This is a genomic window from Klebsiella sp. HMSC16C06 (genome assembly GCF_001808325.1).
Classification (GTDB): domain Bacteria; phylum Pseudomonadota; class Gammaproteobacteria; order Enterobacterales; family Enterobacteriaceae; genus Klebsiella; species Klebsiella variicola.
The window spans coordinates 67,957-125,627 of record NZ_KV792983.1 but is presented as its reverse complement, the minus strand read 5'-3'; the positions used below and the strand labels follow the sequence as shown (position 1 = coordinate 125,627).

Genomic DNA, 57,671 nt, shown 5'->3' with positions numbered 1-57,671 from the left:
ATAACCAAAAACAGCACATGAAGCATTCTTTGTTATTGTTCCAACGATAACTGTCAAACAAAAACCAGCAAGATAAGAAAAACTTTCAATTTTAGAAAGAATATCGAATTCAAGTTCCTTTTGCATCAATGCCCTGTATTGCTGACCATGCGGCATGATAAGAAAAACAAGAGCAGTTAATTGTATCAGCAAACTTAACCTATCTAATTTCATCCATGAGGCAATTTGATATGACAACATCATTGTTGTAACAAATAAAAAAAAACCCAAAAATATATTAACCCAGTATAGAGCTGATAATTCGTCAAGTGTTATATTTTTTTTCTGAATAATTGCGTTGGAAAGTCCGCAGTCTGCCAGCATGTCAGTAAATAAAAAAACCACTGTCATTATTGACAAAATACCGAATTCAAATGGTTCAAGAATACGAGACAAAATCACCATTTGTAAAAAGCCAAGTACAATAATTGTCAAAGATGATAGCGCTGACCACTTTGTACTTTTTATTGTTTTCAATTTTAAACTCATCAAGTAATACCTTAACTTTAGTTGATATCATTTATAGCCCGATTCTTTGATAGAATCATCAAAAATGCGATACAGAAAGGAGTAAAGTAACTACCTAAATGAGAAATAAAAAACATATTTGAAAAAATTATAAACAGGAGAAGGAAGTAAGAATTTCTTTGAGATTGCTCATCGAATTCCCTCAGCATTTTTTTAATGAAAAATATAAAGGGTATTAAAAAGAACACTCCATAAATAATTAACAAATCTAATATTAATGACTTGGTCCCAACAGACTTATACTCCCCCGGAATTGTATATGTATATACTTCATCAAAATTTAAAAAAGGGAATTGGCTTTTAATAAAGTCAATCACTCCTGAAGTAAAATCATAAATAGATGGTAAATATCCAAAGAACCCAACCCCTAACGGATTAAATAGAAAAATTTTCAGTCCGACTATGAACATCGTACCCCGTGTTGCCACAGATGAATATGTATCTATATCACTTGCTAATGCATCAAGGAAATAATACTTGAATATAATATAAGAGACTCCTATTGAGCATAGCGATAGCAATACTCTAAACATGAGCCTTCCTTTTAGAGAGAAATAAAAGCAAAGACATATCAAGAATGAAAGGGCAGCCCCTTTGGAAGTTGTTAATATAGCGATAACGATTGTAACAGCAACCAGAAAAAAAGTACTCCAGTTTAGCAGGACTGCTAACAGAAGGATACAACATACAATTTGGTAACCGAATACGCTAGCTTCAAGTGAAAATCCTCTCAACCTGTCAGGACTAATGAAGTCATTAAATTGTATAATGCTTTTGTTATTTATTAGAGATGGATCCAAATAATTAAGTAAAACAGATAAAAAAACAACAACAATGATTAGGAATGCACCAGCACGAATATCATTAACAGACTGTTGTAATGAGTAGTAAAGTGCTAAAAAATAAAAAACATACAATAAAAAATATCTACTCCCTCTATCCAAAATAAATACCGGATCTAACTCTGAAAAATAAAACACCCAATAAAAATAGTATACAAATGAAACCAACAAAACCCCGAAAAAACAGAGTAATATATTTTTATTGGCCTTCAACCCTTTTTTCAAGATAGTAATAAATATACCTGGCAAGAGTATTAAAGCCGATGGGGAAGCAGTCATGATCCCCCCGATGTTTTGCAGGCTAGTGTTATCAAAAGGAATGAAAAAACAAAACAAGAAAAAAAAGGGGTTTCTAAAAAGTAATCTGAATATATTATGCATATCAGTTCTCTTTGAAGATTCTCGAGAAAACTTTCTTTGAATCATAATTATTTTGTATAAAGGAATAGGCATTAAACGCTATATCTTTCATACTGGATATATCTTTAGAGTAATTAACTATATAGTTTGCAAATACCACTTCATCATTAGCTATCACAAGTTGTTTTCCATCAATAGTTCCAGTGCCCTCAGCTCCAATGCTTGTACTAACTACAAACATGCTATTTCTCATCGCATCTAAATTTTTTAATTTTACTCCGGCACCATTAAGCATTGGGTTTATAAAAATACAGTTTTCATCATATATGGTTTGTAGCTCTTTATCACTTGGGCTGGCAATAAGTTTTATACTTTTTCCATCATATAGGCTTATGGCCCTTTTCAACTCTTCTGAAATACCATTTTTTGCATTACCTGCTATAGTTAATTTTATATCTGGGTTTTCCTTTATTACTATTGGATGTACATTGTTTAGATACCAAATGAGTCCTTGTAAATTATTAGGCATAAATAAATTACCGACAAAAAGTACGTTGCAGGTGTGAGTGTCAAATTTACCATCTTTAAAAGGATTAATTACAGGCATATGACTTGGTAGCCATACAGCTCTTGATTCTTTATCACATTCATCTTTGGATATAAATAAAAGTTTATCAAATGACGAATTGATGTTTTTTTTGTTGTACTTAAAAGCTAACATTTCGTAAAGGTAATAAGCTTTTTTAAAGACAGATCTTTCATCTTTAAATAGAGCTTTGTAATATACAACCTCATTATTATGGACCCTAAGAAATTTATTTGTCACATCTAAAGTAGCATTATTCAATATGCTGCAGACATATTCAGACTCACATAAAACATAATCATATTTTTTATTTAATTTTATCTCCTTTAGCTTGGCTCGAGATTTTATTTGCAGCGGAAGAAATTTCAGCATATCACTGGTGGCACTTTTTATCATGCCATCACGTTGAACATAATAAACATTCTTGCAGATCTTTTTCAAATATTCTTTACTTGCCTCACTTATTTCTTCCTTGTAAGTAACAATCAAATCAACTTCATGCCCAATTGAGGATAATAATTCCAATCTCATTAATATATCTAGTCTTCCACCATGATTAGCTGGATATGGACAATCAGTCGAAACAACGATAATTTTAGCCACTTATCTTAACCTTTATAAATTTTTAGATATTGTTCAGTTACATAGTCAACATTGAAAATTTCTTTTTCAGCATCTTCTACTTCAACTGGAAGAGGTATATCATTAATCTCATTAATGTCTTCTAAAAAGTAAATATTTGGTAATAGTCTGGATAACTCAGTTATACCACCAACTCGATTAGTTAGAACAACTTTACCCGCGAGAATTGCTTCAACAACCACACGACCAAATGGTTCTTGCCATTTTATAGGTAATACGATTATGTCAACCTTTCGCATAAATTCATCGACAGGACAATACCCTAGTAACTCTACATTCGAGTTTACTGCTAACTGTTTCAAAAAATCACTATTTTTGTCAAACTCACCGGCAGCAATAAACTTTTTGGTTTTATTCAATTGAGCTAATTCGCAAAATTGATCAAAGCCCTTTTCATATGTCAACCGACCGATAAAACCTACAGATTGTTTTTTAACGACATCTACGTCACGAAACTCGTTTGACTTTACAGAATTATATACAGTATACCTTTCTGTTCTTTTAAAAAAACCAGCTTCGATATGTTTATCTTTAATGTAGTCGCTAATACCTACATAAGCATCTACATTTTTACCCAACATTTTCTTTGAAAATGACCAAAATGCCACGGGAATGGATTTAACCGACATTTCTAAGCCATTTTTATATAATTTGCAATTTGGATGTATAAGATAATAATCTCTAGAAGTATGAATAACTCTACTCTTATTTTTTTTTGCCTTTTGCCATACTGCACATGATATTCCGCTGAGATTATTGGTATGAACAATTTCAGGTTTTATATCTAAGATAATTTTTTCAAACTCTCTTGCGATTTTGATATTATATAAATCAATTAAATGCCATAATATTTTGCTTAACGGACTTTTTTTAGTGAGACTCAGTCCCCAATATATATTCGAGTATGGCAAATATATTATCTTGACACCGTTATGCTCTGCATCTTTACGTTCGTTCTGTTCATGAATACTAACTACTGTTACTGAATGTCCCTTTTCAACCAATGACTCGGCCAATAACTGAACCGAAATTTCGGCACCGCCAACTTTATATGGGTAATATAACGTATTTACTAAAAGAATATTCATGAAATACCTATATCATTTATTGATTATAATTAACAGTTCTCATAAACTCGAACATAGGAGTTTACCATATCACTTTTCTTGAATTTACTTGATGCGAATCTACGACATACTTCTTTTTTCTCATGCCAAAAACTCACTGTGTGTGAATCCAACAACTCAACAACTTTATTAGGGTCTTCAAAGTTAACAAGCATGCCTGTTAAACCATCTGAAATAACTTCAGGTAATGAAGCGACATTGTTTGCTATTACAGGCAACCCATATAATTGAGCTTCAACAGCAACTAATCCAAACGATTCCCAACGACTAGGCATAAGCAAGACATCATTTGCGCAAAAATATGCTGGCAATTCTTTATTATCAACCCATCCATAATATATTACGTTTTCTTTTTCTACTTTTTCTATAACATCATGTACAGAGTCGCCAATAACATTAAATACATATTTAGAACTGTCAGCCTTTTTGATTACATTAAGTAAGTGATCATAACCCTTCTGTCTGTCAAAACGCCCTACAAAAAGAATATTTATTTTATCTTGCCACGTCATACGCTCTTTGAGTTTCTTAACATTGTCCGATATTACTTGACCATCTAGAGAAACAGCGTTATATATTACTTTTATCTGTTCTTTTTTTATCCCCGCTTCGACAGCACATTTGTACTCATAATTACTATTTGCAATAATACAATCGGTCTGTTTTGATAGAATACGCTCAATGAATATATATATTTGTTTCTTCCAATGCTTTGTATCCATAATGAAAGAAAAGCAATGTGGTGTATATACTACTTTATATTTCCTCTTGTTTAAGACTTTAAGCAAGAGGAGTATTCTGACAATAAACCCAGCAAATGAACTATGCAAATGAATAACATCAAAGTCGTTGTGTTTTAATGTCTTTATAATTACTAGCAACAATGACGACAATGACGATATATTCCTTCCTGTCCTCGAGAAGAGTGTTTTTTGCAAATTGTATATTTCTTTAGATTGATTCTCTGGGCAAATAACGTGACTCTTAATTTGATTATTTTCAGTTAGGCTATTAATAACTGTAGCAACACCACCCTTAACTGTTTCAGCAATATGAATGACGTTCATTATTATCCTTTACTATATCTTGTTTGAAGGGGGATTTAAAATCCCCCTCTTGAGAAATTTAATTTTTATCTGAGTATGAGTAACCGTAATAATTATATCCATACCCATATTTATTACTTGCTTTTTTTACAACGCCATTAAGTATGCAACCTTTAACAATCACACCACTGTTTTGGAATCTCTTAACACTAATATCAATTTCTTTCGGCGTATTTTCTTCAAATCTTGCAACTAACAATGTTGTACCAACATAATTCCCGATAATTGCAGCATCTGCCACAGCAAGGATTGGTGGCGTATCTAATATAACTATATCGTAGGATTTATTCGCCCACTCAAGTAATTCCTCCATACGATTATGCATTAGTAACTCGGCTGGATTTGGAGGCACTGCACCTCTTGAGATATAATCAAAACCCTCTACCTGTAAGCTATTTATAATTTTATCGATCGATGCTCTTCCTGACAAATAATCAGAAAGCCCATCGGTGTTTTTTACATTAAATAATTTGTGCGTATAACCTTTTCTTAAATCAGCATCGATAAAAATAACTTTTTTACCTGTTTGAGCTATCACTGAAGATAAGTTAGAGCTCACAAATGTTTTACCAGCATTAGGGCTTGCACCAGAGATCATTAAGAGATTATTTCTTGATTCAAGCATTGCAAAGTGTAAACTTGTTCTCAGACCTCTTATTGCTTCAATAGCAAGGTCAGCTGGGTTTTCTGTGGCAAGTAAAGCCTTGGGCCTATTATCGTCCCGTTTATTTATTCGTTTTGCTATTGTATTGTTTGGATTACTCTCAGAAACAGGAATGCTAGCATAAACATTTATTCCCAGTTCTTCTAATTGCTCAGGAGTTTCTATTCCTTTTCGTAATAGAATGCGTACTAGGACAAGACTTATGGAGATTACAAGGCCAATAAATAAGCCAGCAAGGACAACAATTACTTTTTTGGGTTTAACTGGTTTATGTTGAGTTACAGCACTATCAATTATTCTTACATTTCCTATTGCGCTAGATTTAGCAATATTTAACTCTTGTTGTCGATTTAATAATTGCATATATACAGCTCTACCTGATTCGACATCACGACTCAAGCGCAATATTTCTTGTTGAGTTTCAGGCATTGTAGAAACTCGTTTATTTAACTTTACTCTTTCATCCTGTAATGTTTTCCTTTTTTCCATCAAGGCTTTATACGTTGGATGTTCTTTAGTGTAAAGCTGCGATATTTCTGACTCTCTGAAGGTTAACTCATTCAATTGATTGTCGACATTAACAATTTGATCTAGTACAGATTTGGCTTCTAGCGATAAATCGACTGAATCGTTCAGCTTCCTAAAATCATTTAATTTATCTTCAGCCGAGTCCAAATCACTACGGACCATTGGCAATTGTTTATTAAGAAACTCCAAGCTTTTCTCATCTTGTGCTGCTTGTCTCGCTATATTCTGAGATAAATAGTTACCACTAATACTATCAACTATTTTTTTGATTTTTAGTGGATCATCACCTAGATATGATAATATTAATATCCCAGTATCTTTCCCTTGATCAACTACAGATAAGTTTTCTTGCAAATCTGCTATAGCCTTAAGTTTTGAAATATATTTAACAGTAAATTCAGAACCAGGTTTAGCATTGATTTCATCAACTTTTATTGCTATTCCATCTTTCTCAACTAACTCACCGACCTTTCCATTTATTACTCCTCCGCCAAACTCTATAACATAACTATTACTATTTATTGTTTTAAGTGTAAATTCTGGAGGGTTATCTTCATTTCCCATTGAAGAAGATATATATAACCGTGATAATTCTATATTTCCCTGCTGTTGACCACTTAATCTAGCCCATCCACGCCCAAAAAGAGGAAAATACGTAGGAGTTACTACGGCTTGAAGATTTAAATCATCAACTGTTTTACCTAATATCATTCTCGATTGAATCAATGCAATCTCTGGAGCCGATTGCGGCTGGCTATCGGGTAGCATCTGGCTTAAATTACTAAGTATTGCATTTGCTTGTTTTTGTTCGACCTGTATTAAAGCATCAGCTTTATATATTGGCGTTGCAAAGAATGCATATAACAAAGCAATTAATGCTGCAAATGAAGTAAGAGCAATGATTATTTTCCTATGATCGATTAATTCACCAACCATTCGACCAAAGTCCAGATCATCTTCTGTATCTGCTTGATTTTTTTTGGATATTGAAGTCATGAATTATTTCCTGAATATCTAAGCTTTTAATTTCTCAGCCCATAACTGAGCAGATTGTTCAATAAGTTTGAACACTGATGCAAAGGCCTCTTCACTTTTCCGGTAAGGATCAGGAATATCTCTTTGTTCTAACCAATGACCAAATAGCATTGTCTTACCTCTTGCTTCAGGTGCAATGCTGCTTATCTGCTCTATATGATTTTTTTCCATTACAAGAATCAATTCATATTCTTTACTTAATTTTGACGTAAATTGTTTTGCTAGATGTCCTACCAATGAAATTCCATTTTTTTTTGCGACTTCAATTGCTGATTTATCAGCTTCATGATCAACTAAAGCTTGTGTGCCTGCAGATGAAATTTTTTTGGAAGGCAATAACTGTTGTAAATATCGCTCGCCAATTGGCGAACGGCATATATTACCAGTGCATACTATTAATATAGAATCAAACATTATTATGGCCATTCCTTAATGTATTTTGCAGTTTCAGTCATGTCATGCACGCCAGTTATAGTTGGAACAAGCTGTGAAATCACACGATTCCACCTAACCAATGGGGCCGTGGTGACATAAACGATATCGTATGGCTGTAATTGAAATTCGGTTCCCAGTACCATTGCTGAAGCATCTTGCGCGTTAAGCTGATAGATATTAGCTATTTTACCTTGCTTATCACCCTTCAACTGGCGAATAACAAATACACCAGTTGCGTCACTGAACGCCTGCGACATACCTTCAGCATTTCCTAAAGCTTCAGCTACAGTCATACCACTGCGGTCCATTTTTAAAGTACTTTGTTTGCCCACTTCACCCATGACAAATACTTTCAAATCATCATTACGTGGTACAAATAGTATATCTCCTGGATACAGTAAATGATTCTGGGTCAAGTCCCCCTTCTGCATTAATGCATACAATGAGACTTTTGTATCTTTACCGTTATGAGTTAATACAACATTTCGCCAGTCGGCATCTGGAGCCAGTCCACCAGCGTTATTAATCGCGTCCATAACTGTAAGCGGAATATTCGTGATTGGCTGCTGTCCAGATTTTACAACTTCACCAGTAACATAAGCTTTTTGCGAACGGAACGCAGCAACGCTAACATCGACCTGAGGACTTTCAATATAGGTGGTCAAACGACTGGCGATATCCTGACGTACCTGGCTCAAGGTTTTGCCCGCCACCTGCACCTTACCGATATATGGGTAGAAAATGGTGCCATCTGAGTTGACCCAGTTACCAGTGTCGCTGGCGCTACGGTATTGCCCTGCAGGCGTTGTCAGCTCCGGGTGATCCCAAACAGTAACCATCAATACATCGCCCACACCAATGCGATATTCATAACCACGCAGTAAATTATCCAACTGTGGGTTTGGACGCGCGAGAACGGTCTCTGGACGAAGCTGATCGATAAGCCCCGGAGTCATAGGGTACACATTGACCAGTTTATCCAGATCGTAGTCACTGTCCGGAAGCTCAACTACGTTCTTCCGCAGACTGTTTAGTCCCTGACCCGGAATAATTGTACAGCCTGATAAAAACCCAATTGCCAACGCTAATGCCGAAAATCTAACAATTTTTTTCTTCATAATGTCACATCATCAGTAAATCAAAATTTGCCAATTCCTGAGCAGCTGTATAGCCGTTGCTTCCCTGCCGGCTTATGGGGAGATAAAAGCTGACTGCATCCTGCAGCGCTACCACCCTCTCTCCCCTGTTTCAGCATTCAGCCTTATAAACTAAACGGTATCTCTATCCCTGCACTGGCCCCAACGTCATCGCTGTCGCTGTTGTTAGCATTGGTGTACCACAGTGAAGTATTCAAACGGACCGACTGATATACATCCCCGCTCCAACCGAGCTGAACACCTTTAAGCGTGTCAGAATGAGGAAATGCTTTGTTAATTGTTTGCTCTTTAGGATTGACTTTGGCATAAACCAGACGTGTGCTCCAGCGTTGGTTATCCTCAGTAATTAGTTCAACCTTGCCAGCGAACAACTGACCATCCCCTCCCATCGCATCACCTAGCGGATAGCCCTGTTGGTAGTAACCGTCTTTATAAATGTGATGGGTATAACTATAATTGGTCCTGCTCATATTTGTGCGAGTATCATGCGCTTCCAGGTACCAGTTTACGGCATCTTTTCCCCATCCGTGGTGTCCTTCGACCCCGCCGAGGAACATATTTGCCGAAGGCAGATAACCTGACTCATCTTCGCCGATCATCTGTCCGTAGAAACTGACCGGCCAGCCGAGAGTTGGCTCGAGTTTAAACTTAAAGTCAAAGCCGGCCAGCTGGTTACCAGGTTCGTTATCTGTCCCGGTATTGTCATGGCCAGTGAAGCCATCCCAGAAGCTACTAAATGACTCAGGCCGTCCTTCCCCACCCCACTGCATAATGCGCGACGCGCCTAATTCCAGTGACTGGAAAGGTGAGAAAGTGAAACGACCGCCGATAATTTTGGCATGGGGCACAGCTGTATATTGATTCATCTGGCTGGCAGAGATCTGGTACTGCCATGGCCCCACCCAGCGTAGCCACCAGGTTTCCGGCGCCGCCTGCTCTGCCCGCTGCATCAGGAAACCGGTCATCGGTCGCATTGCATCCCCGCGGATCAAGCTACCTTCATACCCAGGCCCCCACCACTGCGGAACCTGACCAAAGGAGAGCCACTGGTTCCAGAACTTCACCGCACCGTAGGCGCCGTTGGCGTTGAAACGCGATCCGTTGCTGATTCGCTCTCCCCCTTCAACGTTGCCCTGGAGGTGAACGTCCCACCACTCGCCGCTGTTGTTGAACGCCAGGCCTAACGAATTATCCGCCGGCTGCGTCTGGCCAAACCCCTGCGGGGTGCCCGGCTGGTCGGTTGAGGTGTAGCCGGTGACCCGAAAATCGGCTTTTAAAGCAGACAGTCGCTGGTTGATACGGGCCAGCACCACTTGTTCAGAAGAATAGGACGGTTTAGCTTTTTTTAGCGCCCGAGTGATCTCTTCCTGGCTCAGCGGCCAGGTCGACAGGCTCAGATGGATGACCCCGCGATCGGAAAGCCAGGCAAGGTCGTTTCGCAGATCGTTATCATTTACTACTAACCCGGCCGCGTAAGCCTGGGCTCCCAGTGAGGAAAGCAAGCCCAATGTCACGGCAATGCGCGCAATTTTTATCATTGTACAAGATCCATTTTCAGCCCCGCTGTCGTATCTCAATGAGAATGAGGGGAATACCAAGATAGAAAGCGCTCGCGGCACCAGCTGACTTCACTGTGCAACACCGGCGAGGCAAGTACAGTTACCCTAAGCTGCTTGAAACCCTTATAACATCCACCCAGCTCACAATGTAGGCGAATTTTACCGTACAGGCTATCGATGAGATGGGAAAGTTGATGTACAGGCGATATCAGCAGCCGCGCCTGACTCTTTATGAGGATATCTGATGACCACATAGATATCTCATGGCGTTAGTCACCCTGAATGCGTCGATTTTTATAGCCGTTCAGAGAAGGTATTTTGTGCAACGGCAGGTGCTTTCAGCGACGCTACCGCCCCTGGCTTAACAGCTACCAGCGCACTGACTACTTGAACGTCGTATTTAATCTGCCTGCGGATGATAAATTGGTCAGGCCTTTATTTTTTGCGGCGTTAAGTCTACGGGATTTCGGTCACAATTGGGAGTCTTGTTGCCGAATATCTGCCAATTAATCCCATCCGCTGTTTTATTGGCGGAAAATAGGCGGCTCGCCAATAAAGATTATTTATTGTTCTCAACTATCGAACATCTGCCTGGCGCTGCCACACCAGCACAGATACAGCTAACCACTTGAAACAACTAAAATTTCTCGCGACACCGACGTCATTCCAAAATCAGATGATGACACCATAGTCAACTACAATTTCTAATAGTTTCTCGTTGCTGGGTTATTCATCCAACGTGGAGCAGGTGCTTTCTGAACGCATTTAAGAAACGTCTGACCACGGCTATATCCAGGCAAATTGACAATAACAATGTAGTAGCACTGCGTTATTTCATAAATATGAATTATCAATTACCTGGCATATAGTAGATTATTTTCTTATTTGTCTAATTAACCGGCGAAAACTTAATTTCCCCTGTAAAACAAATGGCGATTACCAGGCCTGCTTGTGAAGGTCTTCTCTGGTAAAAGGTTTATCCAGCGGCCCAATTGCGGTGGCGATTTGCCCCAACAGGGATTGAGTCGGTGCTTTACTGCCGCTATGTAACAGGACAAGCGGGACCATCACCAGGCATGCAACCCCACCCCAAGGTATAGTCTTGTAGTCGGAATTAGAAATCCGTTTTTGCAGCAACAGGAACAAAGCGCTACCAGCAGCGCCGAGCAGCAGGCCAGCGATCACTTCCGAGACGGAATGCGCATGGATGACCAGCCGTGAATACCCCACCACAGCGGCCAGAATATAGCCGGTGGCAACGGCTGCTTTTTGCAGCCCCGCGGAAAAACGCGCGCTAAGCAGCCACAGGAAGATAGGCCAGAAGGCCGCGGAGAGCGCTGAGTGGCCGCTGAAGCCGGTGTAATCCAGCTCGCGAATACCCAGACCCCAGCCCATAAAGGCCAGTTTGGAGGCGCAGACGATGGCGCCGGTGATGCCGAACAGCAAACTCCACTGCCACGCCAGCAACCGCGACGTTTTACGCAGCATCAGGACAATAAACAGCGCCGCTGCGCTGGGCAGCAAAACGGTGCTATCGCCAAAAAATGAGATGAGTTGCCAGTTCATATACCTGTGATCCTTCGATGATGTCCACTGCCGTGCTCAGGGATTATCCGTAATGTCTGTACCAGCTCGCATGCCAATTCATTTCACATTTTTATGCATGCAAGTGAGATGTTTAAAGCGGAAACATGATCGCAGTCAAGTTTTATTTTTGGCTGACGTTGACCGCTTTCCCTGCGCTTTAAGAATTGTCGCACTAAGTGACTATTCACAAAGCATTATTGCCGCTACTCCGACCATTGCACCACAGAGGCCAGAGACAAACTACCAGAAGTCTCCGAAGCCATACGTTTCTTTACAATCGTTATAACATTCACGTTATGAATAATTTCTGCATAACGTTATGAGCGGCCTGGCAAAATACCCCTGCCCTGCCGCTCACCCTTACGCCGGCGCTCAGGCCAGCAGTTTTTTAATGCTTTCGCGGAATTTGGTACCTTCTTTCAGGTTACGCATCCCGTAGGTGACGAAGGCCTGCATGTAGCCCATTTTTTTACCGCAGTCATAGCTTTCGCCGGTCATCAGCATCGCGTCAACGGACTGCTTCTTCGCCAGTTCGGCAATGGCGTCGGTTAGCTGGATACGGCCCCAGGCGCCCGGCTGGGTTCGTTCAAGTTCAGCCCAGATATCTGCCGACAACACGTAGCGGCCCACCGCCATCAGGTCGGAGTCCAGGGTCTGAGGTTCGTCCGGTTTTTCAATAAACTCGACGATACGCGCCACCTGCCCTTCCGCCACCATGGGCTCTTTGGTCTGGATAACGGAGTATTCGGAGAGATCCCCCGGCATGCGTTTCGCCAGCACCTGGCTGCGGCCGGTCTCGTTAAAGCGGGCGACCATGGCGGCGAGGTTATAGCGCAGCGGGTCCGCGGTGCCGCCGTCGAGAATGATATCCGGCAGCACCACCACAAACGGGTTATCCCCGACTACCGGACGGGCGCAGAGGATGGAGTGGCCCAGACCCAGCGGCTGTGCCTGGCGCACGTTCATGATGGTTACGCCCGGCGGGCAAATGGCCTGGACTTCCGCCAGCAGCTGGCGCTTCACGCGCTGCTCAAGCAGGGCTTCCAGCTCGTAGGAGGTATCAAAGTGGTTTTCCACTGCATTCTTCGAGGAGTGCGTCACCAGGACAATCTCTTTGATCCCGGCGGCGACGATTTCGTCAACAATGTACTGAATCATTGGCTTATCAACGATCGGCAGCATCTCCTTTGGAATTGCCTTTGTGGCCGGCAGCATATGCATGCCTAGTCCTGCGACCGGAATAACCGCTTTCAAATTCGCCATATTCATCTTCACCTGTTTGGTTGCAAAACACGCAGTTTTGCAAAATTGTACATGTCACAAATCCATTGGAACTGATAATACACGGATACTGCCCGGGCATCTGCCCGCCAAATTCTTAAATTCACTGTCACCTAAAAGAATACACACAACTTCCTTTTACCAACAGTTTGAAGTGAGAATAATCTTATTCTCCATCAGGATATTCAGCGGCCCGCTTCCCTGCACAGCGCGATGTCGCCGCAAGGCCCCTACACCGCGGCCTTTGGTACGCAGACCCTGCCAGCTGCAGACTGCGGCGCCCATGTGTGCGGAAAGAATAGATATAGATAATTAATTTCGCCAGGCAATATATTTCAGCACAAACAGCCAGATATGGCAGGATAATAACCGTAAACCACGGAAGAGAACTGCGATCGGCACTATTCTGCGCTCACTTCATGATGTGAATTATGCCGATTTTGTGAGCGGGCTTCGCACTTCACCCGGGGATGAGGAAGGGTGCCTACCGTGGCGAACGACGGGACTGCCCGCGCTTTTGCGCCGGGCAGAACACAGCGGGTTATGGTTCTGATATCAGCAAGCTTATTCCAGCGCGTTCCGCCATATTGTTATTTTTCCGCTGATCTTTTCTGGAACATAATTCTTTTCTGTTCTCTTAATTTGCTGGAAATATATCCACCCCTGGCGGAGTGATATCCGCGTCGTTATTGCATTTTAGACTCATCTTATCCATGATCGTGGTAACACATACCGCAGTCGTACAGGTTTTAATACATATGGAATGGATTGCCGATCCGTCAATCTGGGCAGGTCTCGTCACGCTGGTGGTTATCGAACTGGTGTTGGGTATCGATAACCTGGTTTTCATCGCTATCCTCGCCGAAAAGCTGCCGCCCGCCCAGCGCGACCGCGCTCGTATCACCGGTCTGCTGCTGGCGATGGTCATGCGTCTGCTGCTGCTGGCCTCTATCTCCTGGCTGGTGACCCTGACCAAACCGCTGATTGTTTTTCACGACTTCAGCTTCAGCGCCCGCGATTTAATTATGCTGTTCGGCGGCTTATTCCTGCTGTTTAAAGCCACCGTCGAACTCAACGAACGGCTGGAGGGGAAGGACAGCGATAATCCCACCCAGCGCAGAGGGGCGAAATTCTGGGCCGTGGTGGCGCAGATCGTGGTGCTCGACGCTATCTTCTCGCTCGACTCGGTGATCACCGCCGTCGGCATGGTCGACCACCTGGCGGTGATGATGGCCGCGGTGATCATCGCCATCAGCCTGATGCTGATGGCCAGCAAGGCCCTGACGCGCTTCGTTAACAGCCACCCGACCATTGTCATCCTCTGTCTGAGCTTCCTGCTGATGATCGGCTTCAGTCTGATTGCTGAAGGCTTCAGCTTTATTATTCCGAAAGGCTATCTGTACGCGGCGATTGGCTTCTCGGTCATGATTGAAGCCCTTAATCAGCTGGCGCTATTTAACCGCCGTCGCTTCCTGTCGGCCAATATGACGCTGCGTCAGCGCACCACCGAGGCGGTGATGAACCTGCTGAGCGGCCAGAAGGAAAAAGCTGAACTTGATGCTGACACGGCGTCGCTGGTGGCCGATCAGGACCATCATCCTTTGTTTAATCCGCAGGAAAGGTTGATGATTGAGCGGGTGCTGAACCTTAATCAGCGCAGCGTCAGCAGTATTATGACGTCACGCCATGATATCGAGCGCATCAACCTCAGCGCGCCGGAGGAAGAGATCCGCAGCCTGGTGGAGAAAAATCAGCACACCCGGCTGGTGGTGACCGGCGGGAAAGATAATGAAGACCTGCTGGGGGTGGTTCATGTTATTGACCTGCTCCAGCAGTCCCTGCGCCAGGAGCCGCTGGATCTACAGGTGCTGGTGCGGCAGCCGCTGGTCTTTCCGGAGGGGTTACCGCTCCTCTCCGCGCTTGAGCAGTTCCGTCAGGCCCGCACCCACTTCGCCTTTGTGGTCGATGAGTTTGGTTCCGTCGAGGGGATTGTGACCCTGAGCGACGTGATGGAGACTATCGCCGGTAATCTGCCCAACGAGGTGGAGGAGATCGACGCCCGGCACGATATTCAGCATCATCAGGACGGTTCGTGGACGGTTAACGGCCATATGCCGCTGGAGGATCTGGTGCAGTACGTTCCGCTGCCGCTGGATGATAAACGTGAGTACCACACCGTCGCCGGTCTGCTGATGGAATATCTGCAGCATGTGCCGCAGGTGGGGGAGACCATTGAGATTGACGGCTATACGCTGCGCACGCTGCAGGTCGACAGCCATCGGGTGCAGAAGGTGCAGATCGTCCCGCCGGTAAAGCAGGATGAGCTGGATTATGAGGTGTAATCGTCAGGCATAAAAGGCCCGGGGTATCCCGGGCGGTGGGATGGATAATCAAACCCATGCCTGATGGCGCTTCGCTTATCAGGCCTACATGGATGGCAATGCAGACCGGGGTATTACCCCCACCGCGCAACCCAGGCCGGGTCAGGCACAGCCGCCACCCGGCATCAACGTGGCACACCCTCTGACGACAATCTCACAGCCCGGAAGGCCCGGGCTGCGGGGGTGGAGATTACAGCTTATCAAGCAGCTTTTTGGCGTCTTTGCTCTCTTTGCTGCCTTTATTACGCTCAACCCAGTCGTTGAGGCGCTGCTTCGCTTCATCCTGTAGCTGTTTGCGCAGGATTTGATCGACCTGCAGGCTGTAGCTCAGCGACTGCCAGTCGCCGTAGATGCGCAGCGGGATGGCGGTCTGTTTCAGGCGGTCGATAAGTTTGCCCTCCCCTTTCCAGCCGCCGAGCACGCGCACGTTAAAGCGCATATCGCAGTTCTCTTTCTGCAGATCAAGCTGACCTTCGCCAGTCATCGCCATCACGTCGGACTGCCCCTGCAGGCGGTTCAGCGTCACCACCCCGTTATCCAGCGTCAGCTGGCTGCTCACGGAATCCAGGCGGGTGGCATTGTCGTAATTCTCCTGCGCCCGCACGTTGGTGCTGCGCTCCACGGCCTGCTGCACCAGCTGCTGGAAATTCAACCCCTCGGTACGGGTATCGGCCATCTGCAGCTGAGCCTGCCCCTGCCAGTGACGGCGGAAATCATCCGCGTCAATGCGCGTTCCGGAAAACTCGCCGGTCAGCGACAGCTTGCCGGTCAGGTTTAATGAATAGTTAAAGGCTTTGATCAGCGAACCGATCTCCACATTCTGCAGCGCCGGCTGGAACGTCGCCTGCGGCGTGTCGCCACGGGCATCCAGAGTGCCGGGGAGAGAGAGCTGCCCGCCGTCGAGGTTGCCCTGCATTTTGCTGACCGTCAGCAGCCCCTGCTGGTTGCTGATTTCGCTCTGCACCTGGGTGAAGTTCAGGCCGCGCCACTGCAACTGGTCGGCGCTCAGGGCCATCCGGCCGTTAAAGCCGCGCAGGCTCTGGTAATCTTCGCGCTCATCGCTGTCGGCGATCACCGGACGCAGCGGTCGCGTCTGGCTCTGGCCCTGCTGGCTGGCGCTGCTGTCGGTCGCTGGCGAGGAGGGCGCCAGCAGGCTGTCGAGATTCAGGGTGGTCGCGTGGAGATCCAGCGACCAGTCCGGGCGATCCCCCAGCACCACGCTGCCGTTGCCGGTAAGGGTACTGCCGCTGGCCATCAGATTCAGGTTGTCAAAGCGCAGAGTTTTGCCATCTTCCTGCCAGCTGGCCTGCAGACTGCCCTGGCCATTAATGCCATCAGGGGGCAGCTCGGCGCCGCGCAGCTGCCAGCTTAGCTGGCTAAAGTCGGCTTTTAAGGAGTGGGGATAGTCGCCGCCCTGCACGGTAGCGGAGAAGCTCAGCGCCAGGTCGCGCTGGTCGCGGTTGATCCGGCCGGAGAAGTCGACGGTGGCCCGGTGATTCTCATCCTGCTCCATTTGCAGGCGGATATCACGCACAGTGACCTGCTCGCCGTTCTCATGCTGGAAGAAGAGCACGCTGTCGGCCACCTGCAGCTGGCGCACGTCGTAGGACCACCCACGGTCCTCCGGGGCCTGCGGCAGGGTGTTGTCATGCGGCACCACCGGCGCAGCGCTATCGCGAACCGCTTCGGTTTTCGGGGTCAGCTGGATCACCGCCCCCTTGAGCATCACCTGCTTCACCTGCAGCTGGTGCGACAGCAACGGCAGCAGCGCCACGTCGAGGCGCATGTTGTCGGCGCGGATCACCGGCTCTTCAGCGCCCCGGGCGGTCAGCGTCATGCGTCCGCTGAGAATGCTGAGCTGCGGCCAGACATGCCAGCGCAGCGGGCCATCGAGTTCAAGCTGATAACCGCTGCGCTCTGCCACCTCATGCACCATATAGGCGCGAAAATCGTTGGGATTGACCAGCAATACCAACGAGGTAAGCCCGGCGACAATGACCGCCAGCAGGATCATCAGCGTTGTCAGTATTCGTCTCATGGCACCCTCAGCAACACCCCGTTGACGTTATCAATCCTTGTCGATTCGGCTCGCCACCGCGCCCTGCTGGTCGCGATATTTGGCGTCTTCACGGCGGTTATACGGCCGGGCCGCCGGGCCCGATAATGGCTCAAAGCTTAGCGCGCCGATAGGCATTCCCGGGCGCAGCGCCAGCGGCAGTTTGCCGGAGTTGTAGAACTCAAGCACGATGCAGCCGGACCAGCCCGGGTCGATGCGGTGCGCGGTAACGTGCACCATCAGCCCCAGCCGCGCCAGTGAGGAGCGTCCGTCCAGCCAGCCCACCAGATCGGCAGGCAGGGTGACTGACTCATAGGTCACCGCCAGCGCCAGTTCGCCCGGATGCAGGAAAAAGGCCTCCCCTTCCGGCAGGACAATCTCTTCGCTCATCACGCGGTCCAGCGCGGCGCTGACCTCGGCCTTCGGACCGCTTAAATCGATAAACGGCGCCGTGTGGCCGCGGAAGGTGCGGAATTTATTACCCAGCCGTACATCAACCGTCGCGCCATTAATACGCTCAACGGGTGGGCGCGGATTGATGGCGAGTCGCCCTTCATCCAACCAGGCTTCGATATCTCGGTCACACAGACGCATGGGCTTTCTCCTTATAAGGCTGCTTCCCGCACGCTTCGCGGCGGAGAGGGCAATAGGGCTACTCTTTGCACGTTACACAATTCGGCCAGGTTATTCAAAGAACTGACTGATTTTGGCCTTCAGAATATCAATCGCGATGCGGTTTTTGCCGCCGCGCGGCACGATGATGTCGGCATACTGCTTCGACGGTTCAATAAACTGCAGGAACATCGGGCGCACAGTCTTCTGGTACTGGGCCATCACCGAGTCCATGGAGCGGCCGCGCTCGTTAACGTCGCGCTTAATACGGCGCATCAGGCAAATATCGAGCGGGGTGTCGACGAAAATAGAGAAGTTAAGCTCGTTACGCAGGCGCGCGTCGGTCAGCAGCAGGATCCCTTCAAGAATGATCACCTTCTTCGGCTCGACATGAATGGTGTTCGGCGTGCGGGTATGCTCGACGTAGCTATAGACCGGCAGTTCAATCGGCTGGCCGCTTTTCAGCATCTGCAGGTGCTGGAACAATAGACTGTGGTCCATTGAGCTCGGGTGGTCATAGTTGGTTTTGACGCGCTCTTCCATCGACAGATGACTTTGATCTTTGTAATAGCTGTCTTCCGGAATGACGCCAATATGTTCGTCGCCAACTTGTTCACGCAATTCGCGATAGAGAGTACTGGCAATAAGACTTTTGCCAGAAGCCGATGCGCCGGCGATACCTACAATGACGCACTGATGGGACATATCAGTCATAAATTTTTGCGACCTGATTAACCTGGATAGAGATGGAGGGTGGCGGCGGACCGCCAAACGCGGCAATTATAGGGATTTCAGCGTCCCGATACCAGTGGTATGCGCCCCGGACGGCTATTCCGCCGCCGGGATCCAGTCATCGGTATACCAGATATGCAACAGCGCATACGATCGCATCGGCTGCCAGCGACGGGCATAGCGAGCGATGGCGGCCGGGGTCATTCCCGGAAAGCGCTGTTTAATCAGGTAATCATCCGGCAAAAAGATATCTTTCGCCTGCCAGCCGCGCAGAGCAAAGTAGTTTGCCGTCCAGCGGCCAATCCCGGGCAGGCTCTGCAGTTGACGCAGCCCGGCGTCGATGTCCGCTGGCGCCGTCAGGGGCAGCTCGCCGCTGAGCGCCGCCCGGGCGAGGTGGATCAGCGCCTCCGCACGCCGAAGCGGCATTCCCAGCGCCTTCAGCGCCTGCGGGTCGGCCCGGGACAGCGCCTCTGGCGTCGGGAATAACACATAGCCGGGCGCCTCAGCCAGCGGTTCGCCCCAGCCAGCCGCCACTTTGGCAGTGAGCCGGGCGGCCATCGCCACGCTCACCAGCTGGCCCAGCACCGCCCGCACCGCCTGTTCGAAGGCATCCAGCGCCCCCGGCAGGCGCAGTCCCGGCCGCGCCTCGGCCAGAGAGCCCAACGCCCCGGCGACCTGCCGCGGGTCGCAGGCTAAATCAAACAGCTGGCCAATTCGCGCATAGCAGATCTCCGCCACCGGTTGCAGCCCCGGGGAGAGGGTCACCCGCAGGCCCTGCGCCTCTTCGTCCGGCGCCAGATGAATCAGCCCGCGATGCCCTTCAACGCCAAAGCTGCGACTATAGCCTCCTTCATCAAAGCGCTCGACGCCGGCGACGGCACGCGCCTGCAGAAAACCAACCATCCACGCCCAGTCGTAAGGCGGGGTCCAGGGTAACAGCACCATAAGCTCTCCTTTATATAGCGTTTCAATGATAGTCGCCCTTGACCGTCAGCGCCTTGCTTTTAAATTCCAGTTGTCGGCTTGGCGACGATCCGCTAAAGTCGCCCCCCTTCTTCACCGGCATGGGGATTTTGCAGACGATGTTTATTGGTTTTGACTACGGCACCGCCAACTGTTCGGTGGCCGTGATGCGGGAAAACACCCCTCAGCTGTTGACACTGGAAAACGGCAGCGCGCTGCTGCCCTCGATGCTCTGCGCGCCAACGCGCGAAGCGGTCAGCGAGTGGCTCTATCGCCATCATGACGTCCCCACCCACAGCGATGAAAACCAGGCGCTGCTGCGCCGGGCCATTGCCGCCAACCGCGACGAAGACATCGAGGTGCTGCGCAACAGCGTGCAGTTCGGTCTCGCCTCGCTGCATCAGTATGTTGAAGATCCGGAAGAGGTCTACTTCGTTAAATCGCCAAAATCCTTCCTCGGCGCCAGCGGGCTGAAGCCGCAGCAGGTGGCCCTGTTTGAAGACCTGGTCTGCGCCATGATGCTGCACATCAAACTGCAGGCTGAGAGCCAGCTGCCCGAGCAGATCGACCAGGCGGTGATTGGCCGGCCGATTAACTTCCAGGGCCTCGGCGGCGACGACGCGAACGCCCAGGCGCAGGGGATCCTTGAGCGGGCGGCTCTCCGCGCCGGTTTCCGCGATGTGGTCTTCCAGTTTGAACCGGTTGCCGCCGGGCTCGATTTCGAAGCGACCCTCAATGAAGAAAAGCGGGTGCTGGTCGTCGATATCGGCGGTGGGACCACCGACTGTTCCTTGCTATTGATGGGCCCGCAGTGGCGGGAGCGCGCCGACCGCCAGCAGAGCCTGCTCGGCCACAGCGGCTGCCGCATCGGCGGCAACGACCTCGACATTGCCCTGGCCTTCAAATGCCTGATGCCCCTTCTCGGTATGGGCGGCGAAACGGAGAAAGGCACCGCGCTGCCGATCCTCCCGTGGTGGAACGCGGTGGCCATCAACGACGTGCCAGCGCAGAGCGATTTCTACAGCACCGCCAACGGCCGTCTGCTTAACGATCTGCTGCGCAGCGCCCGGGATGCCGACAAGGTGGCTCTGCTGCTCAAGGTCTGGCGCCAGCGTCTCAGCTATCGTCTGGTGCGCAGCGCCGAAGAGAGCAAAATCGCCCTCTCCAGCGCCGCCAGCGTCGAAACCGCGCTGCCGTTTATTCAGGACGAGCTGGCCACCGCCATCGCCCAGCAGGGTCTGGAAGCCGCGCTGGATCAACCGTTGACCCGCATTATGGAACAGGTGCAGCTCGCGCTCGACAGCAGCCAGACCACCCCGGACGTGATCTATCTTACCGGCGGCAGCGCCCGCTCGCCGCTGATCAAAAAGGCGCTGACCGCCCAGCTGCCGGGTATTCCGCTGGCCGGTGGCGATGATTTTGGCTCGGTAACCGCCGGGCTGGCCCGCTGGGCGCAGGTGGTTTTCCGCTAACCCCAGCCCACCGCCGCCGCGCAGCAGGTCTGTCCTGATCGTGGCGCTGCAGATTACGCTGGAATATTCCTGGTCTCCCACGCAAAATGGCCTGTTCGTCCGGACAGGCCTGTCCACTCTTCCCCATTTCAGGGGGCGTATTATCCATACCGTAGCCAGATGTCTGCGGTCTGTATCGTTGGCATGCCGCAAGGGGGCGTGATTGAAAAGGGTGTCTGCGATCTTCGCAGCGGTCCGGCGTTGCCGGCCGCAGTTCCTGGCAGGCTGGCTGCTCAGCTGTGGATTATTCTTGCTGCTGGTCGCCCCACAGGCGCAGGCGGCGACGCGCCAGGTGGGCATTGATATTCCGGTCCAGTGGTACGCGGACGCCAGCGGCCAGATGACCATCGATCGCTTCGCCGCCCTGCCCACAGACCAGCTCGCCACCACCCGGCAGATCCCCTCCTTTGGTTATTCGCGAAAAACCTGGTGGCTGCGCAGCGAGCTGCCGGGAACGTGGTTTGCCGGGGAGCCGCGCTGGCTGCAGCTGGGCCCCTCTTTTGTCGACCATCTGACCATTTACTACCGACCTCTGGGCAGCGATGCCCCCTGGGAACAGCGCACCTTTGGCGACCGCGACGTCGCCCGCGAGAGCGACCTGCACTACCGGGAAAGCGTGCTGATTATCCCCCCGCCGCCAACCGCCGCCGGCTATGAGGTGGTCTTTCGCCTGCACAGCACCAGCACCCTGATCCTGCTGGCCTCGCTCTCTTCGCCGCAGGAATTTGTACAACGGGCGACCGCCGACACCGCTTTCTGGAGCTTCTATTTCGGCCTGGCCGCCGTCGCCAGCGGCGTGGCGCTGTGGCTGGCGCTGGCCCTGCGCCGGCGTCTGCTGTGGGGCATCTGTCTTTTCTCGCTCAATTATCCGCTGGTGGCCGCCCTGCACGGCTTCCCGGAGTGGTTTTTCGGCCACGCGGCGCTGCCGTTCCAGGACTTCATGATCAGCAGCCTCTCCCTGTTCAGCTATGCTACCGCCCTCTGGCTGCACAGCGAGATTTTTGATTTGAAGAAGAATATGCCGCGGCTTCATCAACTACTGATCGCCGCGGTGGTCCTCAACCTGGTGCTGCAGGTCAGTATTCCGCTCGGGTTTTACGGCTTCGCGATGCAGATTGAAGGGGTGATCTTCATCATTATCACCCCGGTGCTGCTGTTCACCTCCTGGTGGCTGTGGCGCAAAAAAGCCATCGACCGTAACACCCTGCTGCTGGGTCTGCTGCCGCCGTTCTACGTCGCCGCCGCGGTGCTGGTGCAGTTGTCTATCCACGGGATAATCCCGTTCCATATGGCGATCTATTCCCTCTGGCAGTATGCGCTGATCGTCCACATCATTACGGTGCTGATCATTGCCATCCTGCGGGTGCGCGCTGAAAACCGCCAGCTGGAGCAGAAGCAGCGCCTGGCGCGTGAGCTGCAGATTGAGCGTGAAGCCAGCTTCCATCAGCGACAGTTTATGGGCATGGTAGCGCACGAATTCCGCACGCCGCTGGCGGTGATCCAGGCAGCGCTGGAAAATCTCCGCCTCTCGGCCGCCTCGGCCAGCCAGGAGGCGCGCTTCGATCGCATCGGGCGCGCCGCCACCCGTCTGGTGCAGCTCACCGATAACTGCCTTGCCGACGCCCGGCTCGCCTCACACGACCTGCACGTCGATCGCCAGCAGACCGCCCTGCTGTCGGTGATCAACATGGCCGCCTCGGTGGTGGCCATCTCCCACGACCATTACCTGAACATCCGCCATCACGGCGCGGTGGAAAGCCCGCAACTGCAGGCCGATGCCGGCCTGCTGTGCATCGCCATCGCCAATCTGCTGGATAACGCGGTGAAGTATTCGCCCCCCGGTGAAATCGCCATCGATATCCGCTCCGAAGCCGGGCATACCGAGCTGCGCATTCGCGACCACGGCCCGGGCCTGCCCGGCGGGCAAGCGGAACTGATCTTTGAGCGCTATCGTCGCGGCGAGCACACGTCGCCGGTGCCGGGCGGCACCGGTCTCGGACTGTATGTTGCGCGTCAGATCGTGCAGGCTCATGATGGCAAACTGTGGCTGGCCGAGCATGGCCCGGACGGCTGCACCTTTATTCTCACCCTCCCGACAGTTGCTTAAGAGGAGAACGACGTATGGCTTTACGGCTGGCGATAATTGAAGATAACGCCGATCTGCTGGATGAACTGCTGGCCTGGCTGGGCTATCGCGGCTTCGAGGTGTGGGGCTCGCGCAGCGCCGAAGCCTTCTGGCGACAACTGCATAGCCATCCGGTGGACATCGTGCTGATTGATATCGGCCTGCCCGGGGAAGATGGCTTCAGCGTGCTGAGCTACCTGCATGAGCTGGGGCATTACGGTCTGGTGGTGGTCAGCGCCCGCGGCCAGCAGCAGGATAAACTGCAGGCGCTCAGCCTTGGGGCCGATGCTTACCTGATTAAGCCGGTTAACTTCGCCCACCTTGCGGAGACCCTCACCGCCCTTGGCGCCCGCCTGCAGCAGGATCGACCCGCCGCCCTTCCATCGGAGGCGCCCGGCACCGCGTCATCCGCCGCCACCGGACTGTGGCGTCTGCATGAGGATAAACTGATTTCTCCCGATGCCCGGACGCTGGAGTTAACCCAGCAGGAGTACCGTCTGGTGGAGCTGTTAATGCGCAATCGCAACGAGGTGTGCAGCAAGCTGGACCTCCATGCCTGCCTGTTTTCCCACGACAGCGAGCCTGACCTGCACCGCATCGACGTGGTGATTAGCCGCCTGCGCCATAAGGCGCGCCAGCAAGGGATCCACCTGCCCGTACGAGCGATCTTTGGTAAAGGACTGGCGTTTATTTCCTGATCAAAAGCGCGCTCTGGCCACTGCGCGGGGTGTGAATAACTCGCAAGTGTTAATTTTTCTCATTTTCTGAGAGAAATGAGAGGAATGAGACTGACGATGCGCTTAAGAACTTTCTTATAGTGCTAGCACATCAGGATGATGTCGTATGATTTTCAGTGGACAGGAAAACATATAACAAAACGTAATAGCCGTTCGCGGCAAATTCTGACACCATGCAGCACAAACAAGGTAAAAACGATGGCCATGCAAACGTGGTTAATATTATTGCTATGCATATTTTTCTTCAGCATCTCTGTATACAGTTTTATTTCCTATCTAAAAGACAGGAGACGACAGAAGTTTACGTTTAACGATAAGCGTTCGACGCGTCGTAAATAATTCACTTTATAATAATTAAAAACGATTACAGGTACGTTTATAAAATCAACACACCGCATACGCCCGGAGGATTTGTCACAGCATGGCGTTATGTTTTGCATAAGGAAATAACGCCATGAGAAACATTAATGTCACCATCAATACCCGCAACACCTTTGTACGTGAATCGCTGGTCGCCATGGTTAATGATCTCTCCCGGGACGAGATGCGGGCCCGTTTCTCCTGGCGCAATAACGACCTGTCAGACGAAGATATTATTATATGCGAAGTGATCCCTGGTGAAATCTATCTGTGCAATACCCTGATTAAAAACAGAAAAAAAGGCAGCTCCCTGATTATCCTCCACAGCTACGACCAGCTGCCGGAAGACGATTTCATGATTAATTGCCTGAAAGGAGTCATTTTTGTCTCGCTGAAAACGGCCAGTATTCCACAACTGCTGGCGATCATTAAAAGCGAACTACAGCATTGTATGGACCCGTCGGCCACTGACGCCACGAGCCGGGAACTGAGCTGCGCCAGCTGCCCGCATCGTGTCCTGTCGCGGTCGCAGACCGCTGTGGTGCACGGTATTCTTGAAGGGCTGGACATGAGTAAAATCGCTGCCCTGCAGCGCGTCAGTCCCCGCACCGCCGCTTACCATAAGAATAAGATTATGGAAAAATACAGCCTGAATAATAATCACGACTTTTTCCAGTTTATGAATCTGTTACGTGAGCGCTGGTAGGCAAATAGCGAACAGAAGAGAATAAGATATTCCCGTAGTGATATTGTCTGGAATCCGAAAATAGCCGCAGGATACTAAAAAAGCGCCAGCGCTGCCGAACATAACGTTAAACTCTGACGCTTCCTCGGTATAAAGACGTTACCGCGCGTTTTTATATAAGAAAAAAGACTAGTTACGAGGAAAACTGATACTTCGTCACATTACCCCTGACGTGCCTGTCAGGGGTCTTTTTTTCCGTGCGGAATGGCGCCCTCTGTGAAAGGGCGCAGCAGGATCAGGCTTCCGCTTTCTCGGCTTCCCAGTCCGGCTGTGCTTCCTCGTCGGTCAGCAGACCTTCGTTTTTCGACAGCATGGCGGTGGCAATGCCGTTACCCAACACGTTGATGGCGGAGCGCCCCATGTCGAGGAAATGGTCGATACCCATCAGCAGCAGGATCCCGGCAACCGGAATATTGAAGCTGGGGATCGTGGCCGCCAGCACCACCAGCGCCGAGCGCGGCACCCCGGCGATGCCTTTCGAGGCCAGCATCAGCGTCAGCATCATGACCGTAATCTCGCTAAAGCTCAGCGGTACGTTATAGGCCTGAGCGATAAACATCGCGGCGAAGGAGCAGTAGACCATCGAGCCCACGAGGTTGAACGAGTAGCCAATGGGCAGGACGAACGAGACGATATTGCGCGAGCAGCCAAACTTCACCAGCCGCTCAAGAGTCTTCGGATAGGCCGCTTCGGAGCTGCTGGTGGTAAACGCGACCAGCACCGGGTCCTTCAGCATGTTCAGCAGACGGAAGACCTCTTTCTTCAGCACCATATAACCAACGGCAATCAGCACCGCGCTGGTCAACAGCACCGCCAGGTAGTAACCGCCGATGAACGAAGCGTAGTTGAGCAAGATCCCCAGCCCCTGGGAGGCAATCACCGACGAAATAGCGGCGAAGATAGCCAGCGGCGCAACGTACATCACGTAGCCCGTCACCTTCAGCATAATGTGCGACACCACATTGAGGGCCGCCACCAGCGGGGCATTAAACTTCTCGCCCAGCGACGCGCCGGCGATGCCAAAGAACATCGAGAACACCACAATCTGCAGGATCTCGTTGTTGGCCATCGCCTCGGTGATGCTGGTGGGGATGGTATGCGACAGGAATCCTTTCAGGCTCATGCCGCTGACCGCCAGGCCGGTATCCACCGCCTCTTTCGGCACCGCCAGGTTTAACCCGGCGCCCGGGTGCTGGAAGGTGACGATCACCAGCCCGACGAGAATGGATAATACCGAGGAGGTGATGAACCACACCATCGCCTTCCCGCCTACCCGGCCAATGGTCGCCGTCTCGCCGAGACGCATAATGCCGACCGTCAGGGTGCTGAATACCAACGGCGCGATGACCATTTTGATCAACCGCAGAAACAGATCGGTCAGCAGCGTAATGTTGTCCGCCCAGGCGGAGATGGTGGTCGGCGTCGCGTAGGCATGGATAGCCGCGCCGGAGAGGATCCCCATCAGCATAAAAATGACGATGAAGAGCGTGAGTTTGTTTGCGTTTGCCACAGCAATGACCCCTGATTATTTAACACGTTGATTTTTAAGTGCATATGTTATTATTATGAAAATGCACTGATTTATTCACCGCATAAATCTAATTAAAGCCCTCCCGGATACAACTATTTTTTACTTTTTTAAACTAAAAGTTGATATCACCCCGGAAATCTACAACGAGACCGCCCGGCGTCGCGGCGGTTATCCAGACATTTCTCAACCTTCTTTTCATAATTCCTCCATTTTTACGGCCCCTTCCCTCACTAAACTAGTATCATTCAGCGAAACGCTTCAGGATGAGACCGTAAACTAATGAAAGGCAGTAACATACGTCGTTGGGGCGCCGCGCTGGCGGTAGTGATTATCGCCGGAGCCGCCTACTGGTTCTGGCACGATCGTGGCACGAGCGGCAGCAGCGCTCCCGCAGCAGGACAAGGCCCGCAGGGGCCGGGCGGCGCGCGCCATGGCCGTTTCGGCGGCGCGCTGGCACCGGTGCAGGCGGCGACCGCGACCGAACAAGCGGTGCCACGCTATCTCACCGGGCTGGGTACCGTGACGGCGGCCAATACCGTGACCGTGCGCAGCCGGGTCGACGGCCAGCTGCTGAGCCTTCACTTCCAGGAGGGACAGCAGGTCAAAGCCGGCGACCTGCTGGCGCAGATCGACCCCAGCCAGTTTAAAGTCGCCCTCGCCCAGGCGCAGGGTCAGCTGGCGAAAGATAACGCCACCCTGGCGAACGCCCGCCGCGATCTCGCCCGTTACCAGCAGCTGGTGAAAACCAACCTCGTCTCCCGCCAGGAGCTCGACACCCAGCAGTCGCTGGTGGTGGAATCCGCTGGCACCGTAAAGGCCGATGAAGCCGCCGTCGCCAGCGCCCAGCTGCAGCTCGACTGGACCCGCATCACCGCGCCGATTGATGGCCGCGTCGGCTTAAAGCAGGTGGATATTGGCAACCAGATCTCCAGCGGAGATACCACCGGGATTGTGGTTCTCACCCAGACGCACCCGATCGATGTGGTCTTCACCCTGCCGGAAAACAGCATCGCCACGGTGGTGCAGGCGCAGAAAGCGGGCAAAGCGCTCAGCGTCGAAGCCTGGGATCGCACCAATAAACAGAAAATTAGTGTCGGCGAGCTGCTGAGTCTCGACAACCAGATCGATGCCACCACCGGGACCATCAAGCTGAAGGCGCGCTTCAGCAATCTGGACGACGCGCTGTTCCCCAACCAGTTCGTTAACGCCCGCCTGCTGGTGGATACCGAAGAGAACGCGGTGGTGATCCCCGCCGCCGCCCTGCAGATGGGCAACGAAGGGCATTTTGTGTGGGTGCTGAACGACGAGAACAAGGTCAGCAAACACAGCGTGACGCCCGGCATCCAGGACAGCCAGAAAGTGGTCATCAGCGCCGGGCTTTCCGCCGGGGATCGCGTGGTCACCGACGGGATTGACCGCCTGACCGAGGGGGCGAAGGTGGAAGTTGTCACCGCCAGCGGCAGCGAGCAGGCGCAGCCCGCTCCACGCCAGAGCGGTAAACACGGAGCGCGTTCCTGATGCAGGTGTTACCCCCAGGCCGCACCGGCGGCCCGTCCCGGCTGTTTATTATGCGTCCGGTCGCCACCACTCTGCTGATGGTGGCGATCCTGTTAGCCGGGATCATCGGCTACCGCTTCCTGCCGGTCTCCGCCCTGCCGGAGGTCGATTACCCGACCATCCAGGTGGTTACGCTCTATCCGGGCGCCAGCCCGGACGTGGTGACCTCCGCTATCACCGCCCCGCTGGAGCGCCAGTTCGGCCAGATGTCCGGCCTTAAGCAGATGTCGTCGCAAAGCTCTGGCGGCGCCTCGGTAGTCACGCTGCAGTTCCAGCTGACCCTGCCGCTGGACGTCGCCGAGCAGGAAGTGCAGGCGGCCATTAACGCCGCCACCAACCTGCTGCCGAGCGATCTGCCCAACCCGCCGGTGTACAGCAAGGTGAACCCGGCGGATCCGCCGATCATGACCCTCGCCGTCACCTCCTCCGCGATCCCGATGACCCAGGTAGAGGACATGGTGGAGACCCGGGTGGCGCAGAAGATCTCCCAGGTTTCCGGCGTCGGTCTGGTGACCCTCGCCGGCGGCCAGCGCCCGGCGGTGCGGGTGAAGCTTAACGCCCAGGCCATCGCCGCCCTCGGCCTGACCAGCGAAACCGTGCGTACCGCTATCACCAGCGCCAACGTTAACTCGGCGAAAGGCAGCCTCGACGGCCCGGCCCGCGCGGTGACGCTTTCCGCTAACGATCAGATGCAGTCCGCTGAGGATTATCGCCGGCTGATTATCGCTTATCAGAACGGGGCGCCGATCCGTCTCGGCGATGTCGCCAGCGTCGAACAAGGGGCCGAAAACAGCTGGCTCGGGGCGTGGGCCAACCAGCAGCGGGCCATCGTGATGAACGTTCAGCGTCAGCCGGGGGCCAACATCATCGACACCGCCGACAGCATTCGCCAGATGCTGCCGCAGCTCACCGAGAGCCTGCCGAAATCGGTAAAGGTGCAGGTCCTCTCCGACCGGACCACCAACATTCGCGCCTCGGTGCGCGACACCCAGTTTGAGCTGATGCTGGCCATCGCCCTGGTGGTGATGATCATCTATCTGTTCCTGCGCAATGTCCCGGCGACCATTATTCCCGGCGTCGCGGTGCCGCTGTCGCTGGTGGGCACTTTCGCGGTGATGGTGTTCCTCGACTTCTCGATCAATAACCTGACGCTGATGGCCCTGACCATCGCCACCGGCTTTGTGGTGGATGACGCCATCGTGGTGATCGAGAACATCTCGCGCTATATCGAAAAAGGCGAGAAGCCGCTGGCCGCCGCGCTGAAAGGCGCCGGGGAAATCGGCTTCACCATTATCTCCCTCACCTTCTCGCTGATCGCGGTGCTGATCCCGCTGCTGTTTATGGGCGATATCGTCGGCCGTCTGTTCCGCGAATTCGCCGTCACCCTTGCCGTCGCTATTCTTATCTCGGCGGTGGTCTCCCTGACCCTGACGCCGATGATGTGCGCCCGTATGCTAAGCCACGAATCGCTGCGCAAGCAGAACCGTTTCTCCCGGGCCAGCGAGCGCTTCTTCGAACGGGTGATCGCCGTCTATGGCCGCTGGCTGAGCCGGGTGCTGAACCATCCGTGGCTGACGCTCGGCGTCGCACTGAGCACCCTGGCGCTGTCGATAATCCTGTGGGTCTTTATCCCGAAAGGCTTCTTCCCGATCCAGGATAACGGCATTATTCAGGGCACCCTCCAGGCGCCGCAGTCGGTCTCTTTCGCCAGCATGGCCGAGCGCCAGCGGCAGGTGGCCAGCATTATCCTTAAGGATCCGGCCGTGGAGAGCCTGACCTCGTTCGTCGGCGTCGACGGCACCAACCCGGCGCTGAACAGCGCCCGTCTGCAGATCAACCTCAAGCCGCTGGATGAACGCGATGACCGCGTCCAGACGGTGATTAGCCGCCTGCAGCAGGCGGTGGACGGCGTTCCGGGCGTGGCGCTCTACCTGCAGCCGACCCAGGATCTGACCATCGACACCACGGTGAGCCGCACCCAGTACCAGTTCACCCTGCAGGCAAACTCCCTCGAGGCGCTGAGCACCTGGGTGCCGCCGCTGCTCAGCCGCCTGCAGGCCCAGCCGCAGCTGGCCGACGTCAGCAGCGACTGGCAGGACAAAGGCCTGGCCGCCTATATCAAGGTGGATCGCGACAGCGCCAGCCGCCTCGGCATCTCAATGGCCGATGTCGATAACGCGCTGTACAACGCTTTCGGCCAGCGGCTGATCTCCACCATTTACACTCAGGCGAATCAGTATCGCGTGGTGCTCGAGCAGGATACCGAGGCGACGCCGGGCCTGGCGGCGCTGGATAATATCCGCCTGACCAGTAGCGACGGCGGCATCGTGCCGCTGACCGCCATCGCCACAGTGGAGCAACGTTTTACCCCGCTGTCGGTAAACCACCTCGATCAGTTCCCGGTGACCACCATCTCGTTTAACGTCCCGGACAACTATTCGCTGGGCGAAGCGGTGGACGCGATCCTCGCCGCCGAACAGTCGCTGGATTTCCCGACCGATATCCGCACCCAGTTCCAGGGCAGCTCGCTGGCCTTCCAGTCGGCGCTCGGCAGCACCGTCTGGCTGGTGGTCGCCGCGGTGGTGGCGATGTATATCGTGCTGGGGGTGCTGTATGAAAGCTTTATCCATCCGATCACGATCCTCTCCACCCTGCCCACCGCCGGGGTCGGGGCGCTACTGGCGCTGTGGCTGGCGGGCAGCGAGCTGGATGTGATCGCCATCATCGGCATCATTCTGCTGATCGGCATCGTGAAGAAGAACGCCATCATGATGATCGACTTCGCGCTGGCCGCCGAACGCGAGCAGGGCATGCCGCCGCGGGAAGCGATCTACCAGGCCTGCCTGCTGCGTTTTCGTCCGATCCTGATGACGACCCTCGCCGCCCTGCTCGGCGCCCTGCCGCTGATGCTGAGCACCGGCGTCGGCGCGGAGCTGCGGCGTCCGCTGGGGATCGGCATGGTCGGCGGTCTGATGCTCAGCCAGGTGCTGACCCTGTTCACCACCCCGGTGATCTATCTGCTGTTCGACCGCCTGTCGCTGCACCTGAAGCGCCGCTTCCCGCGTCAGGAAGAGGAGGCGTAAGTGAAGTTTTTCGCCCTCTTCATTTACCGCCCGGTGGCGACGATCCTCATCTCGCTGGCCATCACCCTGTGCGGCATTCTCGGCTTCCGGCTGCTGCCGGTAGCCCCGCTGCCGCAGGTGGACTTCCCGGTGATCATGGTTAGCGCCTCGCTGCCGGGGGCCTCCCCGGAGACCATGGCCTCGTCGGTGGCCACCCCGCTGGAACGCTCCCTGGGACGGATTGCCGGGGTCAATGAGATGACCTCCTCCAGTTCGCTGGGCAGTACGCGCATCATTCTTGAGTTTAACTTCGACCGCGATATCAACGGCGCGGCGCGCGACGTTCAGGCGGCGATCAACGCCGCGCAAAGCCTGCTGCCGAGCGGGATGCCCAGCCGGCCGACCTACCGCAAAGCCAACCCGTCGGATGCGCCGATCATGATCCTGACGCTGACCTCGGACACCTACTCCCAGGGTGAGCTGTATGATTTCGCCTCCACCCAGCTGGCGCAGACCATCGCGCAGATCGACGGCGTGGGTGATGTCGACGTCGGCGGCAGCTCCCTGCCGGCGGTGCGCGTCGACCTCAACCCGCAGGCGCTGTTCAACCAGGGCGTGTCGCTGGACGCGGTGCGCACCGCCATCAGCGACGCTAACGTGCGCAAACCGCAGGGGGCGCTGGAGGACAGCGCGCACCGCTGGCAGGTGCAGACCAACGATGAGCTGAAGACCGCCGCCGACTATCAGCCGCTGATCGTCCACTACCAGAATGGCGCCGCGGTGCGGCTGGGGGATGTCGCCAGCGTCTCGGATTCGGTGCAGGACGTACGCAACGCCGGGATGACCAACGCCAAACCGGCGATCCTGCTGATGATCCGCAAACTGCCGGAAGCCAATATTATCCAGACAGTGGACAGCATCCGCGCCCGCCTGCCGGAGCTGCAGCAGACCATTCCGGCGGCTATCGACCTGCAGATCGCCCAGGACCGCTCGCCGACCATCCGTGCTTCGCTGGAGGAGGTGGAGCAGACGCTGGTGATATCGGTGGCGCTGGTGATCCTCGTGGTATTCCTGTTCCTGCGCTCGGGGCGCGCCACGCTGATCCCGGCCGTCGCCGTCCCGGTTTCCTTAATCGGTACCTTCGCCGCGATGTATTTGTGCGGCTTCAGCCTCAATAACCTGTCGCTGATGGCTCTGACCATCGCCACCGGCTTCGTGGTGGATGACGCTATCGTGGTGCTGGAGAATATCTCCCGCCATCTGGAAGCGGGGATGAAACCTCTGCAGGCGGCGCTGCAGGGGAGCCGCGAAGTCGGCTTTACCGTGCTGTCGATGAGCCTGTCGCTGGTGGCGGTGTTTCTGCCGCTGCTGCTGATGGGCGGCCTGCCCGGCCGCCTGCTGCGCGAGTTCGCCGTCACCCTGTCGGTGGCGATCGGCATCTCGCTGGCGGTGTCCCTCACCCTGACGCCGATGATGTGCGGCTGGCTGCTGAAAAGCGGTAAGCCCCACCAGCCGACGCGCAACCGCGGCTTTGGCCGCCTGCTGGTGGCCGTGCAGGGCGGCTATGGGAAATCGTTAAAATGGGTGCTCAGGCACAGCCGGCTGACCGGCCTGGTGGTGCTCGGCACCATCGCCCTCAGCGTCTGGCTCTACATTTCGATCCCGAAAACCTTCTTCCCGGAGCAGGACACCGGGGTGCTGATGGGCGGCATTCAGGCCGACCAGAGCATCTCCTTCCAGGCGATGCGCGGCAAGCTGCAGGACTTTATGAAGATCATTCGCGAAGATCCGGCGGTGGATAACGTCACCGGCTTTACCGGCGGCTCGCGGGTCAACAGCGGGATGATGTTTATCACCCTCAAGTCGCGCGACCAGCGCCACGAGACGGCGCAGCAGGTGATCGACCGGCTGCGCAAAAAGCTGGCCAACGAGCCCGGGGCCAACCTGTTCCTGATGGCGGTGCAGGATATTCGCGTCGGCGGCCGGCAGTCGAACGCCAGCTATCAGTACACTCTGCTGTCCGACGACCTGTCGGCGCTGCGCGAGTGGGAGCCGAAGATCCGCAAAGCGCTGGCGGCGCTGCCTGAGCTGGCGGACGTCAACTCGGATCAGCAGGACAATGGCGCCGAAATGGACCTGGTTTATGACCGGGATACGATGTCGCGCCTCGGCATCAGCGTCCAGGACGCCAACAACCTGCTGAACAACGCCTTCGGCCAGCGGCAGATCTCCACCATCTACCAGCCGCTCAACCAGTACAAGGTGGTGATGGAGGTGGATCCGGCCTACACCCAGGACGTCAGCGCCCTCGACAAGATGTTTGTTATCAACAGCGAGGGCAAGCCGATCCCGCTGGCCTATTTCGCCAAATGGCAACCGGCCAACGCCCCGCTGTCGGTGAACCACCAGGGGCTGTCGGCGGCGTCCACTATCTCCTTTAACCTGCCCACCGGCCGCTCGCTGTCGGAAGCCAGCGACGCCATTAACCGCGCGATGACCCAGCTCGGGGTGCCGTCGAGCGTGCGCGGCTCCTTTGCCGGTACCGCTCAGGTCTTTCAGCAGACCATGAACGCGCAGGTGATCCTGATCCTCGCGGCCATCGCCACGGTCTATATCGTGCTGGGGATGCTGTATGAGAGCTATGTGCATCCGTTGACCATCCTTTCAACGCTGCCCTCCGCCGGGGTGGGCGCCCTGCTGGCGCTGGAGATATTCGATGCCCCGTTCAGCCTAATCGCCCTTATCGGGATCATGTTATTAATTGGCATCGTGAAGAAAAACGCCATCATGATGGTCGATTTTGCCCTTGAGGCGCAGCGCACCGGCAATCTGGCGCCGGAAGAGGCGATTTTCCAGGCCTGCCTGCTGCGTTTCCGGCCGATTATGATGACCACCCTGGCGGCGCTGTTCGGCGCCCTGCCGCTGGTGCTCTCCGGGGGCGATGGCTCTGAGCTGCGCCAGCCGCTGGGGATCACCATCGTCGGCGGTCTGGTGATGAGCCAGCTGTTAACGCTCTACACCACGCCGGTGGTCTATCTTTTCTTTGACCGTCTGCGGTTGCGTTTTTCGCGTCACTCCTCTCAACCGGTAAGCGAATAACATGACAGACCTCCCGGCCAGCGTGCGCTGGCAGCTATGGATAGTGGCGTTCGGCTTCTTTATGCAGTCGCTGGACACCACCATCGTTAACACCGCCCTCCCCTCGATGGCCAAAAGCCTCGGGGAGAGCCCGCTGCATATGCATATGATCATCGTCTCCTATGTCCTGACGGTGGCGGTCATGCTCCCGGCCAGCGGCTGGCTGGCCGACCGGGTCGGGGTGCGCAATATCTTCTTCACCGCCATCGTGCTGTTTACCGCCGGGTCGCTGTTTTGCGCCCAGGCCAGCACCCTTGACCAGCTGGTGATGGCGCGGGTGCTGCAGGGGATCGGCGGCGCGATGATGGTGCCGGTTGGTCGCCTGACGGTAATGAAGATCGTCCCGCGCGATCAGTACATGGCGGCGATGACTTTCGTCACCCTGCCGGGCCAGGTTGGCCCGCTGCTCGGCCCGGCGCTGGGCGGGGTGCTGGTGGAGTATGCCTCCTGGCACTGGATCTTCCTCATCAATATCCCGGTGGGGATCGTCGGCGCCATCGCCACCCTCTGCCTGATGCCCAACTACACCCTGCAGACCCGGCGCTTCGACCTCTCCGGCTTTCTGCTGCTGGCCGCCGGGATGGCGACCCTGACCCTGGCGCTGGACGGCCAGAAAGGGCTCGGTATATCGTCACGCTGGCTGGCGGGGCTGGTGGCCGTCGGCCTCGCCGCCCTGCTGCTGTACCTGTGGCACGCCCGCGGTAACGCCCGGGCGCTGTTCAGCCTCAACCTGTTTCGTAACCGCACCTTCTCCCTCGGCCTCGGCGGCAGCTTCGCCGGACGCATCGGCAGCGGCATGCTGCCGTTTATGACTCCGGTGTTTCTGCAGATTGGCCTCGGCTTCTCCCCCTTTCACGCCGGGCTGATGATGATCCCGATGGTGCTCGGCAGCATGGGCATGAAGCGGATCGTGGTCCAGGTGGTCAACCGCTTTGGCTACCGTCGGGTGCTGGTCGCCAGCACCCTGGGCCTGGCGGCGGTCAGTCTGCTGTTTATGTTTAGCGCCCTGGCCGGCTGGTATTACGCGTTGCCGCTGGTCCTGTTTCTGCAGGGGATGATCAACTCCAGCCGCTTCTCCTCAATGAATACCCTGACGCTGAAAGATCTCCCGGACGATCTGGCCAGCAGCGGCAACAGCCTGCTGTCGATGGTGATGCAGCTGTCGATGAGTATCGGCGTGACCATCGCCGGGCTGCTGCTGGGGCTGTATGGCCAGCAGCATATGAGCCTCGACGCCGCCAGCACCCATCAGGTCTTTCTCTATACCTATCTGAGCATGGCGGCGATCATCGCCCTCCCGGCGCTTATCTTTTCCCGGGTACCGGATGACGTCGGCACTAATACCGTCATCCGTCGACGCAACAGGAGTGGATCGTGAAATTTTGGCGCCCGGGCATTACCGGTAAGCTGTTCCTCGCTATTTTCGCCACCTGCATCGTGCTGCTGATCAGCATGCACTGGGCGGTGCGTATCAGTTTCGAACGTGGGTTTATCGACTACATCAAGCGCGGTAATGAGCAGCGGTTAACCATGCTCAGCGACGCGCTGAGTGAGCAGTATGCCCAGCACGGCAGCTGGGCGTTTCTGCGCAACAACGACCGCTTTATCTTCCAGCTGCTGCGCACCTTCGAACGGGATAACGACGACCGTTCGCCGCCGGGACACGGCATGAAGCCGGGTCCGATGGAGGGTCAGGGGCCGGATGGGCCGCCGCCGGATGGGCCGCCCGACGGCCCCAGCGACACCCCGCCGCCGAGGCCGGAAATGCCGCCCCACGGCTGGCGCACCATGTTCTGGGTGGTCGATCAGTCGGGCCGTGTGCTGGTGGGGCCCCGTGAGCGCGTACCGGAGGACGGCACCCAGCGCAGCATTGTGGTCAACGGCGTGGAGGTAGGCAAAGTGATCGCCTCGCCGGTAGAGCGGCTGACGCGCAATACCGATATTAACTTCGACCGGCAGCAAAAGCGCACCAGCTGGCTGATTGTCGCCCTTGCCACCCTGCTTGCCGCGCTGGCCACTTTCCCGCTGGCCCGCGGCCTGCTGGCGCCGGTGAAGCGGCTGGTGGAAGGCACCCATAAGCTGGCGGCGGGCGACTTTTCCACCCGCGTGACAGTGACCGGCGGCGACGAGCTCGGCCGCCTGGCGCAGGATTTTAACCAGCTCGCCAGCACCCTGGAGCGCAACCAGCAGATGCGTCGCGATCTGATGGCCGATATCTCCCATGAACTGCGTACTCCGCTGGCGGTGCTGCGCGGCGAGCTGGAGGCGATTCAGGACGGGGTCCGGCGCTTCACTCCCGAGTCCATCCCCTCCCTGCAGGCCGAGGTGGCTACCCTCACCAAGCTGGTGGACGACCTCCATCAGCTGTCGATGTCCGATGAGGGGGCGCTGGCCTACCAGAAAACGTCGCTGGATATCATCACCCTGCTGGAGGTGGCCGCGGGCGCTTTTCGCGAGCGCTTCGCCAGCCGGCAGCTGAGCATTCAGGTGTCGCTCCCCGAGCAGGCGATGATCTTCGGCGACCGCGACCGCCTGATGCAGCTCTTCAACAATCTGCTGGAGAATAGCCTGCGCTATACCGACAGCGGCGGCAGCCTGCACATCACCGCCCGTCGCAGCGGCCGGATGCTGGTGATTGACTTCGCCGACAGCGCCCCCGGCGTCAGCGATGAGCAGCTGGCCCGCCTGTGCGAGCGCTTTTACCGGGCGGAAGGATCGCGCAACCGCGCCAGCGGCGGCTCCGGCCTCGGACTGGCGATTTGCCTCAATATTGTCGCGGCCCACGGCGGCACCCTGCGTGCCGACCATTCGCCTTTTGGCGGGGTTAGCATTAAAGTTGAGTTACCTCTGGAACATGATTTACCGAGAGACGTATGACTGAATTGCCTGTAGATGAAAACACCCCACGCATTCTTATCGTGGAAGATGAACCGAAGCTCGGCCAGCTGCTGATTGATTATCTGCAAGCCGCCGGCTATGCGCCTACGCTGATTAACCACGGCGACAAGGTCCTGCCCTACGTTCGGCAGACGCCGCCGCACCTGATCCTGCTGGACCTGATGCTGCCCGGCACCGACGGTTTAACGCTGTGCCGGGAAATTCGCCGCTTCTCCGATGTTCCGGTGGTAATGGTGACGGCGAAAATCGAAGAGATCGACCGACTGCTGGGGCTGGAAATTGGCGCCGACGACTATATCTGCAAGCCCTACAGCCCGCGGGAAGTGGTCGCCCGGGTGAAAACCATTCTTCGCCGCTGCAAGCCGCAGCGCGATCTGCAGGCGCTGGACGCCCAGAGCCCGCTGATTGTCGACGAAGGTCGTTTTCAGGCCTCCTGGCGCGACAAGCTGCTGGACCTCACTCCCGCCGAGTTCCGGCTGCTGAAAACCCTCTCCCAGGAGCCGGGCAAGGTCTTCTCCCGCGAACAGTTGCTCAACCATCTGTATGACGATTATCGGGTAGTCACCGACCGCACCATCGACAGCCACATCAAAAACCTGCGGCGCAAGCTGGAGGCGCTGGACGCCGAGCAGTCGTTTATTCGCGCGGTGTATGGCGTTGGCTATCGCTGGGAAGCAGACGCCTGCCGACTGGCGTAGTTAGCCTTTTCCCGGCTCGCGCTGCGCTTAGCCGGGCTACACGTTCACCGCCCTCTGCACACCGTAGCCCGGGTAAGGCGTTTACGCCGCAACCCGGGGAACTCCAGAGCCTATCCCCCCAGGCGTTATGAGTGCTGTCAGTGTGAGCACTGCCCAGGTTCAAAATGGCAAACAAATTAGCCATACTGAAAGATACCCATCTGATATTTACTCCCCTTCGCCGCGGCGCTACAATGCCCGCCCTTAATGTGGGGACACTCCCCAACTCGCCGCACCAGGTGCGGCGAATCTGACCTGTCATCAGAACGAGAACACCATGTTTAAACCAGAACTCCTCTCCCCGGCGGGAACGCTGAAGAATATGCGCTACGCTTTCGCCTATGGCGCTGACGCCGTTTATGCCGGCCAGCCGCGCTACTCGCTGCGCGTGCGTAACAACGAATTCAATCACGAAAATCTGCAGCTCGGCATCAATGAAGCCCACGCGCTGGGAAAAAAATTCTATGTGGTGGTCAACATCGCCCCGCATAACGCCAAGCTGAAAACGTTTATTCGCGATCTGAAGCCGGTGGTGGAGATGGGGCCGGACGCGCTGATCATGTCCGATCCGGGTTTAATCATGCTGGTGCGGGAACACTTCCCGGAGATGCCGATCCATCTTTCAGTGCAGGCCAACGCTGTCAACTGGGCGACGGTCAAATTCTGGCAGCAGATGGGGCTCACCCGGGTGATCCTGTCGCGTGAACTGTCGCTGGATGAAATCGAAGAGATTCGCCGCCAGGTGCCGGAGATGGAGATCGAGATTTTCGTCCACGGCGCGCTGTGCATGGCCTACTCCGGCCGCTGCCTGCTCTCCGGGTATATCAACAAGCGCGACCCGAATCAGGGGACCTGCACCAACGCCTGCCGCTGGGAATACAACGTGGCGGAAGGCAAAGAGGACGACGTCGGTAACATCGTCCACAAATATGAGCCGATCCCGGTGCAGACCGTGGAGCCCACCCTCGGCATCGGCGCGCCGACCGATAAAGTCTTTATGATTGAGGAAGCCAAACGTCCGGGCGAGTATATGACCGCCTTTGAGGACGAGCACGGCACCTACATCATGAACTCGAAAGATCTGCGGGCTATCGCCCACGTTGAGCGTCTGACCCAGATGGGCGTTCACTCGCTGAAGATCGAAGGCCGCACCAAATCCTTCTACTACTGCGCGCGTACCGCTCAGGTTTACCGCAAGGCCATCGACGATGCCGCCGCCGGCAAACCGTTCGATACCAGCCTGCTGGAGACCCTGGAAGGACTGGCCCATCGCGGGTACACCGAAGGCTTCCTGCGCCGCCATACCCATGACGATTACCAGAACTACGAGTACGGCTACTCCCTCTCCGAGCGCCAGCAGTTTGTCGGCGAATTCACCGGGGAGCGTAACGGCCCGCTGGCGGCCGTGGCGGTCAAAAATAAGTTCAGCGTCGGCGACAGCCTCGAGCTGATGACCCCGCAAGGTAACGTCAACTTCACCCTCGAGCATATGGAAAATGGCAAAGGCGAAGCCATGCCGGTGGCCCCGGGCGATGGCTATACCGTATGGTTGCCTGTGCCGGACGACCTGCCCCTGCAGTATGCGCTGCTGATGCGCAACTTTACTGGTCAGACAACCAGAAATCCGCACGGTAACTAGTTAATTTGCGTTATTTTTTCATGATGTAAGGATATTAGAATCGGATCACATACCGTTTCGATCGAAACAGGTATCATCCATTTCGCTGAAAAACATAACCCATAAATGCTAGTTGTACCAGGAACCACCTCCTTAGCCTGCGTAATCTCCCTTACGCGGGCTTATTTTTTTGCCTCTCCTCCGGTCTTCGCTTGCGTCATGCGGTACACTTTATGCAACATTAAGCAATAAAGGTTCCCTTGATGATGTCTACGTTTCCTGCCAGCTTACTGATCCTTAACGGCAAAGGTGCCAATGAACCGCAGTTACGCGAGGCGGTTAACCTGTTACGCGACGAAGGGATCGATATTCACGTCCGCGTCACCTGGGAAAAGGGCGATGCCGTGCGGTTTATCGATGAAGCCCTGCAGCTGAACGTTGAAACGGTGATCGCCGGCGGCGGCGACGGCACCATTAATGAAGTGGCGACCGCGCTGGTGGAGCGCGGTAGCAAGATGGCGCTGGGGATTTTACCGCTGGGCACGGCCAACGACTTTGCCACCAGCGTCGGCATTCCGCAGGATCTGGCCAGCGCCCTCAAGCTGGCGATCGTCGGCCGCGATGTGCCGATAGATATCGCCCGGGTGAATGATAAAACCGGCTTTATTAATATGGCGACCGGCGGGTTCGGCACCCGGATCACCACCGAAACGCCGGAAAAACTCAAAGCCGCGCTCGGCGGTGTCTCTTATTTAATCCATGGCCTGATGCGTATGGATACCCTGAAGCCAGACCGCTGCGAGATCCGCGGAGAGAACTTTCACTGGCAGGGCGATGCGCTGGTCATTGGCATCGGCAACGGCCGCCAGGCCGGCGGCGGCCAGCAGTTGTGCCCGGAGGCGTTGATTAACGATGGTTTGCTGCATCTGCGCATTTTCACCGGCGAAGAGCTGATCCCTGCCCTGTTCAGCACCCTGGCGAATCCGGAAAACTCGCCGAATATTGTTGACGGTGTCTCCTCATGGTTTGAGATCACCGCCCCCCATGAGATGACGTTTAACCTCGACGGCGAGCCGCTCAGCGGAAAAACCTTCCGCATGGAGCTGTTACCGGCGGCCCTGCGCTGCCGGCTGCCGCCCGACTGCCCGCTGCTACGTTGATCAGGCTTCGCAAAGCAAAGACGGCGCCCGGCTGGTATACAGCAGCCGGGTTCGTTGATTGAGCCTCTGAATGTTAAGGTAAAACGGCACCTGCGGCTGCAGGAAAAACCTGGGCAGGATATCGATCCAAACACCGCACTTACATTAATAGACGATATCTACAACCTCAAACTCACATAATATCAAATAATTACCCATTAAAATGGGCGCATCTGCCGTGAGACAATGCGCCATCAAGCTTAGTAGTCCGCCACCTCGCGCGCCATTTCGCGCGTATATTGCCGACTGGCGTTAACCAGCATCTGCGTATAGGCCGTCCGCGCCTCGCCGCTGACCAACGCATCGACCGTCAGGGTTTCGAGGATCTTCCCGTACTGCATCACCGCCACTTTCTGGCATAAGTGGGCAATAACCCCAAGATCGTGGGTGACCATCAGGTAAGTGAGCTTCGCCTCCCGCTGCAATTCCGCCAGCAGGTTAAGGATCTCAGCCTGCACCGACACATCCAGCGCCGACGTCGGCTCATCCAGCAGCAGCACCTGTGGCTCAAGAATCAGCGCTCTGGCTATCGCCACGCGCTGCCGCTGCCCGCCGGAGAGCTGATGCGGATAGCGCTCACGAAAAGCGCGGTTGAGGCCAACTTTATCCAGCAGCGCATTGATCCGCCGGTCGCGGTCATTGAAACGATGGATCTGCAGCGGCTCTTCGAGGATATCGCCAATGGTGTGACGGGGATGCAGCGATCCGTAGGGGTCCTGAAATACCATCTGCACCTGACGGCAGCGCTCGCGGCTAATTTCATGCCCTAAGGGCTGAGCATCGATGGTCAGTTCCCCCTGCCAGTGGGTAAACAGCCCCGCCAGGCACTTGAGCACCGTCGTTTTACCGGATCCGGACTCTCCTACCAGACCGTAGATCTCGCCGGGCTTAACGTGGAAACTGACGTCATACAGCACCTGGTTACGCTTCTCCCCCTCGCCAAACGTGAGGTTGAGATGTTGAACTTCAATCATTATCCGCTCCTTAATCCGTTAACCAGCTGGCCTGACGCTGCAGCACCGGCAGTATCGGGCGACGATGCTGCATATCCGGCAGCGAGTTAATCAATCCCTGAGTGTAGGGGTGACGGGCGTTATCGAGATCTTTAGCGGCGATGGACTCCACTACCCGTCCGGCGTACATCACCAGTACGCGGTCGCAGAAGCTGCGCACCAGGTTGATATCGTGGCTGATAAAAATCAGCCCCAGCCCGCGCGACTGAACCAGGTCATCCAGCAGGCCCAGCACCTGCAGGCGCACCGACACGTCCAGCGCGGAGGTGGGCTCATCGGCAATGATCAGTTCCGGGTCGGTAATCAGCATCATGGCGATCATGATGCGCTGCCCCTGTCCGCCGGATATTTCATGCGGATAAAGCTGATAAACGCGCTCCGGCTGGCGAATACGCACCACCTCCAGCATCTCCAGTGCCCTGGCTTTCGCCTCATCTTTGCGCCCGGGATGATGAGTAAGCCAGGCCTCGGCGATTTGCTTACCCACGCAGACCACCGGATTAAGCGAATATTTCGGGTCCTGCATAATCATAGAGATACGTTTGCCGCGTACGCCGCGCATCTGCGCTTCGCTTAGATGCTGCAGATCGAGATCGGCAAACTGCATCCGGCTGGCGCTGACGCGGGCCTTTTTCGGATGCAGCTGCAGCAGCGCGCGCCCAACGGTGGACTTACCCGAACCGGACTCGCCGACAATGGCCAGCTTCTCATGCCCCAGCTGGAAGGAGACGCCGCGCACGGCGTGGGTCACCGCGCTACCATTAACAAAGTCGACGCACAAATCGCGCACGTCGAGCAGCGGTGCATTATTCACTGCGGGGATCGAGGATGTCACGTAGGCCATCTCCTAAGAAGTTGAACGCTAAGCTATTGATCAGAATCGCCAGCCCCGGAATGGTTACGACCCACCAGCACTCCATCATATAAGTGCGCCCGCTGGAGATCATCGCTCCCCACTCCGGCTCTGGCGGCTGCGCGCCGAGGCCGAGAAAGCCGAGGCCGGCCGCGGTCAGAATGATCCCGGCCATATTCATGGTGATACGGATAATGACCGAGGGCAGACACAGCGGCACGATATGGCGCCAGAGGACGCGGGCCGATGAAGCGCCCTGCAGACGCACGGCGGAGATAAAATCGGCCTGGCGCAGAGAGAGCGTTTCGGCGCGCGCCAGACGGGCAATCGGCGGCCAGGCGGTCAGCGTGATGGCGATAACCACGTGCTCCAGCCCCGGTCCTAAAGCGGCGACAAACGCCAGCGCCAGGACCAGACTCGGGAAGGAGATGAAAATATCGGTGACGCGCATCAGCACCATATCGACTTTACCGCCGAAATAGCCAGCGCTGACGCCCAGCAGCAGCCCGAGCGGACCGACAGTCACCGAGACCAGCAGCACGATATAGAGCGTGATGCGGGAGCCGTACACCAGGCGACTAAAGATATCCCGGCCAAACTCATCGGTGCCGAACCAGTGCTGTGCATTCGGCGCGACCAGCGCACTATTCAGGTCCTGTACCAGCGGGTTATAAGGCGCAATCAGCGGCGCGAAAATCGCCACCACCAGCAGCAGAAAGATAATGCCTCCGCCGATGGCCGTGAGCGGATTGCGCGCCATTTTGCCGATAAACCCGACGGCCCGCGCCGCCGCGCGTTGCAGCCGCTGACGGCCTTCGCCCGCACCGCCCGAAAGCGGCGAATCCAGAGAAACGGTCATGATTTTGTCCTCGGGTCAAAGAATTGATACAGCATGTCGGAGAGCAGGTTGAGCATCACGAAGATCACGCCCACCAGCAGCACGCAGCCCATCACCGCATTCATATCGCCCAGCAGCAGGCTACCGGTAAGGTAGGAGCCGAAACCCGGCCATGAGAAGACGGTTTCAATCAGCACCGCGCCTTCCAACAGCGCGCCGTAGGCCAGCGCCACTACCGTCAGCAGCTGCACGAGGATGTTACGAAACGCATGGTTCCAGATAACCTGACGCTCGGTCAGCCCTTTCACCCGCGCGGTAATAATGAACTCCTGCGACAGCTGGGCCAGCATAAAGCTGCGGGTCATACGGCTGATATAAGCCAGCGAGTGAAAACCCAGCAGCGAGGCGGGAAGAATCAGATGATTAATGGCGTTCCAGAACACCTGGCCGTTGCCAGCCAGCAGCGCATCAACGGTCATCAGGCCGGTGCGGCGCGGCACCACACCATCCAGCCCGAGATCTACCCTCCCGGCGCCGCCTACCCAGCCAAGCCAGGCATAGAACACCAGCAGTCCCATCATCCCGACCCAGAAGATCGGCGTCGAGTAGCCCGCCAGGCTGATAATGCGCACCACATAATCGGAGACGCTATTGCGCCGCGCCGCCGCCAGCACGCCCAGCGGAATACCAAGGCCCGCGCCGACGAGAATCGCCATCGTCGCCAGCTCCATGGTGGCCGGGAAGACGCGGATAATATCGTCCACCACCGGTTTCCCGGTCAGCAGCGCGTTGCCCAGATCGCCGTGCAGCAGGTTGACGAAATAGATGCCAAACTGGGTGGTCAGCGATTTATCAAACCCCAGCTGCTGGTAAACCTGCTGATAGGTGCTCTGGTCAGCATCCGGGCCGACAATCGCCAGCACCGGGTCGATGGGCATGACGCGGCCAATGGTAAAGGTCAGCAGCAGCAGGCCGAACAGTGTAATCACCACCTGCAGTAGCCGTTTTGATAAGCGCCGGCCGCGTGAGCCGGGCGCAAGGATTGCGGTACTCATCCTTTCTCTCCTTCGCGGACTTTATAGACATCACGCAGAAAAGTGGTGGCGGAGGGGTGCGGCTGATACTCCCGTACCTCGTTGCGCACGACGACCGAATCAACCATCTGCGAAAGCGGAATTAAAGCCGGAACCAGCTGGTCGTAGCGTGTCTGGATGGCCTGGTAGTCAGCCACCTGTTTTTGCGGATCGCGTTCCAGCAGGGCCTGGTCAATCATCGTATTAAGCTGCGGGTCGTAAAAACCGGTACGCCAGCCCTGGAAGTTGGTCAGGCGCGCCTTATCGCTGTTATCCGGGTTATAGACCAGCGCGCGCAGGCTGGAGTGCGGATGCGGCTCCATTCCGCTGCCGCCGCGTCCCACCAGCAGATCAAATTTACGCTCGCGCATCGCGCCGTAGATCTGGTTACCGGTGCCGGTGATGATTTTGGCGTTAATCCCCGCCTGCATCAGCGTCGACTGCACGGCGATAGCGATGTTAAGAAATGGCTGATCGGAGAGTACCCGCAGCGTGGTATCAAAGCCGTTGGGATATCCCGCTTCCGCCAGCAGCTTTTTCGCCCGCGCCACGTCCAGCTTATAGCCAGGGTCGGGCAGCGTGGACGGCATTCCCGCTTTGATAGGCCGCTGGTGCAGCACGCCGTAGCCCGGCATCAGCGCTTTATTGATACCCTGATAATCAATCAGATAGCGCACCGCCTCGCGCACTTTCGGATTGGCGAAGTGCGCCTCTTTCATGCTCATCGCCACGTAGTACATGGTGCCGCGCTGCACCGCATCGACGGTCAGCTGCGGGTCGCTGCGCAGGGCGTTGATATCGGAAACCGCCATGTTGTTGGCAATATCAAGGTCGCCTTTTTCGATCATCAGACGCAGAGTTTGCGACTCCTGGAAATGGCGCAGCACCACGCGGCTCATTTTCGCCTCGCCGCGCCAGTAGTCAGGATTACGCTTCATGCGCAGCACCTCTTTTGCCTGCCAGGTTTCCAGCGTAAACGGCCCGGAACCGGCTTCATGGGTGGTTAGCCAGCGGTTTCCCCAATCGTTATCCTGCTGGTGGCTTTGCACCGTTTTACTGTCCAGCACCCCGAGGTTGCCCAGCGCCGCCAGCGAGTAAATCACCAGTTGCGGATCGCTATCTTTGGGTAATACGATTTGCACCGTGAAGCGGTCCGGCGCGCTGACCTGGCTGTCGATATTTTTCTTACTGAAGCCATAGGATTTCCATACCGAGGCCTGGGCCAGGTTGAGGTGCAGGATGCGCCGCATTGACCACACGACGTCGGCGGCGGTCAGCAGGTTACCGGAGTGAAACTTGACGTCGTCGCGCAGATGAAAGGTCAGGGTTTTGCCGTCGGGGCTGATATCCCAGGATTTCGCCAGCGCGGGCTTAACGGTGGTGAGCTGCTCAGGGTCAAGCTCCACCAGCGAGTCGTAGAGGTTGACCACGATCCCCACCACTTCGTTACCGGTCATCGCCGCCGGGTCAAGGGTGAGCAGGTTATTCATATTCATCCCGATGATCAGCTGGTCGGGCGGGGTTTTCGCCACCGCCTCTCCGCTCCCCATCGACATGGCGAGCGCGAGAATACACGCTGCCAGTAAGGAGGTTTTTTTCATATCTCTGTTTGCCTGTACTGTAGGGTACATGTTGCCGGATGGCGGCATTTTCGCCTTATCCGGCCTACCGGGCCGCAGACCCGATAAGCGCAGCGCCATCGGGCATTTATTTTTTTAAATCAGTCGTGGCTAACGGTATTGGCTTCGATATACGCAAAATTAATGTCTTCGCCGAGACCCGGACGTTGTGATAAATGCACAAATCCCTGATCATCCATCGGGTCGACAATGCTGTTGAGATAGGCCGCCGGTTCATCGTAGTCGAGGAACGGATGCAGCAGGCCGCGCTCATACCAACGGCAGTTACGGATCGCGCCGACCACCGCCAGGCTTGCCGCGCCGTTGCCGTGGACTTCGCAATCCATGCCGAAAGATTCCGCCAGCGCCGCCACCTTCATGGTCGGGGTAATGCCCCCCACGCCGTTAGCGCCGGCGCGCAGAATGTCGCAGGCTCCGGCTTTCACCCATTCGGCGCGCATGTGGTGCTTGCCGCCGAAGCTCTCCGGCCCGACGATGGGAATCGACAAGTTTTCCGCCAGCCACGCGTACGAGGACAGCGAATCCTCCTCCATCGGCTCTTCAAACCAGGCGAAATTGAGTTTTTCCAGCGCTTTGCCGATCCACAGCGCCTCGGCGCGGCTGTACCAGTGATAGCCATCAATCATCAGGTCAATATCCGGCCCTACCGCTTCGCGCACCGCCGCGCAGGCTTTAATATCCATTTTGGGATTGGGCGCAAAAGAGATTGGCGGCATCCAGGTGTGCAGTTTGATGGCCTTGTAGCCGCGGGCGACCAGCTTTTCGGCAAAGGCGGCATACTCTTCCGGGGTCGACAGGCCGCCCGGTAGATCGTCGCCGCACATGGTGCTACCGTAAGCCGGGACGGTGTCGCGATAGCCGCCGAGCAGCTTGTAGACCGGCATCCTGAGGCTGCGGCCAATCAGGTCCCACAGCGCTTGTTCAACAAACGACAGCGCGCGTTCCGTTAGCTGATGTGCGCTGCCGCGCTGCCAGTGGTTAAGATCCTGCCAGATACGCTCGCGGTTAAACGGGTCCTGCCCCACCAGCACTTTGCGAAAAAAAGTATTCACCACGAACGGGCGCACGACTTCCGGAGGCGCAAACGAAAAACCCTGCGCCCCATCATCAGCGGTGATGGTCAGCATCGCCATTTTGGCCATGCTTTCAGCCCCCGGATGGGAGTGCCCGGCGCTGTCGGAAACCCGACGAGTGGGATACTGGAAAACGGTGACATTCACAGATTCAATTTTCATGCTCAATCCTTATCACGGCCAAATCCGATCGACAGAGGTAAATCGGCAAAGCGGTTTCACATTATTGAAAATACGTTTCAATATATAATCTAAGCACAATTACGTAGCAGTGCCTCGGACAAACACCGCTAAGCAAGGCCATAAATTTGGGCATTGGCACAACAAGACGTGACTGTTTTCACAAAAGATGAGCGAAATGTGAGGCGGATCGGCATGGAGAAAAAAGGGCGTGAGCGCAGAAAAGAGAGTGACCGACCGTGTACATCCCGGGATTTTCTGCGCTCACGAAAGCGTAAGTTATGCGACCGTCGCTGGCTCGGCGTTAAGCGCTTCCAGCAGTTCAGGTAAGGTTTGATAGCGGCCGACAGCGGCCTGATAGCGCCCCTGTCGGCTATCTTCGGCAACCACCGCCGTGGGAATGCCAGCGGCCTGAGCCGCGCAAAAACCGTTGTAACTATCCTCAATCACCAGACACTGGCTGGCGTTGAGATTGAGCTTGCGCAGCGTCGTCAGGTACACCGCCGGGTGCGGTTTGCCGCGTGGTTCATCATCTGCGCTGCAAACCACGTCGAAAAAGTGCCAGAGCGAGAGCTTGTTCAGCACAGCGGCAATAACCTGGCGGGATGATGACGTGGCGAGCGCAATTTGATAGCCCGCCTCGCGAAAATAGCGTAACGCCTCATGCACGCCGTGCATCGGCTCGCCTTCGGTGGCGATCAGGCCGGTAATACGCTGCAATATCGCGGCTTCAAGCCGCTGCGGGTCGAGATCAAGCTGAAAATAGCGGCACCAGGTGCCGGCGATTTCGTCGAGGCGTTTGCCTTTGGTGAGGGTTTCACACTCATCCACGCTCGCCGTTGCCCCCCACTGCGCGAGGGCGTCAATCTGCGCCTGGCGCCACAGCGCCTCGGAATCAATAATCACGCCATCCATGTCAAAAATAACCGCCTGCATACTCATTCGTTCACCTCATTAAGGCTGGCATGCGCTTCATGCCAGCCGCATCACCTAAGAGAATTCAACCTGCTCGCGGGCGGTTGCTTCCTTGTGGGAGAACCCCGGCTGCTCCACGCGGATAAAGGCGCAGAGGAAAAAGGCCACCACGTACAATGCGGTGTAGGCGATCACCACCCCGATGGTGCTGAAGAACGGCAGCAACACCACGGCAATCGCCGGCGCGAGAAAGTTCGACATCCCCGCCGACAGGTTATAGACCGAAATCGCCGCGCCTTTGTGCTTCGGCTCCAGCGCCGGGAACACGGCGGCCAGCGGCACGAAGGCGGCGACAAAGATCCCGAGGGCGATGGCGGGGATCAGCGCCATCGCAAAGCTATGGCCAAAGTGCTGAGGGATGTAGTAAAACGCCAGGCTGGAGAGCGCCATCCCGATGCAGCCGAACCAGCGCACCACCTTCATCCAGCCCAGTTTTTCCCCCAGGATCCCCCACAGCACGTTAGAGAAAATGGTGGTGAAGAAGAAGACTGCCCATACCTGGAGCCATTCTGAAGTGGTGAAGCCCAGCTCATCGACAAACATCATCGGCATAATGACCGCAAAACCGAACAGCGAGAGGGTATTGATAATCCTGACCATGCTCGACAGCAGAATATTGCGGTTGGTATAGAGCAGCGTCGCGGCGCGTCCCAGCTCGGAAAATTTCTGGCGAGTGGTGAGATTCTGCATATGCTGCGGCGTTTGAATATGGCGCAGGGAAGCCAGGGCAATCACGCCCCCGGTGACGCAGAAGGCCAGCGCCAGCCATAAAGTCCCCAGTTCGCCAATGTGCGGAATGGTGAAGCTCGGAATATAACTGCCGAACACGCCGATGCCGATGGAATAGACCGCCCAGAACCAACCGATGGCCGAGCTGGCATTGTCGCTTTTGACGTTATGGACAATCGCCACGATAAACGAGTAGAGGAACAGCGGATAGGCGAAGCCGCGGATGCCGTAGAAAATCAGGATCAGCGCATAGTTGGCGTGACCGAGGCCGAAAACGAGGAACAGCACGTGGAACACGCACCACAGCACGAAGCCAATCATCATCGTTTTCAGCGGGGTGATAATTTCCGCCACCACGCCGGAAATCCACGCCGACAGCGCGGCGGCCAGGCCGTAGAGGGTAAAGGCAAAGGAGGCCTCCGCCGGAGAGAAGCCGAGCGCTTTGATATAGTGCGACAGAAAGGCTAATTCAAAACCGTCGCCGGTCATAAATACGGCAACGGCGATGTATCCCCAGAGCAGGTTCAGGGGTAAACCGAGCCACTGTTTATTATTGATAGACATAATGACCTCGTTTTCAGGGTACAGGGTGGCCGCTCCGCGATGTGCAACGAAGCGGCTGTTATGATGAAAATCAGTGCTGCCGGTAATTCAGATCGTTTAAATACAGGTCTTTAAACTGCGCGTAGCGTTGCATCAGGGTGTGGTGGCGAACGGGATCCGCACGCCAGGTCTGCCAGACTTCCGGTTTTTCACACACCGCGGCAATCGGTTTGCCCGCCGCCAGGCAGGCCAGCCGCGCCGCGCCCAGCGCGCCGCCGGTCTCTCCCCCTTTATGGGTCACCACCGGCATAGCGAGAATGTCGGCCAGCAGCTGGGCCCAGAAAGGACTGCGGGCGCCGCCGCCCACCAGCGAGCACTGCGCGATCGGCGTACCGCTCTCTTTCAACGCCTGCAGGCCGTCGTTGATACCGAAGCTCACCCCTTCCAGCACCGCGTAGCCAAGCTGAGCACGCAGGCTGGCGTGGGTCATGCCCCAGAACATGCCGCGCGCGTCAGGATCGTTATGCGGGGTACGTTCGCCGGAGAGATAGGGCAGGAAGAACGGGGCGTGGGCTTTCTCCTCCTCGCTGAGCTCGGCAATTTCCGCCAGCAGCGCCACCTCCGTGGTGCCGGTCAGGCGGCAGAACCACTGCAAACAGCTGGCGGCGCTCAGCATGACGCTCATCTGGTGCCACAGGTTCGGCAGCACGTGACAAAACGCATGTACCGCCGACTGCGGCGCCGGACGATAGGCGTCGGTCACCACAAACAGCACCCCGGAGGTGCCGAGCGAAATAAACGCATCCCCCGGCGAGACCGCGCCGACGCCAATGGCGCTAACCGCGTTATCCCCCCCGCCCCCGGCCACCACCACCGAGGCGTTCAGCCCCCAGCGCGCCGCCACCTGCGGATCAAGGGTGGCGGAAACCTCGCAGCCTTCGACCAGCGTCGGCATTTGGCTGCGCGACAGGCCGCACTTGTCCAGCAGAGCGTCGGACCAGTCGCGCTTCGCCACGTCCAGCCACAGCGTCCCGGCGGCGTCCGACATGTCGGAGACTTTCTTCCCGGTCATCCGGTAGCGCAGATAATCCTTCGGCAGCAGCACCGTGGCGGTGCGCTGAAAGTGTTGCGGCTCATGACGGCGCACCCACAGCAGCTTCGGCGCGGTAAAGCCCGGCATCGCCAGGTTGCCCGCCACCTGATGCAGCTCCGGTGCCATCGCCTCCAGCTCGGCGCACTCTGCGGCGCAGCGGGTGTCGTTCCACAGAATGGCCGGACGGATCGTCTCCCCCTCTTCATCCAGCAACACCGCGCCGTGCATCTGTCCGGAGAGGCCAATCGCCTTGATGGCCGGCCAGTGCTGCGCGCATTTTTCCCGTAGCGTGCTCATCAGGTACTCCGTCGCCTCCCACCATAGCTCCGGTGATTGTTCTGACCAGTGCGGATGGGGCCGCTGAATGCTCAGCGGCGCGCTATGGCTGGCGATAACCTCATAGTTCTCATCAATGACCAGCGCTTTGACTTCCGATGTGCCGAGATCGATACCCAGATACATAGCCACCTCTTATTTAATCAGCGTGTAAACGGCGGCGACTTTCTCGCGCATCAGCGCCAGAAAATCCGCGTTGTTGGCGAGGTCACCAAACAGGGCTTTATCGCGGGCATAGACAGCCACCGGATCCTGAGCCTCATACATCTCATGCACCGCCTGCGCATCCAGGATGCCGTCCTGGTACTGATAGGGCAGCGTTCCCTTATGCCACTGCTCCATAAAGACGAAGAACAGCGCCGGCAGCATGGCGGTCGCCTCAGGGCGGACGCCGCGCTGATAGCACTCCTGCAGCGTGGGGGCGATCATCGCCGGAATTTTCGAGAAGCCGTCGGCGGCGACGCGCTGGTTGGTGTCCTGGATATAGGGGTTGGTAAAGCGCTTAAGCACCACATCCCGGTAGGTGGGCAGATCAATGCCGTTATCGCCGAGGCAGGGAATGACATCCTCCGTGACGTAGCGGTCGGCAATGGCGTAGATAACATCGGTCAGCGTGCTTTCATGAATATACTGCTGGCCAATTAAGGTTCCCGCCCAGGCAATGCAGCTGTGCGACGCGTTCAGAATGCGGATTTTCGCCTCTTCATACGGGATGACCGACTCGACCATCTCCACGCCGACCGCTTCCAGGTTCGGGCGGGCATCACGGAAGTGGTTCTCCACCACCCACTGGATAAAGGTCTCCCCCATCACCGGCGCTTTGTCATCAATCCCGGTTTGCGCTTTGATACGGGCCGGCAGATCGGCCGCTGGACGCGGGGTGATGCGGTCCACCATGGTGTTCGGACAGGTGGTATTGGCCGCCATCCAGTCAATCACCGCCTGTTTGCCGGTGAGCTGCAGGAACTCGACCATGCCGTCGTGGAAACGCTCGCCGTTGTGGCGCACGTTGTCGCAGTTGAGCAGGGTCAGCGGCCCGGCGTCGTCGGCCATGCGCTTCTCCAGGATCCGCGCGAGGGTGCCATAAATGGTTTTGCACTCGCCTTGCAGGTCGGCCTGCAGATCGGGGTTACTGGTTTCCAGCTGATGGCGGGTGTTCAGGTAGTACCCCCCTTCCGTCACAGTAAAGGCGATAACTTTGGTCTGCGGGTTCGCCCCTTCGTTAATCAGCGGCTGCAGCCCGGCCTGCCACGGCAGCAATTTCTGGATAGAAGTAATTTCTTCATATTCGCGCTCCCCTTCCGGGCTGACGGTCTCCAGGACGTAACGTCCTCCCTGCGCCGCCAGCGCCTGCACCACCTGCTCGGCGTCGTTACGAATATTTCCTGCCGCGATGTGCCAGCGCTTATCCCCGGACGCTATCAGACGATGCAGATACCACGCCTGATGCGCGCGATGAAAAGAACCCAGACCGATATGAAGCCATGTGAATTGATTGTTCATGTTCTGTTCTCCTTGAGTTGATGGCGCCACTGTAATTGATCATTTGACCAAAATAAGAGCCACAGATCACAAAAGAACAATTACCCAATTAAATTACAAATGACCAATAAAGAGCAAAAGCTTGCCAGTTATGCCAACCACGGCGAGAATGCGGGTATTCGCCGGGCCAATTGCGAGCCCTGGTCAGCAACTTAGGGCGGGAAACCATGAGTAAAGAAGACGATATCCGGTTGGATCAGAAGGTGCGTGCCGCATGGATGTACTACATCGCCGGTCAGAATCAGAGCGAGATCGCCAGCCAGCTGGGCACCTCCAGACCGGTGGTGCAACGGCTGATCGCCGCCGCGAAAGAAGAAGGGATAGTGTCGATTAATTTGCACCATCCGGTAGCAAACTGCCTCGATTATGCGCAGTTGCTGCAGGAAAAGTACCGGCTTCTCGAGTGCAATGTGGTCCCCGCCTTTAGCGAAGAAAGCACCCTCGACAGCGTGTCGTTTGGCTGCTATCAGCTGATGGCTCGCTATCTGCAGGATGATAAGGAGAAAATCATCGGCCTGGGCTCGGGCCTGACCCTGAAAAAAGCGCTGCAGCGCATCGATTTTGACAGCCTGAATACCCGCTGCGTGGCGCTGATCAGCGCCATGAACGCCGACGGGCAGTGCAATTATTACGATGACGTGCCCCTGCTGCTGACCCGCAAAATTAAGGCCAAGTACTATCAGTGGCCGGCGCCGCGCTACGCCCAGAGCGCGGAGGAGCATGAGATGTGGTGCACCAACCGCTTATTCCGCAGCGTCTCCGGCGTCGCACAAGAGGCGGACGTGATTTTTGTCGGCATTGGTCCCCTGGGCACGCAAAGTCCGATCTTTAAAGACGGGTTTATCAATCAGGCGCAAATGGATGAGCTGACCGCGCGCGGCGGCATCGGAGAGATCCTCGGACGGTTTATCGATGCGGAAGGCCACGTGGTAGACAGCGAGATCAACCGCATGATCACCAGCTATGATATCCGTCAGAACCACTGCCCGCGTATTGCCGCGGCCTGTGGAGAATACAAACGACCGGCGATCCTGGCGGCCCTTAAAGGCGGCTGGATCAATGGTCTGGTGACCGATGAACATACCGCCCGCTGGCTGCTGACGCGGTAACGGCGCGGCCTGAAGGCGCATATACAACGGTAACCCCGGTGCGCGTCGCGCCACCGGGGATCCCAACGATACTCGTGCTTATCAGGCGATAGTCACTTTCCCGTCGAGGTAGACGTCCTGCACGGCATTGATCAGCTTCACGCCGTCAGCCATCGATTTCTTAAACGCCTTCCGGCCGAGGATCAGCCCCATACCGCCGGCGCGTTTATTGATCACCGCCGTGCGCACCGCGTCGGCAAGGTCGGTCTCCCCGCCCGCCGCGCCGCCGGAGTTAATCAGCCCGGCGCGGCCCATATAGCAGTTGGCCAGCTGGTAGCGCACCAGATCGATGGGGTTATCGCTGGTCAGTTTGCTGTACACCCGGTCGTCGGTATAGCCGAAGTTAACCGCTTTGTAGCCGCCGTTATTCTCCGCCATTTTTTGCTTAACGATATCGGCGCCGATGGTGGCCGCCAGGTGGTTGGCCTGACCGGTCAGGTCCGCGGAGACATGATAGTCGACACCGTCTTTCTTGAACGCCGAATTGCGCAGATAGGCCCACAGCACGGTGACCAGGCCCAGCTCATGGGCCCGCTCAAAGGCGGCGGAAATCTCTTCTATCTGACGACGCGATTGTTCCGAGCCGAAATAGATCGTCGCTCCCACGGCCACCGCCCCCATATTGAACGCCTGCTCAACGCTGGCGTAGAGGGTCTGGTCGTATTCGGTGGGGTAGCTCAGCGTTTCGTTATGGTTGAGCTTCACCAGGAAAGGGATGCGATGCGCGTAGCGGCGCGACACCGAGGCCAGCACGCCATAGGTCGACGCCACGCAGTTACAGCCGGCTTCGATCGCCAGCTCGACGATATTTTTCGGATCAAAGTACAGCGGGTTGGCGGCAAAGGAGGCGCCCGCCGAGTGCTCCACGCCCTGGTCAACCGGCAGAATGGAAAGGTAGCCGGTTCCCCCCAGGCGTCCGGTATTGTACAGGGTCTGCATATTGCGTAGCACCGCCGGTGGTCGGTTATTATCCACCATCACCCGATCAACATAATCTGCCCCAGGCAGATACAGCTGGTCGGCCGGAATGGTTATACAACGGTGCTGCAACAGGCTCTCGGCATCTTTGCCCAGCAACTGCGTAATATCAGTCATAGCAATCTCCCGTAAGGCCGGCCGAAGCCGGCATGCATTATCCCAACCCAATTTTTTTGGGCAGGTTAAGCCTGGTACCGACTTAGCCTATTTTCCAGCCGGGGGGCCATTTTTTCAGGAGATTCTGCTGTCCCGTTGCGCTGCCATTTACCACCAGGCGTGGAAATGGTGCACCGGCCCGATGCCGTGGCCCACTTCCAGAGAGTCGGCCTGCGCCAGGGCCGCCGACAGCCAGGCCTTCGCCTCGGCGACGGTGGCCGCCCAGTCCGCATGACGGGGGCGCAGCGCCGCCAGCGCGGCGGAGAGCGTGCAGCCGGTGCCGTGGGTATTTTTGGTCTGCACGCGAGGCGTGGTAAACCGCTGTTCCCCTTCGCGGGTGAAGAGCCAGTCCGGGCTTTCGGCGTCGTCGAGATGGCCGCCCTTCATTAATACCGCGCCGCAGCCCAGCGCCAGCAACGCCCGCCCCTGCTCCAGCATCTCGCGCTCGGTGCGCGCATGGGGGGCATCGAGTAGCGCGGCCGCTTCCGGCAGGTTCGGGGTGATCAATGACACCTGCGGCAACAATCGTTGACGCAGGGTCTCCACCGCCGAGGCCGACAGCAGCGGATCGCCGCTTTTCGCCAGCATGACGGTATCCAGCACCACGTTGGCCACCCGGTAGCGCGCCAGCCGCTCGGCCACGGCTTCCACAATATCGGTCTCCGCCAGCATGCCGATTTTGGTGGTATCGATACGCACATCGCTGAACACCGAGTCGAGCTGCGCGGCCACAAAATCCGGTTCGATGCGATAGACCGACTGCACGCCGCGGGTATTCTGCGCCACCAGGGCGGTGATCACCGAGCAGCCATAGGCCCCCAGCGCGGAGAAGGTTTTCAGATCGGCCTGGATACCGGCCCCACCGCTGGGATCGGTGCCGGCGATGGTCAGGGCGTTGATGCGTTTCATCCCTGCACCTCCTGATACAGCGCGTCGAGAAACGCCGGAATAAAGCTGCCAGGGCCTCCCTGACGGGCGGCGATCTCCCCGGCCTGCTTCATCAGCCCGCAGGCGGCGGCCACGTTTTCCAGCCGGTCCCCCGACAGCGCAGCGCTCGCCGCCACCACCGCCGACAGCGCGCAGCCGGTGCCCACCACCCGGGTCATCAGCGGATTACCCCCCGCCACGCTGAGCACCCGCTCGCCGTCAGTGACGTAGTCCACCTCGCCAGTGACCGCCACCACGGTAGCCAGCCGGCGAGCCAGCGCCTGGGCCGCCGGCAGCGCCGCGGCGGCCGTATCGGTGGTATCCACCCCGCGCCCGCCGGCGCTCATCCCGGCCAGCGCCAGAATTTCAGAGGCATTGCCGCGAATGGCCGCCGGCTGGAGGGCCAGCAGCTCGTGACAAAAGGCCGTGCGCACGGTCAGGGCGCCGACCGCCACCGGATCCAGCGTCCAGGGCTTTCCGGCCTGACGGGCGTGTTCCACCGCGACGCGCATTGCCACGGCGCGATCTTCGGTCAGGGTACCGACGTTAATTAACAGCGCATCGGCGATAGCGGCAAACTGCGCCGCTTCGCGGGGATCGATCACCATCGCCGGCGAGGCGCCGACGGCCAGCAGAACGTTGGCGGTAAAGGTCTGCACCACATCATTGGTCATGCAGTGCACAAGGGGGGAATGGGCGCGCAGCAGATGGCGCAGGTGCGCGACAGGCGCGGGATTCAGCAGCTCAGGCATGGTTTGCTCCCGCCAGACGAGGTAGAAGCAATGACCCTGCGGTCTCTGACTTCCCTACGCTGGCATTATCCAGATCAGGTGGTACGGGTATTTCTCAGCCTTCAACGAAGAAGGGCACCCCGAGTCATCGTGTTATTTTTCCTACACTTTTTCGTAGATTACTCCATTAAAAATCATTGAGCAAGTGAGGTTTTGATTAGTTCAAATTTTAGCCTTGTACCTCACCTTGCACCGCACTTTGTACCTCAGTTGATAGGTTGTGTTTTAACCATCCTCCAATCCTTCAGACACTGTAGTAAGGGGCCATATCATCAATTGATCTCCTCCCTGATTTTGGGCCAGGGTCAAAACCCGGAAATCTCAAAAAGTGCGTGGAACTAAAAC

The 57,671-nt window shown here is 55.5% G+C and carries 43 protein-coding genes, 1 pseudogene and 1 riboswitch (1 of these 45 running past the window's edge); of the genes and pseudogenes, 15 read left to right on the top strand and 29 right to left on the bottom strand.

The window, feature by feature from the left end:
* The 11 genes and pseudogenes from HMPREF3142_RS02210 to galF form a co-directional block, all read right to left on the bottom strand.
* Window positions 1-528, bottom strand: the 5' end (the start) of a protein-coding gene (locus HMPREF3142_RS02210; RefSeq protein ID WP_070611476.1) for an MOP flippase family protein. It extends 930 nt beyond the left edge of the window; the window shows 528 of its 1,458 coding nt (coding positions 1-528); its start codon is at window positions 526-528; its stop codon lies off the left edge, out of view.
* 17 nt (window positions 529-545) lie between these two features.
* Window positions 546-1,688 (bottom strand): O-antigen ligase family protein, encoded by a 1,143-nt coding sequence (locus HMPREF3142_RS02205; RefSeq protein WP_228706459.1) that lies wholly within the window; start codon window positions 1,686-1,688, stop codon window positions 546-548.
* 103 nt (window positions 1,689-1,791) lie between these two features.
* Window positions 1,792-2,958, bottom strand: coding sequence for a glycosyltransferase (locus tag HMPREF3142_RS02200; protein WP_070611472.1), 1,167 nt, complete (start codon window positions 2,956-2,958; stop codon window positions 1,792-1,794).
* 5 nt (window positions 2,959-2,963) lie between these two features.
* Complete coding sequence (locus HMPREF3142_RS02195) at window positions 2,964-4,085, bottom strand: glycosyltransferase family 4 protein (RefSeq protein ID WP_070611470.1); 1,122 nt, start codon at window positions 4,083-4,085, stop codon at window positions 2,964-2,966.
* 29 nt (window positions 4,086-4,114) lie between these two features.
* Entirely contained in the window at window positions 4,115-5,191 is a 1,077-nt protein-coding gene (locus tag HMPREF3142_RS02190; protein ID WP_070611468.1) for a glycosyltransferase, read from the bottom strand.
* 58 nt (window positions 5,192-5,249) lie between these two features.
* A complete protein-coding gene (locus tag HMPREF3142_RS02185) occupies window positions 5,250-7,418 on the bottom strand; it encodes a polysaccharide biosynthesis tyrosine autokinase (protein ID WP_070611466.1) in 2,169 nt (722 codons plus the stop codon).
* A gap of 18 nt (window positions 7,419-7,436) precedes the next feature.
* A complete protein-coding gene (locus tag HMPREF3142_RS27270) occupies window positions 7,437-7,871 on the bottom strand; it encodes an arsenate reductase/protein-tyrosine-phosphatase family protein (RefSeq protein WP_077270008.1) in 435 nt (144 codons plus the stop codon).
* Window positions 7,872-7,873: 2 nt separating this feature from the next.
* Window positions 7,874-9,010 carry a polysaccharide export protein gene (locus HMPREF3142_RS02180; RefSeq protein ID WP_070611464.1) on the bottom strand — a complete coding sequence of 379 codons (1,137 nt, stop codon included), beginning with the start codon at window positions 9,008-9,010 and terminating at the stop codon, window positions 7,874-7,876.
* A gap of 143 nt (window positions 9,011-9,153) precedes the next feature.
* On the bottom strand, window positions 9,154-10,587 hold the full coding sequence (locus HMPREF3142_RS02175; protein ID WP_070611462.1) for a capsule assembly Wzi family protein: 1,434 nt from the start codon (window positions 10,585-10,587) through the stop codon (window positions 9,154-9,156).
* Window positions 10,588-11,544: 957 nt separating this feature from the next.
* Complete coding sequence (locus HMPREF3142_RS02170) at window positions 11,545-12,174, bottom strand: phosphatase PAP2 family protein (protein WP_070611460.1); 630 nt, start codon at window positions 12,172-12,174, stop codon at window positions 11,545-11,547.
* Between the two features lie 315 nt (window positions 12,175-12,489).
* Window positions 12,490-13,464 (bottom strand): annotated as a pseudogene (gene galF / locus HMPREF3142_RS02165) (GalU regulator GalF).
* A gap of 770 nt (window positions 13,465-14,234) precedes the next feature.
* Between galF and HMPREF3142_RS02160 the strand changes: the two are divergent.
* Window positions 14,235-15,818, top strand: coding sequence for a TerC family protein (locus HMPREF3142_RS02160; protein ID WP_012967582.1), 1,584 nt, complete (start codon window positions 14,235-14,237; stop codon window positions 15,816-15,818).
* Between the two features lie 229 nt (window positions 15,819-16,047).
* Here the strand turns inward: HMPREF3142_RS02160 and asmA are convergent, their stop codons facing one another.
* From asmA to alkA, 4 genes are all read right to left on the bottom strand, one after another.
* The gene (gene asmA / locus HMPREF3142_RS02155) at window positions 16,048-17,895 is read right to left on the bottom strand and encodes an outer membrane assembly protein AsmA (protein ID WP_008804088.1); all 1,848 of its coding nucleotides are present in this window, start codon (window positions 17,893-17,895) and stop codon (window positions 16,048-16,050) included.
* A gap of 30 nt (window positions 17,896-17,925) precedes the next feature.
* Window positions 17,926-18,507 (bottom strand): dCTP deaminase, encoded by a 582-nt coding sequence (gene dcd, locus HMPREF3142_RS02150; RefSeq protein ID WP_004151145.1) that lies wholly within the window; start codon window positions 18,505-18,507, stop codon window positions 17,926-17,928.
* Between the two features lie 90 nt (window positions 18,508-18,597).
* Window positions 18,598-19,239 carry a uridine kinase gene (udk, locus tag HMPREF3142_RS02145; RefSeq protein ID WP_002912442.1) on the bottom strand — a complete coding sequence of 214 codons (642 nt, stop codon included), beginning with the start codon at window positions 19,237-19,239 and terminating at the stop codon, window positions 18,598-18,600.
* A gap of 114 nt (window positions 19,240-19,353) precedes the next feature.
* Window positions 19,354-20,202 (bottom strand): DNA-3-methyladenine glycosylase 2, encoded by an 849-nt coding sequence (alkA, locus tag HMPREF3142_RS02140; RefSeq protein ID WP_012541072.1) that lies wholly within the window; start codon window positions 20,200-20,202, stop codon window positions 19,354-19,356.
* Window positions 20,203-20,339: 137 nt separating this feature from the next.
* On the opposite strand from alkA, the gene yegD reads away from it, so the two are divergent.
* From yegD to HMPREF3142_RS02120, 5 genes are all read left to right on the top strand, one after another.
* On the top strand, window positions 20,340-21,692 hold the full coding sequence (yegD, locus tag HMPREF3142_RS02135; RefSeq protein WP_016531337.1) for a molecular chaperone: 1,353 nt from the start codon (window positions 20,340-20,342) through the stop codon (window positions 21,690-21,692).
* A gap of 289 nt (window positions 21,693-21,981) precedes the next feature.
* Window positions 21,982-23,838 carry a sensor histidine kinase gene (locus tag HMPREF3142_RS02130; RefSeq protein WP_070611495.1) on the top strand — a complete coding sequence of 619 codons (1,857 nt, stop codon included), beginning with the start codon at window positions 21,982-21,984 and terminating at the stop codon, window positions 23,836-23,838.
* 14 nt (window positions 23,839-23,852) lie between these two features.
* Window positions 23,853-24,554 carry a response regulator transcription factor gene (locus HMPREF3142_RS02125; RefSeq protein WP_012541069.1) on the top strand — a complete coding sequence of 234 codons (702 nt, stop codon included), beginning with the start codon at window positions 23,853-23,855 and terminating at the stop codon, window positions 24,552-24,554.
* Window positions 24,555-24,791: 237 nt separating this feature from the next.
* Entirely contained in the window at window positions 24,792-24,932 is a 141-nt protein-coding gene (locus tag HMPREF3142_RS30060) for a small membrane protein (protein WP_046621842.1), read from the top strand.
* Between the two features lie 115 nt (window positions 24,933-25,047).
* Entirely contained in the window at window positions 25,048-25,659 is a 612-nt protein-coding gene (locus HMPREF3142_RS02120; protein ID WP_023297970.1) for a helix-turn-helix transcriptional regulator, read from the top strand.
* Window positions 25,660-25,933: 274 nt separating this feature from the next.
* On the opposite strand, the gene HMPREF3142_RS02115 is transcribed toward HMPREF3142_RS02120, so the two are convergent.
* On the bottom strand, window positions 25,934-27,208 hold the full coding sequence (locus tag HMPREF3142_RS02115) for a dicarboxylate/amino acid:cation symporter (protein WP_008804082.1): 1,275 nt from the start codon (window positions 27,206-27,208) through the stop codon (window positions 25,934-25,936).
* A gap of 300 nt (window positions 27,209-27,508) precedes the next feature.
* On the opposite strand from HMPREF3142_RS02115, the gene HMPREF3142_RS02110 reads away from it, so the two are divergent.
* The 8 genes from HMPREF3142_RS02110 (at window position 27,509) to yegS (ending at window position 41,399) form a co-directional block, all read left to right on the top strand.
* Entirely contained in the window at window positions 27,509-28,747 is a 1,239-nt protein-coding gene (locus HMPREF3142_RS02110; RefSeq protein WP_012541067.1) for an MdtA/MuxA family multidrug efflux RND transporter periplasmic adaptor subunit, read from the top strand.
* Window positions 28,747-31,869 (top strand): MdtB/MuxB family multidrug efflux RND transporter permease subunit, encoded by a 3,123-nt coding sequence (locus HMPREF3142_RS02105; protein WP_012541066.1) that lies wholly within the window; start codon window positions 28,747-28,749, stop codon window positions 31,867-31,869. The genes HMPREF3142_RS02110 and HMPREF3142_RS02105 overlap by 1 nt, the downstream gene beginning before the upstream one ends.
* On the top strand, window positions 31,870-34,947 hold the full coding sequence (mdtC, locus tag HMPREF3142_RS02100; RefSeq protein ID WP_070611458.1) for a multidrug efflux RND transporter permease subunit MdtC: 3,078 nt from the start codon (window positions 31,870-31,872) through the stop codon (window positions 34,945-34,947).
* Window position 34,948: 1 nt separating this feature from the next.
* A complete protein-coding gene (locus HMPREF3142_RS02095; protein WP_012541064.1) occupies window positions 34,949-36,364 on the top strand; it encodes an MFS transporter in 1,416 nt (471 codons plus the stop codon).
* Window positions 36,361-37,863 (top strand): envelope stress sensor histidine kinase BaeS, encoded by a 1,503-nt coding sequence (gene baeS, locus HMPREF3142_RS02090; RefSeq protein WP_012541063.1) that lies wholly within the window; start codon window positions 36,361-36,363, stop codon window positions 37,861-37,863. Before HMPREF3142_RS02095 ends, baeS begins: the two co-directional genes overlap by 4 nt.
* Complete coding sequence (gene baeR / locus HMPREF3142_RS02085; RefSeq protein WP_004201558.1) at window positions 37,860-38,582, top strand: envelope stress response regulator BaeR; 723 nt, start codon at window positions 37,860-37,862, stop codon at window positions 38,580-38,582. The genes baeS and baeR overlap by 4 nt, the downstream gene beginning before the upstream one ends.
* Window positions 38,583-38,898: 316 nt before the next feature.
* Window positions 38,899-40,260, top strand: a complete 1,362-nt coding sequence (gene yegQ / locus HMPREF3142_RS02080; protein WP_008804076.1) for a prephenate-dependent tRNA uridine(34) hydroxylase TrhP — start codon at window positions 38,899-38,901, stop codon at window positions 40,258-40,260.
* A gap of 242 nt (window positions 40,261-40,502) precedes the next feature.
* Window positions 40,503-41,399: a lipid kinase YegS gene (yegS, locus tag HMPREF3142_RS02075; protein ID WP_008804075.1), complete on the top strand. Its 897-nt coding sequence runs from the start codon at window positions 40,503-40,505 to the stop codon at window positions 41,397-41,399.
* A gap of 239 nt (window positions 41,400-41,638) precedes the next feature.
* On the opposite strand, the gene HMPREF3142_RS02070 is transcribed toward yegS, so the two are convergent.
* From HMPREF3142_RS02070 to dalD, 10 genes are all read right to left on the bottom strand, one after another.
* On the bottom strand, window positions 41,639-42,412 hold the full coding sequence (locus HMPREF3142_RS02070; RefSeq protein WP_048964964.1) for an ABC transporter ATP-binding protein: 774 nt from the start codon (window positions 42,410-42,412) through the stop codon (window positions 41,639-41,641).
* A gap of 10 nt (window positions 42,413-42,422) precedes the next feature.
* Window positions 42,423-43,286: an ABC transporter ATP-binding protein gene (locus tag HMPREF3142_RS02065; protein ID WP_032736203.1), complete on the bottom strand. Its 864-nt coding sequence runs from the start codon at window positions 43,284-43,286 to the stop codon at window positions 42,423-42,425.
* Window positions 43,258-44,163, bottom strand: coding sequence for an ABC transporter permease (locus tag HMPREF3142_RS02060; protein WP_002912641.1), 906 nt, complete (start codon window positions 44,161-44,163; stop codon window positions 43,258-43,260). Before HMPREF3142_RS02060 ends, HMPREF3142_RS02065 begins: the two co-directional genes overlap by 29 nt.
* Window positions 44,160-45,197: an ABC transporter permease gene (locus HMPREF3142_RS02055; RefSeq protein ID WP_012967572.1), complete on the bottom strand. Its 1,038-nt coding sequence runs from the start codon at window positions 45,195-45,197 to the stop codon at window positions 44,160-44,162. Before HMPREF3142_RS02055 ends, HMPREF3142_RS02060 begins: the two co-directional genes overlap by 4 nt.
* Window positions 45,194-46,816 (bottom strand): ABC transporter substrate-binding protein, encoded by a 1,623-nt coding sequence (locus tag HMPREF3142_RS02050; protein ID WP_070611456.1) that lies wholly within the window; start codon window positions 46,814-46,816, stop codon window positions 45,194-45,196. Before HMPREF3142_RS02050 ends, HMPREF3142_RS02055 begins: the two co-directional genes overlap by 4 nt.
* A gap of 119 nt (window positions 46,817-46,935) precedes the next feature.
* Complete coding sequence (locus HMPREF3142_RS02045) at window positions 46,936-48,090, bottom strand: mandelate racemase family protein (RefSeq protein WP_023340528.1); 1,155 nt, start codon at window positions 48,088-48,090, stop codon at window positions 46,936-46,938.
* 297 nt (window positions 48,091-48,387) lie between these two features.
* Window positions 48,388-49,050: an HAD family hydrolase gene (locus HMPREF3142_RS02040; RefSeq protein ID WP_022065383.1), complete on the bottom strand. Its 663-nt coding sequence runs from the start codon at window positions 49,048-49,050 to the stop codon at window positions 48,388-48,390.
* Window positions 49,051-49,098: 48 nt separating this feature from the next.
* Window positions 49,099-50,376 carry a D-arabinitol transporter gene (gene dalT / locus HMPREF3142_RS02035; protein ID WP_070611454.1) on the bottom strand — a complete coding sequence of 426 codons (1,278 nt, stop codon included), beginning with the start codon at window positions 50,374-50,376 and terminating at the stop codon, window positions 49,099-49,101.
* A gap of 70 nt (window positions 50,377-50,446) precedes the next feature.
* Window positions 50,447-51,910, bottom strand: coding sequence for a xylulokinase (gene xylB, locus HMPREF3142_RS02030; protein ID WP_012967569.1), 1,464 nt, complete (start codon window positions 51,908-51,910; stop codon window positions 50,447-50,449).
* A 9-nt stretch (window positions 51,911-51,919) separates the two neighbouring features.
* A complete protein-coding gene (gene dalD / locus HMPREF3142_RS02025; RefSeq protein ID WP_032736020.1) occupies window positions 51,920-53,287 on the bottom strand; it encodes a D-arabinitol 4-dehydrogenase in 1,368 nt (455 codons plus the stop codon).
* A gap of 206 nt (window positions 53,288-53,493) precedes the next feature.
* Between dalD and HMPREF3142_RS02020 the strand changes: the two genes are divergently transcribed.
* Window positions 53,494-54,435 (top strand): sugar-binding transcriptional regulator, encoded by a 942-nt coding sequence (locus HMPREF3142_RS02020; RefSeq protein ID WP_012541054.1) that lies wholly within the window; start codon window positions 53,494-53,496, stop codon window positions 54,433-54,435.
* 81 nt (window positions 54,436-54,516) lie between these two features.
* On the opposite strand, the gene fbaB is transcribed toward HMPREF3142_RS02020, so the two are convergent.
* The 3 genes from fbaB to thiM all read right to left on the bottom strand — a co-directional run bounded on the left by fbaB (window position 54,517) and on the right by thiM (window position 57,287).
* Complete coding sequence (gene fbaB / locus HMPREF3142_RS02015) at window positions 54,517-55,569, bottom strand: class I fructose-bisphosphate aldolase (protein ID WP_004201578.1); 1,053 nt, start codon at window positions 55,567-55,569, stop codon at window positions 54,517-54,519.
* 147 nt (window positions 55,570-55,716) lie between these two features.
* On the bottom strand, window positions 55,717-56,517 hold the full coding sequence (thiD, locus tag HMPREF3142_RS02010; protein WP_008804064.1) for a bifunctional hydroxymethylpyrimidine kinase/phosphomethylpyrimidine kinase: 801 nt from the start codon (window positions 56,515-56,517) through the stop codon (window positions 55,717-55,719).
* Window positions 56,514-57,287 (bottom strand): hydroxyethylthiazole kinase, encoded by a 774-nt coding sequence (gene thiM, locus HMPREF3142_RS02005; RefSeq protein WP_070611452.1) that lies wholly within the window; start codon window positions 57,285-57,287, stop codon window positions 56,514-56,516. Before thiM ends, thiD begins: the two co-directional genes overlap by 4 nt.
* 34 nt (window positions 57,288-57,321) lie before the next feature.
* Window positions 57,322-57,419: riboswitch (TPP riboswitch) on the bottom strand.
* Between the last annotated feature and the right edge of the window lie 252 nt (window positions 57,420-57,671).

Excerpts from the sequence above, each read along its gene's own strand:
- xylB (WP_012967569.1), bottom strand. The coding sequence starts at position 51,910 with ATGTATCTGGGTATCGATCTCGGCACATCGGAAGTCAAAGCGCTGGTC.
- HMPREF3142_RS02185 (WP_070611466.1), bottom strand. The coding sequence starts at position 7,418 with ATGACTTCAATATCCAAAAAAAATCAAGCAGATACAGAAGATGATCTG.
- HMPREF3142_RS02120 (WP_023297970.1), top strand. The coding sequence starts at position 25,048 with ATGAGAAACATTAATGTCACCATCAATACCCGCAACACCTTTGTACGT.
- fbaB (WP_004201578.1), bottom strand. The coding sequence starts at position 55,569 with ATGACTGATATTACGCAGTTGCTGGGCAAAGATGCCGAGAGCCTGTTG.
- yegS (WP_008804075.1), top strand. The coding sequence starts at position 40,503 with ATGATGTCTACGTTTCCTGCCAGCTTACTGATCCTTAACGGCAAAGGT.
- dcd (WP_004151145.1), bottom strand. The coding sequence starts at position 18,507 with ATGCGTCTGTGTGACCGAGATATCGAAGCCTGGTTGGATGAAGGGCGA.
- HMPREF3142_RS02160 (WP_012967582.1), top strand. The coding sequence starts at position 14,235 with ATGGAATGGATTGCCGATCCGTCAATCTGGGCAGGTCTCGTCACGCTG.
- thiM (WP_070611452.1), bottom strand. The coding sequence starts at position 57,287 with ATGCCTGAGCTGCTGAATCCCGCGCCTGTCGCGCACCTGCGCCATCTG.
- HMPREF3142_RS02070 (WP_048964964.1), bottom strand. The coding sequence starts at position 42,412 with ATGATTGAAGTTCAACATCTCAACCTCACGTTTGGCGAGGGGGAGAAG.
- HMPREF3142_RS02105 (WP_012541066.1), top strand. The coding sequence starts at position 28,747 with ATGCAGGTGTTACCCCCAGGCCGCACCGGCGGCCCGTCCCGGCTGTTT.
- HMPREF3142_RS02110 (WP_012541067.1), top strand. The coding sequence starts at position 27,509 with ATGAAAGGCAGTAACATACGTCGTTGGGGCGCCGCGCTGGCGGTAGTG.
- yegD (WP_016531337.1), top strand. The coding sequence starts at position 20,340 with ATGTTTATTGGTTTTGACTACGGCACCGCCAACTGTTCGGTGGCCGTG.
- udk (WP_002912442.1), bottom strand. The coding sequence starts at position 19,239 with ATGACTGATATGTCCCATCAGTGCGTCATTGTAGGTATCGCCGGCGCA.
- baeR (WP_004201558.1), top strand. The coding sequence starts at position 37,860 with ATGACTGAATTGCCTGTAGATGAAAACACCCCACGCATTCTTATCGTG.
- HMPREF3142_RS02050 (WP_070611456.1), bottom strand. The coding sequence starts at position 46,816 with ATGAAAAAAACCTCCTTACTGGCAGCGTGTATTCTCGCGCTCGCCATG.
- HMPREF3142_RS27270 (WP_077270008.1), bottom strand. The coding sequence starts at position 7,871 with ATGTTTGATTCTATATTAATAGTATGCACTGGTAATATATGCCGTTCG.
- asmA (WP_008804088.1), bottom strand. The coding sequence starts at position 17,895 with ATGAGACGAATACTGACAACGCTGATGATCCTGCTGGCGGTCATTGTC.
- HMPREF3142_RS02040 (WP_022065383.1), bottom strand. The coding sequence starts at position 49,050 with ATGAGTATGCAGGCGGTTATTTTTGACATGGATGGCGTGATTATTGAT.
- HMPREF3142_RS02205 (WP_228706459.1), bottom strand. The coding sequence starts at position 1,688 with ATGACTGCTTCCCCATCGGCTTTAATACTCTTGCCAGGTATATTTATT.
- alkA (WP_012541072.1), bottom strand. The coding sequence starts at position 20,202 with ATGGTGCTGTTACCCTGGACCCCGCCTTACGACTGGGCGTGGATGGTT.
- HMPREF3142_RS02195 (WP_070611470.1), bottom strand. The coding sequence starts at position 4,085 with ATGAATATTCTTTTAGTAAATACGTTATATTACCCATATAAAGTTGGC.
- HMPREF3142_RS02020 (WP_012541054.1), top strand. The coding sequence starts at position 53,494 with ATGAGTAAAGAAGACGATATCCGGTTGGATCAGAAGGTGCGTGCCGCA.
- HMPREF3142_RS30060 (WP_046621842.1), top strand. The coding sequence starts at position 24,792 with ATGGCCATGCAAACGTGGTTAATATTATTGCTATGCATATTTTTCTTC.
- yegQ (WP_008804076.1), top strand. The coding sequence starts at position 38,899 with ATGTTTAAACCAGAACTCCTCTCCCCGGCGGGAACGCTGAAGAATATG.
- HMPREF3142_RS02055 (WP_012967572.1), bottom strand. The coding sequence starts at position 45,197 with ATGAGTACCGCAATCCTTGCGCCCGGCTCACGCGGCCGGCGCTTATCA.
- HMPREF3142_RS02095 (WP_012541064.1), top strand. The coding sequence starts at position 34,949 with ATGACAGACCTCCCGGCCAGCGTGCGCTGGCAGCTATGGATAGTGGCG.
- HMPREF3142_RS02180 (WP_070611464.1), bottom strand. The coding sequence starts at position 9,010 with ATGAAGAAAAAAATTGTTAGATTTTCGGCATTAGCGTTGGCAATTGGG.
- HMPREF3142_RS02045 (WP_023340528.1), bottom strand. The coding sequence starts at position 48,090 with ATGAAAATTGAATCTGTGAATGTCACCGTTTTCCAGTATCCCACTCGT.
- HMPREF3142_RS02175 (WP_070611462.1), bottom strand. The coding sequence starts at position 10,587 with ATGATAAAAATTGCGCGCATTGCCGTGACATTGGGCTTGCTTTCCTCA.
- dalT (WP_070611454.1), bottom strand. The coding sequence starts at position 50,376 with ATGTCTATCAATAATAAACAGTGGCTCGGTTTACCCCTGAACCTGCTC.
- HMPREF3142_RS02125 (WP_012541069.1), top strand. The coding sequence starts at position 23,853 with ATGGCTTTACGGCTGGCGATAATTGAAGATAACGCCGATCTGCTGGAT.
- HMPREF3142_RS02170 (WP_070611460.1), bottom strand. The coding sequence starts at position 12,174 with ATGAACTGGCAACTCATCTCATTTTTTGGCGATAGCACCGTTTTGCTG.
- dalD (WP_032736020.1), bottom strand. The coding sequence starts at position 53,287 with ATGAACAATCAATTCACATGGCTTCATATCGGTCTGGGTTCTTTTCAT.
- thiD (WP_008804064.1), bottom strand. The coding sequence starts at position 56,517 with ATGAAACGCATCAACGCCCTGACCATCGCCGGCACCGATCCCAGCGGT.
- HMPREF3142_RS02190 (WP_070611468.1), bottom strand. The coding sequence starts at position 5,191 with ATGAACGTCATTCATATTGCTGAAACAGTTAAGGGTGGTGTTGCTACA.
- HMPREF3142_RS02060 (WP_002912641.1), bottom strand. The coding sequence starts at position 44,163 with ATGACCGTTTCTCTGGATTCGCCGCTTTCGGGCGGTGCGGGCGAAGGC.